This is a genomic window from Pelotalea chapellei, assembly GCF_018531195.1.
Classification (GTDB): Bacteria; Desulfobacterota; Desulfuromonadia; order Geobacterales; family Pseudopelobacteraceae; genus Pelotalea; species Pelotalea chapellei.
In genome coordinates, this window is the sequence record NZ_JAHDYS010000003.1 from 173015 (window position 1) to 230685 (window position 57671).

The 57671-nt window shown below is 48.6% G+C and carries 52 protein-coding genes, 1 tRNA gene and 2 pseudogenes (2 of these 55 running past the window's edge); 15 read left to right on the plus strand and 40 right to left on the minus strand.

Going from position 1 to position 57671, the window contains the following annotated elements; all coding sequences use genetic code 11:
• From KJB30_RS04150 to KJB30_RS04200, 11 genes are all read right to left on the minus strand, one after another.
• On the minus strand, positions 1-783 hold the 5' portion of the coding sequence (locus KJB30_RS04150; RefSeq protein WP_214296677.1) for a methyltransferase domain-containing protein. 18 nt of this gene lie to the left of the window's left edge; 783 of the gene's 801 nt are visible here — the first part of the coding sequence; its start codon is at positions 781-783; the stop codon falls past the left edge of the window.
• 59 nt (positions 784-842) lie between these two features.
• A complete protein-coding gene (locus tag KJB30_RS04155; RefSeq protein WP_214296678.1) occupies positions 843-1871 on the minus strand; it encodes an EpsG family protein in 1029 nt (342 codons plus the stop codon).
• The gene (locus tag KJB30_RS04160; RefSeq protein ID WP_214296679.1) at positions 1871-2722 is read right to left on the minus strand and encodes a glycosyltransferase domain-containing protein; all 852 of its coding nucleotides are present in this window, start codon (positions 2720-2722) and stop codon (positions 1871-1873) included. The genes KJB30_RS04155 and KJB30_RS04160 overlap by 1 nt, the downstream gene beginning before the upstream one ends.
• Before the next feature lie 8 nt (positions 2723-2730).
• Positions 2731-3702, minus strand: coding sequence for a glycosyltransferase family 2 protein (locus KJB30_RS04165; protein WP_214296680.1), 972 nt, complete (start codon positions 3700-3702; stop codon positions 2731-2733).
• 16 nt (positions 3703-3718) lie between these two features.
• Positions 3719-4675, minus strand: a complete 957-nt coding sequence (locus KJB30_RS04170) for a class I SAM-dependent methyltransferase (protein WP_214296681.1) — start codon at positions 4673-4675, stop codon at positions 3719-3721.
• Positions 4672-5388: a class I SAM-dependent methyltransferase gene (locus KJB30_RS04175; protein WP_214296682.1), complete on the minus strand. Its 717-nt coding sequence runs from the start codon at positions 5386-5388 to the stop codon at positions 4672-4674. The genes KJB30_RS04170 and KJB30_RS04175 overlap by 4 nt, the downstream gene beginning before the upstream one ends.
• Positions 5389-5436: 48 nt before the next feature.
• Positions 5437-6243, minus strand: coding sequence for a class I SAM-dependent methyltransferase (locus tag KJB30_RS04180; protein ID WP_214296683.1), 807 nt, complete (start codon positions 6241-6243; stop codon positions 5437-5439).
• Between the two features lie 13 nt (positions 6244-6256).
• Complete coding sequence (gene murJ / locus KJB30_RS04185; RefSeq protein ID WP_214296684.1) at positions 6257-7777, minus strand: murein biosynthesis integral membrane protein MurJ; 1521 nt, start codon at positions 7775-7777, stop codon at positions 6257-6259.
• Positions 7774-8919 (minus strand): GumC family protein, encoded by a 1146-nt coding sequence (locus KJB30_RS04190; RefSeq protein ID WP_246545490.1) that lies wholly within the window; start codon positions 8917-8919, stop codon positions 7774-7776. The genes murJ and KJB30_RS04190 overlap by 4 nt, the downstream gene beginning before the upstream one ends.
• 597 nt (positions 8920-9516) lie before the next feature.
• Complete coding sequence (locus KJB30_RS04195; protein ID WP_214296686.1) at positions 9517-9909, minus strand: GxxExxY protein; 393 nt, start codon at positions 9907-9909, stop codon at positions 9517-9519.
• Between the two features lie 278 nt (positions 9910-10187).
• A complete protein-coding gene (locus KJB30_RS04200) occupies positions 10188-12419 on the minus strand; it encodes an SLBB domain-containing protein (protein ID WP_246545491.1) in 2232 nt (743 codons plus the stop codon).
• 11 nt (positions 12420-12430) lie between these two features.
• On the opposite strand from KJB30_RS04200, the gene KJB30_RS17960 reads away from it, so the two are divergent.
• The 3 genes from KJB30_RS17960 (at position 12431) to KJB30_RS04210 (ending at position 17733) form a co-directional block, all read left to right on the plus strand.
• Complete coding sequence (locus tag KJB30_RS17960; protein ID WP_246545492.1) at positions 12431-12592, plus strand: hypothetical protein; 162 nt, start codon at positions 12431-12433, stop codon at positions 12590-12592.
• Positions 12593-12975: 383 nt separating this feature from the next.
• On the plus strand, positions 12976-14052 hold the full coding sequence (locus tag KJB30_RS04205) for an MraY family glycosyltransferase (protein WP_214296687.1): 1077 nt from the start codon (positions 12976-12978) through the stop codon (positions 14050-14052).
• A gap of 780 nt (positions 14053-14832) precedes the next feature.
• Positions 14833-17733 carry an FG-GAP-like repeat-containing protein gene (locus KJB30_RS04210; protein ID WP_214296688.1) on the plus strand — a complete coding sequence of 967 codons (2901 nt, stop codon included), beginning with the start codon at positions 14833-14835 and terminating at the stop codon, positions 17731-17733.
• A 552-nt stretch (positions 17734-18285) separates the two neighbouring features.
• Here the strand turns inward: KJB30_RS04210 and KJB30_RS04215 are convergent.
• On the minus strand, positions 18286-19590 hold the full coding sequence (locus tag KJB30_RS04215; RefSeq protein ID WP_214296689.1) for a type II toxin-antitoxin system HipA family toxin: 1305 nt from the start codon (positions 19588-19590) through the stop codon (positions 18286-18288).
• Positions 19587-19952 (minus strand): helix-turn-helix domain-containing protein, encoded by a 366-nt coding sequence (locus KJB30_RS04220; protein WP_214296690.1) that lies wholly within the window; start codon positions 19950-19952, stop codon positions 19587-19589. Before KJB30_RS04220 ends, KJB30_RS04215 begins: the two co-directional genes overlap by 4 nt.
• Positions 19953-20776: 824 nt before the next feature.
• Between KJB30_RS04220 and KJB30_RS04225 the strand changes: the two genes are divergently transcribed.
• The 3 genes from KJB30_RS04225 to KJB30_RS04235 are packed head-to-tail and all read left to right on the plus strand — an operon-like array spanning position 20777 to position 25088.
• Positions 20777-22120, plus strand: a complete 1344-nt coding sequence (locus KJB30_RS04225) for a hypothetical protein (protein WP_214296691.1) — start codon at positions 20777-20779, stop codon at positions 22118-22120.
• Complete coding sequence (locus KJB30_RS04230) at positions 22120-22611, plus strand: cytochrome C (protein ID WP_214296692.1); 492 nt, start codon at positions 22120-22122, stop codon at positions 22609-22611. Before KJB30_RS04225 ends, KJB30_RS04230 begins: the two co-directional genes overlap by 1 nt.
• On the plus strand, positions 22608-25088 hold the full coding sequence (locus KJB30_RS04235) for a CxxxxCH/CxxCH domain c-type cytochrome (RefSeq protein ID WP_214296693.1): 2481 nt from the start codon (positions 22608-22610) through the stop codon (positions 25086-25088). The genes KJB30_RS04230 and KJB30_RS04235 overlap by 4 nt, the downstream gene beginning before the upstream one ends.
• 758 nt (positions 25089-25846) lie before the next feature.
• Here the strand turns inward: KJB30_RS04235 and KJB30_RS04240 are convergent.
• From KJB30_RS04240 to KJB30_RS04255, 4 genes are all read right to left on the minus strand, one after another.
• Entirely contained in the window at positions 25847-27634 is a 1788-nt protein-coding gene (locus KJB30_RS04240; protein ID WP_214296694.1) for a GspE/PulE family protein, read from the minus strand.
• A gap of 33 nt (positions 27635-27667) precedes the next feature.
• On the minus strand, positions 27668-28042 hold the full coding sequence (locus KJB30_RS04245) for a hypothetical protein (RefSeq protein WP_214296695.1): 375 nt from the start codon (positions 28040-28042) through the stop codon (positions 27668-27670).
• 153 nt (positions 28043-28195) lie between these two features.
• Positions 28196-31312, minus strand: a complete 3117-nt coding sequence (locus KJB30_RS04250; RefSeq protein WP_214296696.1) for an efflux RND transporter permease subunit — start codon at positions 31310-31312, stop codon at positions 28196-28198.
• Complete coding sequence (locus KJB30_RS04255; protein WP_214296697.1) at positions 31309-32472, minus strand: efflux RND transporter periplasmic adaptor subunit; 1164 nt, start codon at positions 32470-32472, stop codon at positions 31309-31311. The genes KJB30_RS04250 and KJB30_RS04255 overlap by 4 nt, the downstream gene beginning before the upstream one ends.
• A 398-nt stretch (positions 32473-32870) precedes the next feature.
• On the opposite strand from KJB30_RS04255, the pseudogene KJB30_RS04260 reads away from it, so the two are divergent.
• Positions 32871-33398, plus strand: a pseudogene (locus KJB30_RS04260) (squalene--hopene cyclase); the annotation flags it as partial.
• 294 nt (positions 33399-33692) lie between these two features.
• On the plus strand, positions 33693-34121 hold the full coding sequence (rnk, locus tag KJB30_RS04265) for a nucleoside diphosphate kinase regulator (RefSeq protein ID WP_214296698.1): 429 nt from the start codon (positions 33693-33695) through the stop codon (positions 34119-34121).
• A 409-nt stretch (positions 34122-34530) separates the two neighbouring features.
• On the opposite strand, the gene KJB30_RS04270 is transcribed toward rnk, so the two are convergent.
• Entirely contained in the window at positions 34531-34776 is a 246-nt protein-coding gene (locus KJB30_RS04270) for a hypothetical protein (RefSeq protein WP_214296699.1), read from the minus strand.
• A gap of 578 nt (positions 34777-35354) precedes the next feature.
• On the opposite strand from KJB30_RS04270, the gene KJB30_RS04275 reads away from it, so the two are divergent.
• Together KJB30_RS04275 and KJB30_RS04280 are read left to right on the plus strand one after the other, a co-directional pair.
• Entirely contained in the window at positions 35355-35501 is a 147-nt protein-coding gene (locus KJB30_RS04275) for a hypothetical protein (RefSeq protein WP_214296700.1), read from the plus strand.
• Positions 35502-35573: 72 nt separating this feature from the next.
• Positions 35574-36125, plus strand: coding sequence for a DUF5004 domain-containing protein (locus KJB30_RS04280; protein ID WP_214296701.1), 552 nt, complete (start codon positions 35574-35576; stop codon positions 36123-36125).
• Positions 36126-36269: 144 nt separating this feature from the next.
• On the opposite strand, the gene KJB30_RS04285 is transcribed toward KJB30_RS04280, so the two are convergent.
• The 16 genes and pseudogenes from KJB30_RS04285 to KJB30_RS04365 all read right to left on the minus strand — a co-directional run bounded on the left by KJB30_RS04285 (position 36270) and on the right by KJB30_RS04365 (position 48363).
• Positions 36270-36548, minus strand: a complete 279-nt coding sequence (locus KJB30_RS04285) for a hypothetical protein (protein ID WP_214296702.1) — start codon at positions 36546-36548, stop codon at positions 36270-36272.
• On the minus strand, positions 36538-37125 hold the full coding sequence (locus KJB30_RS04290) for a hypothetical protein (protein ID WP_214296703.1): 588 nt from the start codon (positions 37123-37125) through the stop codon (positions 36538-36540). Before KJB30_RS04290 ends, KJB30_RS04285 begins: the two co-directional genes overlap by 11 nt.
• 59 nt (positions 37126-37184) lie before the next feature.
• Positions 37185-37427: a hypothetical protein gene (locus tag KJB30_RS04295; RefSeq protein WP_214296704.1), complete on the minus strand. Its 243-nt coding sequence runs from the start codon at positions 37425-37427 to the stop codon at positions 37185-37187.
• On the minus strand, positions 37414-37587 hold the full coding sequence (locus KJB30_RS04300; protein WP_214296705.1) for a hypothetical protein: 174 nt from the start codon (positions 37585-37587) through the stop codon (positions 37414-37416). The genes KJB30_RS04295 and KJB30_RS04300 overlap by 14 nt, the downstream gene beginning before the upstream one ends.
• A 124-nt stretch (positions 37588-37711) precedes the next feature.
• Positions 37712-38104, minus strand: coding sequence for a hypothetical protein (locus tag KJB30_RS04305; protein ID WP_214296706.1), 393 nt, complete (start codon positions 38102-38104; stop codon positions 37712-37714).
• 444 nt (positions 38105-38548) lie between these two features.
• The gene (locus tag KJB30_RS04315; protein WP_214296707.1) at positions 38549-39172 is read right to left on the minus strand and encodes a hypothetical protein; all 624 of its coding nucleotides are present in this window, start codon (positions 39170-39172) and stop codon (positions 38549-38551) included.
• Complete coding sequence (locus KJB30_RS04320; protein WP_214296708.1) at positions 39169-40404, minus strand: tyrosine-type recombinase/integrase; 1236 nt, start codon at positions 40402-40404, stop codon at positions 39169-39171. Before KJB30_RS04320 ends, KJB30_RS04315 begins: the two co-directional genes overlap by 4 nt.
• A gap of 178 nt (positions 40405-40582) precedes the next feature.
• A tRNA-Leu gene (locus KJB30_RS04325) sits at positions 40583-40669 on the minus strand.
• A gap of 20 nt (positions 40670-40689) precedes the next feature.
• Complete coding sequence (locus tag KJB30_RS04330) at positions 40690-40968, minus strand: integration host factor subunit beta (protein WP_214296709.1); 279 nt, start codon at positions 40966-40968, stop codon at positions 40690-40692.
• Between the two features lie 31 nt (positions 40969-40999).
• The gene (locus KJB30_RS04335) at positions 41000-42730 is read right to left on the minus strand and encodes a 30S ribosomal protein S1 (protein ID WP_214296710.1); all 1731 of its coding nucleotides are present in this window, start codon (positions 42728-42730) and stop codon (positions 41000-41002) included.
• A gap of 93 nt (positions 42731-42823) precedes the next feature.
• Complete coding sequence (ispH, locus tag KJB30_RS04340; RefSeq protein ID WP_214296830.1) at positions 42824-43666, minus strand: 4-hydroxy-3-methylbut-2-enyl diphosphate reductase; 843 nt, start codon at positions 43664-43666, stop codon at positions 42824-42826.
• A gap of 15 nt (positions 43667-43681) precedes the next feature.
• Positions 43682-44362: pseudogene (cmk, locus tag KJB30_RS04345) on the minus strand ((d)CMP kinase); the annotation flags it as partial.
• A gap of 5 nt (positions 44363-44367) precedes the next feature.
• Positions 44368-45657, minus strand: a complete 1290-nt coding sequence (aroA, locus tag KJB30_RS04350; protein WP_214296711.1) for a 3-phosphoshikimate 1-carboxyvinyltransferase — start codon at positions 45655-45657, stop codon at positions 44368-44370.
• A gap of 36 nt (positions 45658-45693) precedes the next feature.
• Positions 45694-46557 carry a prephenate dehydrogenase gene (locus tag KJB30_RS04355; protein WP_214296712.1) on the minus strand — a complete coding sequence of 288 codons (864 nt, stop codon included), beginning with the start codon at positions 46555-46557 and terminating at the stop codon, positions 45694-45696.
• Positions 46558-46567: 10 nt separating this feature from the next.
• On the minus strand, positions 46568-47647 hold the full coding sequence (gene pheA, locus KJB30_RS04360) for a prephenate dehydratase (protein ID WP_214296713.1): 1080 nt from the start codon (positions 47645-47647) through the stop codon (positions 46568-46570).
• Between the two features lie 164 nt (positions 47648-47811).
• The gene (locus KJB30_RS04365; protein ID WP_214296714.1) at positions 47812-48363 is read right to left on the minus strand and encodes an HD domain-containing protein; all 552 of its coding nucleotides are present in this window, start codon (positions 48361-48363) and stop codon (positions 47812-47814) included.
• A 135-nt stretch (positions 48364-48498) separates the two neighbouring features.
• On the opposite strand from KJB30_RS04365, the gene KJB30_RS04370 reads away from it, so the two are divergent.
• The 5 genes from KJB30_RS04370 (at position 48499) to KJB30_RS04390 (ending at position 51427) form a co-directional block, all read left to right on the plus strand.
• Positions 48499-48720 carry a hypothetical protein gene (locus tag KJB30_RS04370; protein WP_214296715.1) on the plus strand — a complete coding sequence of 74 codons (222 nt, stop codon included), beginning with the start codon at positions 48499-48501 and terminating at the stop codon, positions 48718-48720.
• Between the two features lie 2 nt (positions 48721-48722).
• Entirely contained in the window at positions 48723-49187 is a 465-nt protein-coding gene (locus KJB30_RS04375; protein WP_214296716.1) for an iron-sulfur cluster-binding oxidoreductase, read from the plus strand.
• Complete coding sequence (locus tag KJB30_RS04380; protein ID WP_214296717.1) at positions 49187-49738, plus strand: hemerythrin domain-containing protein; 552 nt, start codon at positions 49187-49189, stop codon at positions 49736-49738. Before KJB30_RS04375 ends, KJB30_RS04380 begins: the two co-directional genes overlap by 1 nt.
• Positions 49739-49782: 44 nt before the next feature.
• Positions 49783-50214, plus strand: coding sequence for a PAS domain-containing protein (locus KJB30_RS04385; protein ID WP_214296718.1), 432 nt, complete (start codon positions 49783-49785; stop codon positions 50212-50214).
• A 205-nt stretch (positions 50215-50419) separates the two neighbouring features.
• On the plus strand, positions 50420-51427 hold the full coding sequence (locus KJB30_RS04390; protein ID WP_214296719.1) for a hypothetical protein: 1008 nt from the start codon (positions 50420-50422) through the stop codon (positions 51425-51427).
• A gap of 84 nt (positions 51428-51511) precedes the next feature.
• Here KJB30_RS04390 and yfbR read toward each other — a convergent pair whose 3' ends face one another.
• From yfbR to KJB30_RS04420, 6 genes are all read right to left on the minus strand, one after another.
• Positions 51512-52126 carry a 5'-deoxynucleotidase gene (gene yfbR, locus KJB30_RS04395; protein ID WP_367618924.1) on the minus strand — a complete coding sequence of 205 codons (615 nt, stop codon included), beginning with the start codon at positions 52124-52126 and terminating at the stop codon, positions 51512-51514.
• Positions 52127-52155: 29 nt separating this feature from the next.
• The gene (locus KJB30_RS04400) at positions 52156-53298 is read right to left on the minus strand and encodes a deoxyguanosinetriphosphate triphosphohydrolase (RefSeq protein ID WP_214296720.1); all 1143 of its coding nucleotides are present in this window, start codon (positions 53296-53298) and stop codon (positions 52156-52158) included.
• Between the two features lie 100 nt (positions 53299-53398).
• Positions 53399-54895 (minus strand): sensor histidine kinase, encoded by a 1497-nt coding sequence (locus KJB30_RS04405; RefSeq protein WP_214296721.1) that lies wholly within the window; start codon positions 54893-54895, stop codon positions 53399-53401.
• Positions 54896-54897: 2 nt separating this feature from the next.
• Entirely contained in the window at positions 54898-55662 is a 765-nt protein-coding gene (locus tag KJB30_RS04410; protein WP_496198523.1) for a prepilin peptidase, read from the minus strand.
• A 46-nt stretch (positions 55663-55708) separates the two neighbouring features.
• Positions 55709-57469 carry a phosphoenolpyruvate--protein phosphotransferase gene (ptsP, locus tag KJB30_RS04415; protein ID WP_214296722.1) on the minus strand — a complete coding sequence of 587 codons (1761 nt, stop codon included), beginning with the start codon at positions 57467-57469 and terminating at the stop codon, positions 55709-55711.
• Positions 57450-57671 carry the 3' portion of an HPr family phosphocarrier protein gene (locus tag KJB30_RS04420; RefSeq protein ID WP_214296723.1) on the minus strand. Its footprint extends 45 nt past the window's final position, so the window shows 222 of its 267 coding nt (coding positions 46-267); the start codon falls outside the window, past its right edge; it ends in the stop codon at positions 57450-57452. Before KJB30_RS04420 ends, ptsP begins: the two co-directional genes overlap by 20 nt.

Sequence of the window (57671 nt, forward strand, 5' to 3'; positions counted from 1 at the left end):
TGCTTCAAAGGGTGAAATAGCAGTTTGTGATACTTCTTGATGTACAGGGTATTTTGTTCCCCCGACAACCTCTGATAAAGCTACATCAGCCCAAGAAAACATGTCTATTTTTCTAACTTTGCGGCCAAGGAATTCAGTGTGGCAATATAATCCAGATACAGGTCTATATTTTAAATAACCATCAGCATATGAAGAAAATCTACCAACAATGGGGTTCGAAACTCCTGCCTCTATACACTCAATTCCTAAAGCGGGTGAAAAAAGCACTTTAAGCGCCATATCGCTGAACTGAAAGAAATGCCAAGGTCTTTCATGTGATTTAAATGAAAAGTGTGTTTCTATAAATAGTATTCCACCAACTTTCAAAATTTTTGCTATTTCTGTGGCAGCTATCCATGGCATTGCAAGATGTTCTAAAACCGCACTTGAGTAGATTATATCGAATGATTCTTCTTCAAAATATTGAGATAATTTATGAGCATCACCAACAACATCAACATTAGGTCCTGGATAATAATCAAAACCAACATACTCTGCATTTAGAAATCTATTGCGCGCATCCGATACACCTGTCACTTCACGACTACCAATTTCGAGTATTTTAATACCTTTATGATTCCCAATGTCGGTCAAATATTGCATGTAATTACTGTGCCCAGCAATTTTTGAAATTGGAACTGTAGGATCTAAATAAAAGTGATCAAAAAAATATCCCAAAAAAGCAACGCTTTTTTTAAATAATCTGATCAGTAATTTTTTAATGGTCCTGTCCGCAGCAAACATAGATTTACCCTTATAATTTATTTTACAAATGAAATATTGAAATCAACTAACTACAAACACTAAAATATTGCACTTGCACCAATAAAATAAAAATATAAATAGCTAACTGAACAAATAATTGTAAACAAAAAAGCATGTAAGCGAACTAAACCTTCATGTTGTACTGCCTTAAATATATAAAAAATCCAAAAAATGCTAAACAACTCCTTAACTCTGTAGGCAACAATAGGAAAATCTATGAATGAATAGAAACAAATAATTCCTAAAACTTGTGCATAGATCCAAAACCTTGTTGATGGTGTCATGTATTGCTGTATTGCAAGGGCTGAAATTATCCCAACGATGTCTATTAAGATAGTTGCACTGAATGGGCTTACTGATACTTCTCCAAAGCTTTTAGTGTCATATATTTGAAGTACAGAAAAATAAGGCGTTAAATATTGTAAAACTGAATGGGCCCCCAGACCAGCCACTGAGAAACAAATGATAGTTAACATCCATATTAGGTTTTCATTAGACTGATATTCACTGCTAAATCTTTCTGAAATATATAAAATTAAAAGCAATGGCAAAAGCACGAGAATAGAATAATGAGTGAGACAGGCTACTAAAAAAAATATGCACCTCAATCTCATTCCTGATAAAAGGAAAGCTATCATAACAAAACCGATAGCGATGGAGACCCGAATTTGTGTTAATTCATAAAGCGGAAAATATCTAAATAGATAAAAGCAAATGATTAGGCTGAAGCTAAACCAAGATTGTTCTATACGAGATAAAATATAGCTTTTTAGAAAAATTGAAATAATTAGAAGAAAGAAATAGACCCAAAAATTACTTATAAAAAAGCGAACCAGGATGAAAGTTAACAGCCCAAAAAAAGGTTCAATGCGATTAATAAGCAAATCATTATAATCGTAGGTACGGACTACATCAAAATAATTAACGTAGTTTTCAAAATCAACTCCAGACTCAATATAAAATAAGCCTACCAAAGCGAATAAAAGGAAAATCAAAAATGTTCTGTATCTAACACTAGTGTTTGGCGTACAGTGACCGTTAACCTTTATATCTATAGTAGAAGACATTATCTGCACTCTAAATTACTTGTTGAATCAGATTTTTTTATTTCATTATTCCATTTCAATTTAGTATCCAGACCAAAAAGTTTTTCATATGAAATAACAAATGCGATGGATCTGTTAATAACTTTAAGCATGATCAACTTCGGCCTAAGGCTTGAAGGGTGAGTAAAACGACGAAATACGTTATTCTTAAATCGGGGGTCACTTTCACCCAAGGATTCTACTGTGATTTGAAGCAACCATGCAACAAACGGAAGCGATAGTTGATCACGTTTTGCTCCTAGACAATATTCATTCCACCACTCATTCATAAAGTGGCGCATGCGATCAGTATTTTTTCTAATAATTACATTCGCCTCGAACAACCCATTATTGATTGGATATCCTTTTTTGTGATACCTGCGCATCTGTTTAGCAATATTCCAAATCCTTTCGTGCGCTATATGGGAACATGCTGCTCCCTCAGCATATATACAGTTTCTATTAGGGTGCTGATATACGAAGATATCTCCTGATGAGTGTATGGATTTACAAACCAACTGAAACAAATCGCCTACTACTTGTATGTTACCATCTATATATACCGTGACGTCATAACCTTGTAAAAAATGATGCGGATGCATCTTGATATAGCGATTCTGGTCTTTTGGTGAAAGTTCCTTCAGCGCAATAGGTATAAACTGCCACGGAGGTAGAACGCTCTGTGGACTATCCGTAAAACAAAAATATGAAATACGCTTATCTACTGAAAAAGGAACTTTTAATGAATCATACCCCTGAGTTATGCAGGTATAAACGGCAATCTTAAGTGTTGATGGAACCATAGCATCGGCTGTTGGTTTATTGGTATCCATATGCAAACCTAGCTCAATCTTAGTAGTTTAGCTAAACCTACTCGTTTAAGAACCTTAAGTGCACACTTTATCCAGATGTAAGGATGAGCAAGTATTCTTAAGACAACGACAGTTTTTAATATTGGAAATCCACGAATGAGATATTTAAATGCATCAAAAACCCCGCTTCCTTTGAAAATCAGTGAGATGTCACGATATGCTATGAGTATAAGAGTTGCATTTCCAGCACGACGAAGAGTTTTAGGAGGAATTTCAGCTGCAATTGCAGTTTGATGAACTGATCTCCATATCTCTAAGTTACTAGCCAGATCCTGCCAGCAATTGTTAAGGCTGGCATTGCTGCCATGGAGATTCCAACATCCGACAACACAATCAAGAAAAGCAACCTTTCCTGTGAGCGCCAGTCGCAATAATGATTCCCAATCAGAGCTGATAACATTCATTCGATAGAAGTCACAGTCTAAGGCGCTGGGACGATGATAAAGAGTAGCCAAATGGGAGAAATGGTACCTTGGATCGTGATACCGCAACAAAACTTCTTTTCCAGACAATATCATCGACTCAAGCTGCAACGGTTTCCGCATACCTGCGGTTGTTACTACATTACGCCGAGCAGATACAATGACAATACCTGGTTCACTATAAGCAAGTTCTATAGCTTTTTTAATAAAATCAGCATCGCTGAAATTATCATCGCCATCAAGATTGACTACCCATTCTCCAGTTGCCAACTCATATAAGGCCCTTCGATAATTTCCCACGCGACCTAAATTTCGTGAATTACGAACATAACGCAATCTAGGATCACTGAATACGGCCACCTTCTCGGCAGTATGATCTGGGGATGCATCATCAACCACAATAACTTCAAAATCCGGGTAAGTTTGTATCAAGGCGCTTGAAATTGCGTTAGATATAAAGTCTTGCTGCCCATATGTTGGTATCATAATCGATACTTTTGGAAACGGATTCATCGGCATAGTTCAAAAACCACCGTCATATTCGCTTTCTTGCCCAAATCGTCATCCTTCCTGTTTGGCCAAAAGCAGAAAGCAACCAGCTCAAAGGATACAAAACAAAATGCCACTTACCTGCATGTGCGGGGAATTCAATCATCCTTTTGCCCAGATTAGTAAAACCCTTATCGTGAAGCACATAACCCGTACTTGCTATAATATTACTTAGTACTCGCTGGTGATGAACTTTTGACAGCGTCCAACCACTGGCCTCAAGCACTTTCTCTATAGTTTGAGGGGTGAAGTGGTAAAGATGGTTTGGCAGATGTAATGAATACAATTTTTCTTTAAACAGCCGAAAATCAAAAGAACCAGAATTGGGAACCGAAAGTACCAGCCATGCATCGGGCTTGGCCCACTCGCGTAGTTTCTTCAAACAGTTGATTGGATCATGGAGGTGCTCTAGTACCATCCACCCAACAATGAGATCAAAAGGCTCACTGGGCTCTGGAGCAGTTTCAAGCGGTCCTGCATGGACCCGATAACCAAGTTCGGCTGCGGACATGGCGGCCTTAGCTGAAAATTCAACCCCTTCCACCTGCCAACCCTGTCCGACCATCTGATGCAAAAAAATACCGGAGGCACAACCGACTTCCAGCAATCTACCTGATGAAAGCTGAGGTAAGGTATTAGTATTAAATTTGAAAATCTGTCTGACCACTCGTTTGAGGAGTTTTTTAATAATTGAAGATTGGTTTTGTGTTGACTGTGGCACCAGGGTCCCCACATACGGACCATAGTCATCTGGATAATAAACTCCGATACCTTCTGGCGTGGGCCTGGGATTAGTGCGCATCAAACCACAGGTGCAGCACTTGACGATAGTAAACTCACCGGGCAGACCATGAAGCAGGTCGGAACCACTCATTATCATTTTGTCGTTTTCCCTGCAACCAAGTGGGCAAGGGAGATCTTCAAGCCTAACCGAATCAATCATTTTGTTGCCACACAGGCCCACCCAAAAGGATCATCCTTTTTCTTATCAAACCTATCAAGCCATAGAAAAATTCTCTGAAAAATACGTATAGTTACCAGTGCTACAAGTCTAACAGGAATAAGCACCATCACGGTGAAACTGCATTTTGGGTTATCTGAGTCATTTGTAGGAAAAATAGACAATGCTCTTGGCAGTTCATATGCCCATCGAACCCAAAACCCTCCGAAAGGAGTAACCTTAACGTCTTGAAAACCAGAATGTTTACAAATAGATACAATCCCAAAAGAGGTAAATCGGAAAAAATCGTAGGGTGCTTGATGAACTGGATGTGCCATAGGTACAGTCATGTAAAGCTTCCCATCAGGCTTAAGAACTCGATACATTTCCCTAACACTCTCTCTCGGCCATTCCAAATGTTCAAGAACCTGAGTACACAATACTGCATCGAAAGTTCCACTCTCAATGGGCATGTCATGTAAGGGACCAATGTAATCAAGATTTGTATAATTCCAACGACTTTCGCCCACAGCTAAATCAATTGCTTTATAGTTACAGTGGTCAAAGAATCTTTTATAAACGCACTCTCCAGCACCTGCATCTAATACAGTTGCGTTATCTGGTAGATTGTTGGCAACTTCAGCAACGAAACTCGTAACATTCCATCTTCCAATATCTCTTATCTTGCTTCTAGTCGTGAAATCCTCATTTATCATTCAAATTTCCTTTATATTTACTAAAATATTTAGAAAATGATTTTTAATTCATTTTTTTCGGTAGATACAATCAAAAACTTTGTCGAAATGATCTTTTAACGCGTTTCTAATATCACTTAAATCTGTAGATACATGCAAGAATTCTTCTAAATGATCTTCAAAGTCACCGTAAAGTAGGCCACCACTTTGCAACGAATTAACAATATTGTTGAAAACTTGGATTGGAGCGTTTACATGTTCCAAAACTTCACTACAGATGCATACATTGCAATCGGGCAATACAGGGTACAGGTTGTTTCCATCTACCTTGATAGTTGCAACATTAAGAAGATTTTCCTTGAAATAAAACTCTGCAAATCTAAGAACAACTGAATCAATATCAATCAGATAAATTTGGGTATTAGTGAATTGTCTACCTATTTCAAAGGATAAACGGCCTAAACCTGCTCCATAATCTACAACTATAGGGACTACATTTTTCTGCTCGTGCAAGAGATACAGCAAATGTTCCTGAGAGGACTTGATGTCCCTGGTAATCAATGTCTTAAGGAAATGTTTTATTTTGGTTAAAAAGGTTTTTTTTTCAAAGGAGTAAGATAGGTGCCTGAGAACATGTAAATATTCTAGCTTATCATAAAGGTTAAATAATTTAACATCATCAGCTTCTAAATAAAACATCTCATGTAAAGAATGAACATTTTCACAAAGCGACCTATATTTCTTAGAAGAGAAATCAAACCGTTCTCTAATTTCAAGATATGCTTCTCTAGTTTTTCCAATAGTTTGTGAATTTTTCTCTGATATAAATCTTACAAAAGATTCTTCAAGTGCAACCATGTTGTGCATCTTTTTCATTTTTATAGACCGCCTACTTATTGAAATTAAATGATTGTGCTAGTTTTCGGTGGATTATTTTAGCCTCGTCTAAATGAAGTATATAATTGCAGATGACATAGTACAGCAAGAATGAAACACCTATTAAAAAAGAATTAAATGAAAGATTGTCTGAGTTTAAACTAGCATAATGTAATAGGGCGGAAATTGTTAATGATACAATAGTAAATTTAAGTATAGAGGCAATGATACGTTTGCCACCACTACTATTTAATTTTTTTCTTATAATAACGGCATGCACAATAACAAAAGAGAAGTAAATAAAATAAGCCATCGGAAAAGTTAAGTATCCAAAATGCATCTTTAAAAGCATAAAACATGCAATGACATAGGCAATTGTGCTTATAGTCCCTACAATAAGAGGAGTAATTGTATCATTGAGGACATAGTAACAATTAGTTAAATTGTTAGCAGTAGAGAAAAACAAAGAAAATAGATAGATTGTAAAGACGTTACTGACAGCAATACTGTCCTCAAGACCAAAAGAACCTCTTTCATAAACAAGCCTGACAACAACAAGTCCAGATGTACTCATGATGAATATTATTGGTATTACAAAAAAAAGAACCTGCCTTATTCCTTTTGACATTATTATCTGCAACTCAGTCCATTTTTTTTCTGCAGCATATTTAGCCATAAGTGGAAAAACGGTAATAGAAATCCCTGAAGAAATAAGTTGTGGAATAACACCTAACAGTTTCTGTGCATAACCGATGTGAGATATGCTCCCATTGGGAAGCATAGAGAGGAAATAATTATCAAAAATTGGAGTCGCACGATAGATAAGCATCCCAAAAACTAAAGGCGCCATTAATTTTAATATTTTAATTACACCAGGGTGTTTAAAGTCAAAAATGAGTAGATAATTAAATCCCGGTATTTTAGAAACACTTGCTACTAATAAACAGGTTTGAATAAATGCCGCCGTCACCATTGCAAAGGCAATACTTTTAGTGCTCAAAATATTATGGAATAATGCTACATATATGATTATAAGAATGGGGCTGATTAAGTTATTTAGTGATGGTACTAGAAATTTTTGATTTGAATAATATACGCTTGACACTAAAGCATTTATGACATTAAGAACAATAATAGGAAAAAGTATGCGTAGCAATGTGACGGACTTGACTAGTTCTACATCATTAAAACCAGGTGCGAGTATCTTCATGATTGGATAAGCTAATATAACGCCCACAATACAAACAACTAAAGTAACAATGATATTTAAATTTATGAAGCTGCTAACTACTTTCCAAATTTGAGTTGGTTCTTTTGCACGATACTCTGCAAAGATGGGAATAAAAGTAAGGTTTAAGGAGCCTGATAGTACACTAGTTATAAAAAGTGGTAATGTCGTTGCTGCTAAAAAAATATCCATGTCTTGATGTGCACCAAATTTTGCAGCAATAGCAACATTACATAATAAGCCAAGACATAGCCCACACGCAGAAAGAATTGATACAACAAAAGTCGATTTAAAAATTTGACTCATCTATTCTTAACTTCACGCTGGAGCTCTTCTTGGACTAGCACCGTAACACATGAAATAGCAAGCGCACCCACTAACACAATCATGAGTATCTTTTTCCTTACAGGCTTACTCCTTCTTTCAGGTACCTTGGCCTTCTGCAAAACCTGAAACGGCGCAACTTCTTTAACTTCTGAAATCTTCGCTACTTCATACTGCTTGGTCAGCATTTCCAAAACTGCTTCCTGTATCTTAAACTCCCTCATCAACCTCAAATACTCCTGCCCAAGCTGCGGCATGTTCCCAACATTGGGAATCGAACTACTGGCCCCACCCTTCCCTTCGAGTCCAGCAATCTGCGATCTCAAGCTGGCCACCGTGGCCTTGGTCGTCTTGACTTCCTGACTAGTATCTGTGAACTGACGCTGAAACGTCCCCAGCTCCACCTCTTTTAAAGCTAGTTGGGCACGCAGCTGAGCAACACCTGCAATGGTTGCCTGTGCCTGGTCAGTTACGGAAATGGCCTTGTTTTTTGTCTGGAAAGCCTTTAGTCCGTCCTCAGCCTTACTCAGATCAGCACGAGCTTCCGCTATACGTTTTTCAAGAAACGCACGATTGTTGCCGGCACCGGTCATATTTAGACCGGAAGCCAACTTGCCCAACTCAGACACATAGGCATTGGCCATATCAGCGGCGCGTTTGGGATCTTTGTCATCAACTGCGATGGTGATTACTCCATCTTTTTTGCCTAAAGCAATAGCCGCATTTTTGTCCAAGACCTTGTAAACATCTGTCCGGTACTTTGCCTCATACACATCAAGCAGTTTGAAACGATCAATGATCGGGTCTTTCAATGTCTCGCTCTTGAGCATGGTGACATAGAGATCACCAGTTGTCTTGGCGCCAACCGCACCGCCGGCCAGTCCGGCCAACCCCCCCAGTTGAGCCATTAACGCGCCCATGCCACCCTTGTCATCATCACTGGGGATGATCATGGCCTTGGCAGTGTAGATGTTGGGCATAAAGAGGGTGATGATGGCTGTTATCACGGCAGCACCAATGGTGATGGCGGCGATCATCTTCCAACGTTTGGCAATAACTTCGAGATAATCAAGGAGAGACGGTGGTTGGGGACTAGGGGGCTGGGGTGTTTCGTTTTGCTGCATGTATGGCTCCATTAAAATCCGTGTCGCGCAGAGGCGCATAACACAGAGAGAATCAAATCAATAACAGTATCAAAAGACTAACCCTCGTTCGTATAGAGGCACATATTGGTAACAATAAATTTTTATGTTTTTCTCGGCAGTGCGCCGCGTCACAGCGTGAGGCAAAAACTTTTAAGTCAAGACAAGAGCTTTTTAGCCTCACGATTACCTCACGATTTTTAAAGCAAGAACCGCAAAAGCTTTACAACCGTTTCCTAAGCCTTTAATCCGGCTTTTTCAGGGTTTTTCGAGAGGCAAAAACTCTTGATTCAAGAACAAAGTCTTTTAGCCTCACGATTACCTCACGATTTTTAAGACTAAAATCGCAAAGCTTCACTGTTTCTCAGCCTTAAGTCCGGTCTTTTCCAGGAATTTTCGCGAGGCAAAGGCTTGTGATGTAAAGTCTAAAATATTTAGCCTCACGATTACTTCACGATTTTTTAAGGCTAAAACCGCAAAAGCTCCACATCCGTTTTATCAGCTTTAAATCAGGCTTTTTCGGGTTTTTCGAGAGGCAAAAACTCTTGATTCCAGGTTTAAGGTTTTTAGCATCACTATTTACTTCATCGGGCATTCAGCAGCTACGAATTTCCTTCTTATTTCTAAACTCTTACCAAAGTTAAGCAGTAATCCAACCTCATTCCCCGTTGCCTTTAGATAATTCTTAAGCTGTAAATCGTGAACATCTGAAAGTTTATCTACTGCTTTAAGTTCAACAATCACCCTGCCGTCAACTAAAAGATCTGCCACATAGTCACCAACTGTCTTTCCTTTGTACATTACATTAATCAGTGCCTGTGAACTGACATCTAATCCATGTTCTGTAAGTTCTTGTAGCAATGCATTTTCATAAACTTTTTCCAGGAAGCCGCTACCAAGCACATTATGCACTTCAAGTGCACAACGGATTATTTTCTCGGTCAGATCACGATGAAGAATTTCAGTAGTCATCAGATTTCCGATCCCATGCTTTTAGCCTCACCATTACTTCACGATTTTCAGACTAAAACCGCAAAAGCTCCACCGTTTCTCATTCTTAAATCCGGCTTTTTCCAGGAATTTTCGCGAGGCAAAATGTTGTGATTCTAAGCCTAAGTCTTTTTTAGCCTCACAATTGCTTCACGATTTTTAAGACTAAAACCACAAAAGCTTTACATCCTTTTGATTTTAAATCCGGCCTTTTCCAGGAATTTTCGCGAGGCAAAAACTCTTGAACTACGCCTTCCAGCCTACCTCAACCCCAGCATGACTGTGCCGGCTGTGAGCGCAATCTGGGATATGATCGTGGTGATGTCTTTAATCTCGCGCAGCCAGGCCGTGCGCTGCATGCGTTGCGGAACTACGACACTGTCGCCGGGATTCAGTTCTGTGGACATGAAACTATCAAAGAATATAAAGCTGGAGGGTGCATTCTGGCGGCTTGAGACGGAACCATCAGCCCTGATGACGTATGCTTCGTCCATGTCGGCATCTTTGGTGGCGCCACCTGACTTTTCCAGATAGTAGGTCAGTGGCTCACCTTGTTCGTGAATGATCGTGGACGTATTGTAGACCTGCCCAAACACATTGACTGAGTTGGGACGAGCCGGAACTTCCAGCACATCCCCTCCTGCCAGCTCCAGATCATGATTTGATCCCCGGAATTCATCGAGAGGTTTGAGCCGGATCACCATGCGGCCTTCGGCCTTGACCTTCTTCAGGTGCTCAACATTTCTCAAAAGGGCTTCCAAAGAAGAGCGGGTGGCTTCCAGCTCTTCCTTGGAGGTTGCTACTGAAGCCAACTCACTTTGTTTCTCGGCAATGTCCTGCTCGGTGCGGGCAAGAATTTCATCCATGCGTTTTTGCTGTTCCTGCTGCACCGATATGCGGGTAAACTTTGTCCCCGGCAGATAGGCCTTGGAAGCAAATCCGCCAGCCCTGGCAATGACAGAACTGAGGTGTTCGCCCTTATAGACAGGATATGTTCCCGGGAAAACAAACTCCCCTTTTAGCGTCACATAACGATCAGTCTCTTCCGACCAGTTTGGAATGCGCCTGATAGTTAACTCGTCAAATGGTTCAAGCGGGATATTGGCCTTGGGATCCTCAGCCAGCACTTTTTCGACGTCAATGGTTATGGGGTAGGAAACAACTGATTCACCGCTTTTACGAATGCGAGCGATTTCTGCGCTTTTCAGATAGGCGGTCAGCTTCGGGTTGCCTGCCATAATTAGCAGATCGCGAACGGCCATGTTCTTGAACAGACGATACTCTCCCGGCCTTTGTACTTCCCCCCCAATCCGTACTTTGGGCAATTCTTCCATTTCAACACGTGAAAATATTCGTACCGTATCAAACTCAGTGAGGCTGATGTCATGGGCTGGATCACCGGCCAGAGCCTTGGCAGGGTTGAAAATAATCTTCTCGGGATGCAGGTCGGGAGGAACCAGTCGGGTAAGTTCACCCGCCTCGCGATAGTATTCGGGCAGAATGTTATCCGGCAACAGGAGGTTGCTGATTTTTAGACCCGGTTTCAAGGCATAGTCCCCTGGCCGCAACACATATCCTTCCAGGCGAACCTGATCCCGCTGAGTATTGTCGATGGGGAAGATTCTGACCAGGTCAAGATCACGAACCGGTATTGTCTGTGCTACAGAATCAGGAGCGGACTCGGCTTTTTTTGTATCAAGGTTGAAATCACTGATGGTTTTGCGAGTATGGGCTTCGATACGAGATATCTGCACTCTCTGCAAATAGCCGGTGGGAAGCAGACCGCCAGCCAGATTTAAAAGATCATGGAGATTTTTCTCGTTGCGCAACTCGTATATTGCCGGGCGTCTGACGTTGCCGGCAATACCGGCAATGGGACCAATAACCGGCACGAACAACGTATCTCCAGGCTGCAGTCGCACGTCGCGGCTTTTGTCGCCGCTCAGGAAGAAATCATACAGATCGAGTGTTTCTACCAGTTTGCCGCCACGCCGGATCGAGATATTTCGCAAGCTGCCGCTTTTAAGCGGACCGCCGGCTGCGCTTAAGGCATTGATAACGGTAGAAAGCGAATTCAGATTGTAGTCTCCCGGATTGGCAACTTCTCCCACGACGTACACCTTGATGACCTTGAGCTTGCCCATGGTGACGCTGACATTGAAATCCCGGAATACTTTGGCCAGATTGTTGCGAATCAGTTGTGGCAGGCGCTCGTATGTAACTCCCCACACCTTGAGGGGGCCGATGCGAGGGAGCTGAATCTCTCCGTTGCGATTAACCTCAAGCGGATAGGTACCTTCGAGGCTGCCCCAGGCGGAAACGATGATGGTGTCGCCAGGGCCGACAATGTAATCCGGGCCAACCGGAATGTCAGTAAGAGGCGCGAACAGATCACCAGAACGGAAGAAATTATAACCGAACTGACGGAGTTGACCGGTCTTGAAATGCTGGGATTTATCCGTCTCTACGACAGGGTCGTCGCCACTACTCATGGCTTTTTCTATTGCAGAAACCGGAATATCTACTGGAACAGGTGCGGGTGGAACTGGCGTTGGTTGAAGAGACGTTGGTGGAACAGACGTTGATAAACCTGAATCTTGTGGAACGGGGCTCAACGAAGCGGGTGCCATGCCCTTCTCAGCAAACCCGCTTTTATCTGTCTTGATGGCATTGACAGAGGCAGGAGGGGAATTTAACGGCAATGGTGAGGTAAGATTCTGGGGCGGCATCTTAGATGGAGCGAATGGCGAGGTAGCGGAAGGAGGTGCGCTGCCCCCTGGCACTTCTTTTCTCGTCGTACTTTCTCCATAAACCACCCCGCCATAAACTGCAAACATTAACGAAAACGAATATATAACCTTTATAATGTGCCTACCCACAGAAACTCCTTTTTGTCAACTTGAGAAGCTAAATATTAATCGTTCTCGACCCAAAAAGTAAACATTAAACTTGAAAATGTTGCCGGTTTTCTTTATGGTGGTGCCGGTCTTAATTAGCACCTGCAACTGCTCGTCCGATTCACGCCACAGCCGCAAGAAGGGCCGTATCATGCCAACCATCAAATTGTGTCACGTCCTGCTGACCTCATTGTCAATATCTCTGCTGGTGCTGCCACACATATATTCCCTTGCCGAAAAAATCGGCGGCGTAGATCTTCCGGACAACCATCGCAAGGTTCACAAAAGCGCCACACCCCGCCTTGGTGGCATCGCCATTGTAGCAGCAATGATGATTTCTTTGACTTTTTTCTGTTCAACACGACCACTCTATCAGGGATTTCTTGCAGGCTCGGTGATCATTTTTTTGATCGGCTTCATCGATGATATGAAGCAATTGACATCCCGGCAGAAACTGGTAGGGCAGATTATGGGTGTAACTACCGGCGTGGTGCTCGGGAACAATTACCTGACCAGCCTGGGAGACCTGCTGGGGCTGGGTGAGATTACCTTTCCACCAATTGTCGGCATCCCTTTAACGGTCATCTGCATCGTAGGGGTAGTGAATGCCATTAATATGATTGACGGTCTGGACGGACTGGCAGGTGGCATTGCCGCCATTGCCAGCATTGCTTTTGCCTTGCTTGCCTTTTCCAGCGGAAACACTCAGGTTCTCAAGATCAGCGTAGCGCTGCTCGGAGCGGTACTCGGTTTTCTGACCCACAACTCCTATCCGGCACGGTTGTTCATGGGAGACGCCGGCAGCAACCTGATCGGTTTCACCCTCGGAATGCTGGCAGTTGCCCTGCCCTCAACTGATAAAATTTCTCCGGTTGCTCCGCTGATCATTCTTGCGGTTCCCATACTGGATACCCTGTATGTCATGATCAGCAGGATGCACAAACAGAAGGGCATCATGAGTGCAGATCGGGCGCACCTGCATCACCGTCTGCTTGATCTTGGCCTTAGCCATAAATCAACTGTGCGTGTGATCCACGTCTGCTCGGCTTTCATGGCGGCAATTGCAGTTATTGCCTACAATGCTTCCGATTATTCCCTGATGGCCTTTATCTTTTTTGGCACCATCTTGTTTTATGGCGGCTTATACATGGTTACGCGCTATTTTTCTCTTCGCGCCACTGTTATCGCCGAAGAATGTCCCGAACCTTCCTTGTCTACCCGCAACTGAAATCCCGCATTCCAGGTTCCACAAACGTCTAATCTCGCTTAAATCCTGAATCGAAAACACGCAGAGAATAACCTGAAGTTAAAACTGATCCAGCCGCAAAACTTCCTCGAAAAGACCGTATTTGAAACTGAAACCATAGATTTCCCTAAGGCTCCGGTTCTCTCTGCGTTTTCCGCGGCCTGCTTAGAGGCACCTACTTCTGGCTGCATAATAAATGATTGGATGCTTTAAAGGTTATCTCACTCAGAGGCGCAGAGTAGCGCAGAGTAGCGCAGAGAAAAGCTTGAAGCAAAAGCTGGTTCAGCCTCACGCAACTTCTTCGAAATGGCCGCATATGAATCGTGAGAATCATGAATGTGATAAAGTTATACTCGGGTTCCCTCTGCATTCTCCGCGGGGTCTGCGTGAATAAAGGGTTAGAGACGACTACTCTACGAGATAGCACTGAGTATCTCAATCGGGCCTACTGCAGTTCCTGTCATCATCGAAATTCGAGGTTCCTGTCCACTTATTCCCACGTTCAGCCCTACTGATCTCTGCCACCCCACTTCATTCCCCCTGCAAATCTATTGGCAAGGCTTAAAACCGGATAAATGAATAAAAGACCTAAGTCATAGTCCCTTTCTTAAAATTGCATCTTTGGATACATAAGTTGTTTGCAACCAATAATTTTAACTCATAAAGGTATGTTATTGATATTATTATTGATTTAATGGATAAAAGTTTTGGTCCCTTTTATGCATTGTTTTAATCTCATTCTAAAAAAGGAGGGTTTAACAGATGTTAAAACAGCTATTCCGAACATTAACAATCCTTCTGTTTGTAATTGCCTATGAAACAGGCAACGCACAGGCAGCCCTGCTGGACGTGGGACCAACCGTACCTGAGGTAATCGGCAGTACGGAACCAAATCTGGGACACGGTTTCCCGCTCTGGTACCGGGATACGAACCGTGTGCCGCTTCAGCTCTGTACCGATCGGTTAAGCGGGTTCTGCCTGACAGCTGAACCCAATCCTGCAGCTCCCCTGAGCTTCCCCAACAATCTTGGGGATGAACTCTTTTACTGGGTTGGCGATGCAGCGATCACCACAATACCCAACGCAAAAAGGGCTCTTTTAGTACAAGCAATCGAGTCTGCCTTCTCTACCGGTAATGTTGTTTCGGGTGCGCAGGTCACCTTTGCCAGGATCAGGATTCGCTTCGACCCCCTTCCTGAGGCTGGCATATATACTGTTACCACCCCCTTTAAACAATTTGTTTTCAATGTACCTGCAAATGCACTTGAAATTAACCACACCGAAGATATCGGCATTGCGGAAGGTGGCGTATTTACCGGAGCACTTCACGGCAGTATCGGTCCCTTCCTGTATTGCTCCGATCCTCTGAGGCGTCCGGCCGGGTTCATTGGAGATGGTGCTCCATGTGTAGTTTCAGGCAGTACCTATACTCCCCCGGGTAATCCACCGAACGGGCTAAATTTTCCCGCCAATTACTTCCGTATTCAGGGTCCCAATGGATTTGATCATTCCACTAATCTTTTCAGCGTGAATGGCAAACTCTACACCGACCCGATTCCCACGCCTCTGGCAGCAGAAAAAGTCACCTATGCCCGTGAAGTTGGTGGGGTGCAGGCTAGTGTCTTTGCCATTACTGATGCAATGTCGAATCAAAAAGTTGGAGGACCGGCATTTCCCGGTCAATTCAACCTTGCAAATATTCCTTCTTCCTTGCAATTGACGGGTACGGATATTCCGACTCTCAATCTGTCAACCAACAATCCAAGGGACAGCAAATTTTATGCTTCAACTGATCTGTTTCCATTACCGGGTGCACTACCAGCAACGGTTACCTTGACCAATACTGCCGATGTTCCGTCAACAGCCAAGGTTGTACCGCTTGTTGACGGGGTTGTCGTAACGGAAACAAGTTATTCACATGCAACGCATACTTTAAAAGTGGCTGCCATCTCACAAGACAAAGTTAATTCACCTGCCTTGGAAGTATTCATGATCGATGAGACAGTGCTTCCTGACAAAAAAGTTTTACTGGGGTCGATAGAAGGCGGGCAACTCAGTGTCTCATTTCCGGCAACCATCGGCGGTAAAACCTATAACATACCACCATCTACCATTCTGGTGACATCTGCTGCAGGGGGATCCGCCACGGCACCTGTTAATGTGCTGCTGCCACCAACAGCACCAATAGCCAATAATGATGCTGTTAGCACTCCCTACCTCACACCTGTCACGATTGATGTTCTTGCAAACGACACAACCAGCGGTGCCTTGAATCCTGCAACACTGGCAATCACGGCACAGCAGAATGGCACTGCAATTATCCAGAATGGCACAGTAGGGTTTACTCCTGCTGCAGCATTCTCAGGAGCGGCTTCATTTACCTATACCGTCAAGGACGTACTCAATCAAATTTCGAATATCGCCACTGTAACTGTTACTATCAATGCACCGCTGCCAGCGGTTACAAACGTCACAGTTTCGCCCAACCTGCCGTCTCCGCATCCATCGGGAACCGGAGTTCTGTTCACTGCCGCGGCCCAGGGATCTTCCAATTACCTGTTCCGCTTTCTGCTGAATGGCAATGAAGTCCAACCTTTTGGACCGTCCGCAACCTGGACCATGTCGGCAGCCACTCCGCCTGGGAATCACCAGATAGGGGTTGAAGTAAAAACCAATCCGTTGACAGCGTCCGACAGGGCAACCACCTTGGCGTATCAGGTGAGTGCTGTCATTAGCAAATCTCCCGGCGCTAACGGCACCATCACTGGACCCGCAACAGTACCCTACGGCACTGCAGCAACATTTACAATTACACCAAGTGCTGGTTTTCATGTAGCTGATGTGCAGATTAATGGTGTCAGCGTCGGTGCTGTTACCAGCCACACCATCTCTTCAGTAATTGCAAACACAACTGTTTCAGCAACCTTCTCTGATTCGCAGATAATCTGGAGAAATTCTGCGACAGGACAGGATCAGATATGGTTTATGAACGGCGCTGCGATTGCGGCCACAAAATCATTTCAGACGCTCAATGATCCGAATTGGCAGATTGTGGGAAGAGGAGACTTCAATAATGACGCCAGATCAGATCTTCTTTGGAGAAATGTCTCTGACGGACAAAACGCCGTCTGGCACATGGACGGTGTCGTCCGTACGGGATCTGCCATTCCTCCTGCATTAGCTGACCAGAACTGGAAAGTGGTGGCAGTGGGAGATTCCAACGGTGATGGCAAACCAGATATTTACTGGAGAAATTACTCCAATGGCCAGAATAGTGTTTGGTACATGGACGGTGCAATCCGTACAGGATCTGCTTATTTTCCTCCAACGCCTGACCTAAATTGGGAAATTGTTGGAGTAGGTGATTCAAACGGTGACGGAAAAACAGATATATTTTGGAGGAATATAGCAAATGGCCAAAATAGTGTTTGGTATATGGATGGTATAACTCGAATAGGTTCTGCTATACTTTCAAATTTAACTGACCTCAATTGGCGAATATTTGGGGTAAGAGATTACAACGGTGACAGAAAGCCCGACCTGTTATGGAGAAATGTCTCCAACGGACAAAATGCTATCTGGTACATGGATGGTATAACGCGTACTGGCTCTGCTCAACTTCCATCTTTGGTTGATCAGAATTGGAAAATAGTGGGGCATTAAAATTTAATAAATGTATTAGAAACTAAACCCCCGCTGATTGCCAAATCGCTATCAGCGGGGGTTTAACGTAATTCAGCATCCTCTGGTTATCAATTTTATGCTGTCCATGGGTTGCGGTTGTGGCCAGCAACGCTCCTGATCATTTCCTGATGACTTTTATGGCTGTCGGAACAGTCCTGTTCTACAGCGCCTTGCATGCAGCCTCACGCTACTTCCCCCCGCCCTTCTACTGTTTCCGATGAATGTGCTGAACTCTCTCTGATACCGGCAACTGATCACCCCGAAAAACCTGAAGCTTCAACTTCACGAGAATCATCGAAAAAGCCGTTGATTCTGATCAGGAAGTAATCGCGAAGCTAAAGGTGGGGTTTCCAAGAGGTTTTGTTGTTTTCTCCGCGTCCTCTGCGGCCTTGCCTACAGGCACCTACTTCTGGCCGCGCATGATGGTTTAGACTTTGGGACCATGAAATCGTGAAGTAATGGTGAAACTAAAAGGTGGTGTTTTTCAGGGTGTTTTGCAGTTCTCCGCGTGATATGGCTTTCACACGTAATTTATCGAATCTCCAGCCTCAAAGTTCCGAGGATAGCTTTCGCCCAGGCATCCGAGACTCCTGCTTTTTCTGCATATCCCGGCCAATTCCTTACTACGCTACGAACCTCTTCTACGATTGCTTCAGCCCGGCCGCGCTTCATTGATACTGTCTTGGCACAAGCCCGAAAATCTTCTAAACCAAAACCATCGCGTTTGCCATTCATGGTCATCTGATGAGATGAAGTCCATATCCCTGACGGCTGATAACTGTAGGTAACATCAAATGCCGGCGAAAGCGACCACTCTCCACGCTTGTCCATAAGGAAGGCAATGTTCTTAACGTGGTCATCCTGATTGCGCGCCAGTATATTGAAGACCATCCGGCGAAACATCTCTTCGATCGACGCCATGGGCATGCCCAGTTGACGGATTATCAACAGGGCTTGCTCATAGGAATGTGCGCCTGCCGCGTTGTAATCCAGATGGGCAATGGCGCCCAGGGATTGCATGTGCAGTTTTTCTCCGGAAGACAACCGATCAAAACGTTTGGTCATGAAATGGTGCCTGCCATTCTCGATGAGGATCCGGCAATCGCTCATCGTTATGCCGGCTGCAGTTGCCATGAGATAGTAAGCATACTCTATCGTGCCATACCCTTTGGGGTCTTCCAGCTCTTTGTCCCTGTTGCCGGAAACGCCATCGAATTTCAGCAGCCAGTATTCAAAACCGGCATCTGCCGTGACCTGACCGGAACGAACTTCATTGGTTTTTGGATTCCAGGCGATAATCGCCTTAGCTCTCGCTCCGCCAGCCGAAGTCCCCACCCTCAGAATATCCTTGAGCGCCTCTTCTGTATCTTTGTTGCCAAAGGAACCCTTAAGCCCGTTGCGCTGGGACAAAATCTCGGATGCCAGATCCACAAGCCGGTCTATCTGGATCCTGGAAGCTTTTTTTGTCCGAGGCCCGATTGTGGGTCGATACTCCAATGCCCCCATGCCCCGCGTGCCGGTATAGCACAATCGCTCGACAGCATTAAAAGACCCGGGAGTACGCCCTTCAGCTGCCAACCAGGTATTGATCAGCGCATTACCGAACTTGTCCGGCAGCGAATCCGCCAGCAGGCCCGGCAGTCCATGAAAGGTCTGTTGTGCCAGAGCAGGAAATGAATACACTGGGGGAGCAAGCGGCATCATCAAGGGAGCGACTTGGATGCCGCTGTTGATGAAGTCCCGATCATATTCAAAGGTAGCAACTTCAGAACCGCCAGGCAGAGCGACAGCCCCAATGGTACGCCCCCAGAGTCTGACTTCCGCTACAGTACTCATTCACCATCTCCCCATACCCAGGGTTTCAGTGGTTTTTTACTTTCTTTTGCCGATTTAGGGTTGGTTGAGGCTCGCTGCCGTTCTTTTCCCTTGAGCTTTAGGAGTTCCATTGGTCGCGGGGCCGATTCATCCGGAATCAGACTATCCATTCGGTCAAGCACATTCAGGACTCGTAATATACGCACCAATGTATCTAACTGGACAGACTTGCCAGCCTCCAGCCTTTCTATGGTTCTCTTTCCAAGACCGGCGCTGATTGCAAGTCCCGCCTGGGTCAGCCCTAAGTCCAATCGTTGCTTAGATAAGCGGTGGCCCAGCTCCTCAAGCACAGTCATATCGCTCAAATCATTTTGGATTTTCATATATTCTACTTATCGTAAAGCATGACGACTTACAAGCTTTATTATTGAATAAATCGCCTAATATGACGATTAAAATTACGGAGGGTTTTATTGTTCTCTCCGCGTCCTCTGGGGTTTGCCTAGAGGCACCTACTTTTCGCTGCGTGAGATATTTTCATGCTTCGGCTCTAAAGCCGTGAGGTAATCGTGAAGCTGAAAAGGATTCCTGAAAAGCTGTCTCACGCGGAGTCGCAGAGTAACGCAGAGAAAGTTTAAAACCAAATTCAGCCTCACGAAAAATCCTCGAAAAAGCCGGATTATAGACTACCGGAAGGTTTTGTTGTTCTCTCCGCGTCCTCTGCGGCTCTGCGCGAGATGGTTTTAAGCTTTGGATTTTAAATCAGGAAATATTCGTGAGGCTAAGATTTGAAAAGGTAGGTTTCTCGTAGGGGCGTCGCATGCGTAGCCCGATTTTGGCTAGAATTCAAAAAGTAGGCTTAGGCTCACGAAAAATCCCCGAAAAGGCCGGATTTAACACCTTGATTCTAAGCAGGAGGTTTTGTTGTTCTCTCCGCGTCCTCTGCGGTCCCCGCGTGAGATGACTTTTAAGCTTTGGGACTTTAAAATCGAGAAGTAATCGTCCAGCCTGGCCACACTTCCCCACCCAACAAGATAAAAACAATCGCCTTCATCCAATTATGGTCTTGCTTTTTTCTAACATAAATATTATTAAGCAACATATTCTAATTTACGTGTCTTCCACTCCATCTGGTCATCCCGCTATCGAAACACCATTTAAACACCCTTTTTTTTTGCAATGCCTATTCGATGAAAGGAGCGTGCCCATGAAAAAAACCTTCTGCAGCCTGTTCTCAGCCGCATCCCTGCTGGTGTCCAGCGCCGCCATTGCGGCGGAAACTTCCCTTGACGCCACCACCATCCTCCGAATCGAACGACGCAGTGTCAGTGGTTCCTCAACCCAGGACATTATGCCCGCAACACAGTTTCTCAACCTTGACGTCAACAAGCTTGGTGACGGCAACCTCTCCCTGCACCTTTCCGGCTGGGGACGGGTGGATCTGGCCGACAAGAGCTATAACACCGACCGGGCAGATGGCAACTTAACCTATGGCTACCTTCAGTACCGTTTCACCCACGCCAATGCCGACATTCGGGCAGGAAGGCTGTTTGTGCATGAGGGGATTGTAAATGAACATGTGGATGGGCTTGCCCTGCGCACAGACCTGCCGCTGGGATTCGGCATCTCAGCCTTTGGTGGTGCCACAGTGCATACCCGGCATCTATGGGGACAAACCAGTGACGGTAAGGGAGATGGCATTGTGGGCGGACGTATCAATTATCGTCACGAAGGCTTACTGGAGATTGGAGTTTCTGCAGTCGGCGAGTCCAAGGCGCCGCTCCTGGCCAACTATGCCTCCCCGGTTCAGGCCCCTCCCAATGGAGATATCCGCAGCAATCACCGTCTGGCAGGCGGCGACATCTGGTTCAGCCCCTACCGCTTCATGGAAATCATCGGCCACTCCAGTTACAACATCGAAACCCACAAAATGGCCGAACATGCCTACCTGCTCAACCTGAAACCGCTCCAACAGCTGGTACTGTCCGGCGAATTCAATGAATACCGCGACCGGAGCTACCTGTATGCCTGGTCCCTGTTCTCCGGCTCGGCTCTCAATCCGGCCGACCGGTCGCGCTCGGTGGGTGGCATCGCTTCCTATGACTTTAACAAGACAGTGGGGTTAACGGCGGACTATCGGCATTACACCCGCCAGTTGGGCAATGCCGACCGCTATGGTGCAGATCTGCGGCTCTCGTTCCTGAACAATAGAGTGCGAAGCGGCCTGGGTTATCACTACCTGCGAGCAGGCCAGAATTTTGCCATCGCAAGCAACACCTCCGCCTCATACCACAGCCTGCGCGCCTATGCCCTGCACGACACAAAGACCTATTTCGCTGCGGTGGATGCCATCGATTATATTTTCAAGAACAAGGTCTATGACGAAAAACATGCATGGGAAGGGACACTCTCCCTGGGCTATCACCTCACCCCTGCCCTGGCCCTTTCGGGAGATATCAGCTATGGCCGTAATCCGGAGTTCACCGAGGATTTAAGGGGGTTACTTCGCCTGACCTACAACATGAATTTTGATGGCAAAGGAGGAAAATAATGAACCTGGTCCGCCCCTTGTTTCCCATTCTGGCCCTGATCGGCCTGTTTTTTATGCTGGCTGCCTGTGCCCGGATGCAGGCCATCACCAGCCAGCCCGTCTCCCATCCCCAGGCCCTGACTATCGGCCAACAAGCCGACTGCTCCGAGTGCCACCAAGACCAGCAAAAAGGCACGCTCAAACCTTTGGAAGCTTTCACCCATACCCCGGCGTTTGTCAAAAATCATCGTTTTTACGCCCAAAGCAATGACCAACTCTGCTCCTCCTGCCACAAGACCTCTTTCTGCAGCGACTGTCACACCAACCGGGTCGAAATGAAACCATCCCTTAAATATGGAAACCGGCCTGATCGGGATCTGCCCCACCGGGGTGATTTCATGACCTTGCACAAGATCGAGGGCAAGGTTGACCCGGCCTCCTGTTACCGCTGCCACGGACGGGGCAATAACGACCGCTGCGTGGCCTGCCACCAGGGAGCGAGGTACCTATGATGAAGATACCATTCAAAACAATCCTTCTGGTACTTAGCGTGCTGACATTGGTGTCATGCTCCAAGGGAAACGACAAAGCGACCATTCTTGATGCCAGTGGCAAACATCCCGCCAACTGGGTACAGAAACACGCTTCCTTCTTCAGGCAGACTGCCGGGGCCACCGACAATCCGGCCACCGCCCAGTCAACCAACTGTACCGAATGCCATGGCAAAGACCTTAAAGGGGGCAACGTGAAGGTAAGCTGCTTCAGCCAGAGCTTCGGTGCCATGACGTGCCACTTCCATCCAGCTGGCTATGCCACTCCTCAGGTGCATGGTGCAGCTGCCAAAGCAGCTCCTACTTTCTCCAGCGGCCTCGACAGTTGCAGCGGTTGCCACGGAAGCGGTTTCGCTGGGGGATTTTTGTCGACGGTATCCTGTTTTACCTGTCATGGAATAAGTGCACCCCATGCAAAGAATTGGGCAACCAGCACCACGAGCAGTCATTCCAATTCAGACCCGGGTAATGCAGCAACCTGTTACCAGTGCCATGCCGGCGGCAGACTGCTCAAGAACCTTCCTGCGCCGCCTGCACAGCCGGCCGGAACTCCTCCCAGCTGTTTCAACAATACCCTCTGCCATGGCGGACTTCACCCTGTCGGCTGGATCAACCCCGCGCAGCATGGAACTGCCGCCAAATCGCAACCAGGCACCGGCGTCGGTTTTACAAACTGTAAAAACTGTCACGGTAATGATTTTAAAGGTGGTTCCACTGGCGTAAGTTGTTTCTCGGCCAGTTCACAGAACGGAAGCTGCCATCTACGCAACGGCAGCCCCGTAAACGCTCCCCATGCGGCTCTCCCCTGGCGCGCTACCTCACCCGCTCCGACTCACACTTCCACGGTTGACGATGCCCAGGGATCGAACGCTGCTGTCTGTGCCCAATGCCATCTCAAGGGGGCCAATCTCAGAACAGCTATCATTACCAGCTATGCCGGCGGTACGCCGGGCTGTTTCAACGGCACCCTTTGCCACGCTTCAATGGGTCACCCCGCAGGTTGGGCCGATCCAGCCCAGCATGGCGCAACCGCCAAGGCGAATCTGACCTACTGCCAAACCTGTCACTCCAACAATCCCGGCGGCGGGCCCGGCAGCAACCCGCGTTTCAATGTCGTTTTAGGCCGTTTGACTGCCGGCTGCGAAACATGTCACGGGGTCAACACCGCTCATCCGCCAGTGCTGCAGATTCCCGCCGGCTTTGGCATCACCAGTCTCGACCCCCTCGGCACCCCCTGGTTCCGGCACCGGACCGCTACAAACTTTGATGTCTGCAACCGTTGTCACGGTGCCAATCTGGAGGGTGGTATCGGTCCCAGATGCCAGAATTGCCATCTGGCGGCGTTGCCGACGTCAACCATCAATAATGCCGATCCCTGCAGTTCCTGCCACTCCCAGCCCCCCAGCGGAACGGTTTACCCGAATATCAATGGAGCGCACTCAAACCACCTGATCATCAATGTGGCGGCAGGTTCATTATGCAATGAATGTCATCTTGGTTTCGGCTCCGGCACGCTGAGCCATTTCAATAAGGCGAAGCTGCAGCCGGCGCCACAGATTGCAGGTATCGCTTTCAACACACTTTCGAAAACCGGCAGTCTTGTCCCTGCTTACAATTCAGCGACTCAACAATGCACCAATACCTATTGCCACGGCAATGCAATGCCGGGTGGAGATACGACCGGAACAAACAGAGCCCCTGTCTGGACAGGGGCAACATATCCTCCGGTGCTCTCGGCAGCGTTCTGTGATAAATGCCACGGCTTCCCGCCAACCGCCGCCTCCGGTCATCCGGGAGGAATCACCATCCCTGCCGGCTTTCCTGCCACCGCAAGCCTTGGCACCACCTGCAGTTGTCATGGCAACATCAATCCGACCGGCAACAGCTATGCCACTATTTTTGTAAACAAGGCGCAGCATATTAACGGCACACTTGAGGTTTCATCGGGTAGTGCACCACATGCCATACCATTAGGGGCTGGCGGATACCCGGGAGCATCCCACAAAAGCACCACTGGTGTCGGTTGTCTGGCATGTCATCCACCCCTTGCTGCCGGCAGTCCCTACCCGGCAGTTCCGTCGGGAACCACTCCCCCCAACTGTCGTGGCTGTCACCTGAACGCGAATCCTACTACTGATCCCAAGTGTTCGGACTGTCATGGCTCTGCCGCAAATGACGGAAGCGCTCTGCTGGCAGGAAGACCCTCTGGTGCTCCGAACTCTTTCCCGAATCGAGCAGGAGAACATAACCGAGCGGGACACGTTGGTCGGACATGCACCACGTGCCATCCATTCACAACAGGCGATACTCGCCACGGCTGGTCCAATAGAACCAAGAGCACAACTGCCCAGGTTGGGGGAGCAGGCACCAGCATTACGAGCTGGAACCCGACTACGAAGGGCTGCACGCCCACCTGCCATGGAGGAGAAACTTGGTAACTCCCTTTCGCGGACACTTTTAACACAAAAAGGCTCCACCGGAATTCCGGCGGAGCCTTCATTGTCTTACATAGAGACAGGAATCGTGAAGCTGAAAAAGATTCATGGAAATCGTTTCTCGCGCCGCCAGAAGTAGGTGCCTCTAGGCAAGTCGCAGAGTAACGCTGAGAAAAGCTTGAAAACTAATTCAGCCTCACGAAGAGTCCTCGAAGAAGCCGGATTAACGACTTTGATTCTGATCAGGAATAATCGCGAAGCTAAAGGTGGGGTTTCCAAGAGGTTTTGTTGCTCTCTCCGCGTCCTCTGCGACTTGCCTAGAGGCACCTACTTCTGGCTGCGCGAGATGGTTTTTGAACTTTGGATTTTAAATCGGGAAGTAATCGTGAAGCTGCAAAAGATTTCTGAAGGCTGTCTCACGCGGAGTCGCAGAGTTTCGCAGAGAAAGGCTTGAAAAACAATTCAGCCTCACGAAAAGGCCTCGAAAAGGCCGGATTTAAAACCCAAAAAAAGATGTAAGCTTCTTGCGGTTCTTGCCTTAAAATCGTGAGGTAATCGTGAGGCTAAAAAGCCTAGGCTTTGATTTTTTTCACGCGGAGCCGCAAAGCCGCTAAGAGAAGTAATTCTGATTAAATATTGATTTTCTTAGCGTCTTGGCGCCTTGAGCGAAGCGGGCGAGAGAGCAGTTAAAACCTTTCCACACATCTTGCTTCTAGCCTAAAAAATCGTGAAGTAATTGTGAAGCTAAAAAGGTTCTTGCATTACCCTGTCATGCCCACTACTTCCTCATAAGTGGTGGCACCTTCCAGCATCTTGCGGATCGCAACCTGGCGCAGGGTGACCAGTCCATCTTCTCCGGCAACGGCCGCAAGATCAGCCAGCTCGACCGATGGCCGTATTTTGGCCTTAAGACGATCACTCATTTCCAGTACCTCAAAAATGCCGGTACGCCCCTTATAGCCTGTACCACGGCACTCCTTGCACCCTTCCCCTTCCCGCACCACATGACGTTTTTCACCAAGTTGGAGATAGTCGCGCTCATCCCCGGTCAGCTCCCGTTCAACCGTGCAATGGGGGCAGATCTTGCGCACCAGCCGTTGGGCAACGATGCCAATCACTGTGGCAGATATCAGAAAAGGGGGCACTCCCAGATCCAACAGGCGGATGATTGAGGAGACCGAGTCGTTGGTGTGCAGGGTGGAAAGCACCAGATGACCTGTCAAGGCTGCCTGAACTGCATTTTCAGCAGTTTCACGATCGCGGATCTCGCCAATCATGATGATGTCGGGGTCCTGGCGCAAAATGTTGCGCAGTATGGTATCGAAACCAACACCAATGCCCTGCTGCACGCCGATCTGGTTGAATTCCTCCATCACCATCTCAATCGGATCCTCAACGGTAACAATATTGACCTCAGGCGAGGAAAGCGAACGCAGGGTCGAATAAAGAGTCGTCGTCTTGCCGCTACCCGTAGGTCCTGTGACCAGGATGATGCCGTTAGGCCGCTGGATGAATGAATTGTACAGCGCCATTTCGCGTGGGTAAAAGCCCATGCTGTCCAGATCCTGGAGCAATATGTCGGGATCGAAAATCCTGATGACCACCTTTTCGCCAAAAGCCACCGGTACGGTGGAAACACGCAATTCGATATCCTTGTTGCTGAAACGGGTCTTGATACGGCCATCCTGAGGGCGGCGTTTTTCGGCCAAGTCCATGCGTGCCAGGAGCTTGATGCGGGAGACAATCGGCGCATGCATCAGCTTGGGAATGGCGTGAATATTGTGCATGAGGCCATCCAGCCTGAAGCGGATCAATGACTTCTCGCGTTTGGGTTCGATATGGATATCGCTGGCTCGTTGGTCAAACGCGTACTGCAGCAGGAAATCCACAGCCGAAACCACATGTTTGTCAGTCTCTTCAAGCTCGTGACGCCCTTTGAGTTTAAAGAACTGTTCCAGATTGCCCAGGTCTACGGCAGCAGTTGATTCCGATTCAGCCGCCATGACCGAGGCGCGGAATCCATAGAATTCACGCAGTATTTTGAGGATATCGCTCTTGGAGCTGAGCACCCGACGGATTTCCAGACGTCTGGCTTCGGCAAGGTCGTCAATAATCGCTTTGTTAAAAGGATCCGCCACTGCAACAGTAATCAAGCCGTTGGTTTCGGCAATGGCTACAATCAGATGTCTGAGTGCAAAGGGGCGTGGGATGTGGGCAGTTACGATGTCAAGGTTGAGTTTGAGCGGATCGATTTTCAGGTAGGGCAATCCTACCTTGGCAGCTATAGCCTCGGTAATGACATCTTCCGTAAGATATTTTCCGGGTGAGGTCTTGATTTCAACACCGAAAGACGCGATAACCTCGGCAGGAGTGACTACTTCGGCAGGATGTGTTCTGCGTGAAGCACCTGCCTGATGGGCTGCAAAAAACCGGTGCTCCTGGGCGGTTGCCGATGAGATGATCTGTGTAGCTTGATCCGGGTCGAGCAGACCACAGTGCTGAAGAAGCCGAGTTGTGTTTTCAATGGTTAGTTTTTCGGGTAAGGGCATGATTTGATCGTATCGTAGTTTTTACGGCGAAGACTATTTGGCCTTGCCCTTATTGGCTTCAATGCGCTTGGAAACTGCTTCCAGCACCTGTTCAGCCGTGTATCCCGGCACAGGCGGGAGCTGTCCCATGGCAACAGGTTCAGGGGTGACGGTTTGCCTTGCTGACTGGGGACGATGCACCGGAGCTGACGAGGCATTCACAGCGGCCGTGAAACTCCTCATAAGCCTGAAAGCCATGAAACCTGCCAGCAGAAGCGGCACAAGGTCTTCCGGCCAATAGTCGAAACTTCTCTCGTGTACCATGACACCAGCCAGCAGACCACCACTGGCGATCAGCAACCCGAGCGCATTGCCGATCACAATGTACTCGATATCTACAGACACTTTTATTGCAGCTGTCTTGGCCATTGGCCCTCACTCATTTATCATTAAACTTAAAACACGGAGCAACCGAGCAACGGAGGTAATTCCAGGAACTCGTAGTTTTTTTGATTCAGTATCGAATGACCTTTTATCATTTATTTTGATTTCTCTGTTGCTCAGTGTTATTCGCTGCACTGTTTATTCATCGGCACTTTCACGCACCGCTGCAGTTTTTTTCCACTTTATTGTCACCCAAGCCTGAAAACGGTCCATGTAGTAATAAACCACCGGGGTAATGTACAACGTCAACAGCTGGGACACAAGTAAGCCGCCGACAACAGCCAGACCCAGGCTTCTGCGTGCATCCGCGCCGGCGCCAAACCCGATGGCAATCGGCAGGGTCCCCATCAAAGCAGCCATGGTGGTCATCATAATCGGACGGAAACGGACCAGGCAGCCTTCATAGATTGCATCCAAGGGTGTTTTGCCCTCGTTGCGCTGGGCCTCCAGAGCAAAGTCAATCATCATGATGGCATTCTTCTTTACAATCCCCACCAGCATAATAATACCCACAAAGGAATAGAGGTTCAGATCCTTGCCGAAGAGCAGCAGTGTCAAAAGGGCTCCAAAACCGGCGGAGGGCAGACCGGAGAGGATGGTGATGGGATGTATGTAACTCTCGTAAAGAATGCCGAGCACGATGTAGATTACGAAAATGGCGATAATCAGCAGCAGCGCCAGACCTTTGGTCGAGGCCTGGTATACCTGGGCCGTGCCCTGAAAGCCTGTCGTGATGGCGGCAGGCAAGGATGCAGCCTCTTTTTCGATGGCAGCTACCGCATTTCCCAGCGGCACATCCGGCTTGAGACTGAAGGAAATCGTCACCGCTGTTATCTGACCGAGATGATTGACCGATAGCGGACCCAAACTGTTTTTGAGTGTGCCCAGGGAAGAGAGCGGGACCAGCTGTCCGCTTGTGGAGCGGACGTACAGCAGCCCCAGGGCGGCGGGATCCGACTGATAACGCGGCTCGAGCTCCATCACCACCTTGTACTGATTGGTGGGAGAGTAGATCGTAGTCGCCTGGCGTGTACCATAGGCCGAGTAAAGCGTGTTCTCGATCTGGTCGACGCTGATACCGAGGGAGGCGGCCCTGTTACGATCAATATCAAGAGTTATCTGCGGGTTTTTCATCTGCAGATCGCTGGTGACATCCTGCAGCAGCGGCATGCCGCGCAGCTTCATTTCAAAGGCGCCTGCCTGACGGTACAGTTCCTCGGTATCCGGGCTCTGCAGCACAAACTGGTAGGGTGCTTTGGATGTGGTGGCTTCCAGACGTATGGGTGGCGGATTCTGCATGAACATCATGATGCCCGGCACAGCCATAACCTTGGTGCGGAGCTTCTGAATGATCTGATCGGCATTCAGGGTCCGTTCATGGCGCGGCTTGAGCTTGATGAACATCGATCCACTGTTGCCGCCGACACGACTGCCCGTGGCCCCCACCGACGACATGAAGGCTTCGACATTGGGCTCCTGCAGCACGATATCCACCAGCTTCTGCTGCTGACGTTTCAGTTCCTCAAAGGAGATTCCCTGTGCCCCTTCGGTAGTGGCGTTGATGGCGCCGATATCATCGGAAGGAAGCAGACCCAGCGGCATGACCCTGAACAGCCAGATGGTTACAAGGGTCATGACCAGAGTCAGAACAACCGTTGCGCGCCGGAATCGGAGCACCTTGGAAAGAGAGCGTTCATAGAGGTGCAGCATGCCGTTAAAAAAGCGCTCCATGAAGTTGTAGAGCGAACCGTGCTTCTGTTCGGCCGGCGGTCTCAGGAAACGGCTGCAAAGCATGGGGGTCAGGGTCAGGGATACTACCCCCGAGATCAGGATGGCAAAAGTGATGGTAACTGCAAATTCGTGCAGCATCCTGCCCAGCATGCCCCCCATGAACAGCACCGGTATGAAGACCGCCACCAGCGAGATGGTCATGGAGAGTATGGTGAATCCGATCTCCTTTGATCCCCGCAGGGCAGCCTGCATCGGCGATTCGCCATGCTCCATATGGCGGACGATGTTTTCCAGCATGACAATGGCATCGTCCACAACGAATCCTACCGAAAGGGTCAGGGCCATGAGGGTGATGTTGTTGACCGAAAAATCGAGACCATACATGACGGCAAAGGTGCCGATGATGGAAAGCGGCAGCGCCAGACTCGGAATCACGGTGGCCGAAAGGTTCCGCAGAAAAAGGAAGATGACCAGGATCACCAGGCAGATCGTCAGGACCAGGGTAAACTTTACATCCGCCACCGATTCACGGATCGTCTCGGTCCGATCAAAGAGTATGTTCAGTTGAACCGAACCGGGTAGTTGGCTGCGAAAGCCGGGAATCTCCTTTTTGATGCTGTCCACAACCTCAATAGTATTCGTACCGGGCTGGCGCTGAATGGCCATGACTATGGCCCGGGTGGAGCCCCCTTTGGTGTTGTACCAGGCTGCAACCTTGTCATTTTCAACACTGTCCACAACGGTGGCTACATCCTGCAACCGGACCGGAGCACCGCCACGCCAGGCAATGATCAGCGATTTAAATGCTTCGGCGTTATAAAGCTGTCCGCTGGCCAGGATGGTGAAGGCCTGCTTGTCACCCTGCAGTCCTCCGGTAGGCAGGTTGACGTTACCTTTGTCCAGAGCTGCAGCCACCTCGTCCATACCGATCTTACGGCTGGTGAGCGCCTTGGGATCCAGCTGCACTCGCACGGCATATTTCTGAGAGCCAAAGACCAGCACCTGTGCTACGCCATTGATCATGGAGATGCGTGGCGAGATGATCGTGTCAGCAAATTCATTGACCTGGGAAAGCGGCAGTGTTGGTGAACTGAGCGTCAGATAGAGCACCGGCTGATCAGCCGGATTGACCTTCTGGTAAGAGGGCGGACTGGGCATATCCTGAGGCAACTGGCGAGCCGCCTTGGAGATGGCAGATTGCACATCCTGGGCAGCCGAATCAATACTCTTGTCAAGGTTGAACTTGAGAACAATGATCGAGATGCCTTGACCATTGGTGGAGTTCATGGAATCGAGGCCGGCAATAGTTGAGAACTGGCGTTCCAATGGTGTCGCGACAGCAGATGCCATGGTTTCCGGATTGGCACCAGGCAGGTCTGCCCGTACCTGGATGGTCGGGAAATCTACTTTGGGAAGATCGTTGACCGGCAGCAATCTATAGGCAAAGACTCCAAAGATCATGATCGCCAACATCACCAGGCTGGTCATGATTGGCCGTCGTATAAAAAGCTCGGAGAGATTCATTTTCGACCCGATCCCGTGCCCTCAGTTGCTGCCTTACCAGAACCTGGTCCCTGGTCACCGGTACCAGCCTTTACGACCTGAACCTTGCCTCCAGGCACTACGCGCATCTGGCCGTCAACCACAACCTGCTCACCCGAACGTAGTCCCTTCTCAATAACTGTCATGCCCTGGGAAACGGGACCGGTTTCAACCGGCCTGAGCTCAGCTGTTGCATCAGGCTTGACCACAAACACGAATTGACCTTTCTGGCCGGTTTGCACTGCTTGGCTGGGAACCACCACGGCATTGTTTCGCATGGCAAGGATCATCGACAGATTGACAAACTGTCCGGGCCAAAGCTGCTTGCGTCGGTTTTCAAATGACGCCTTGAGTCTGATAGTGCCGGTGGCTGAATCGACAGAATTGTCTATGAACGTAATAGTACCCTGCTCTCGAACACCGCTGTTCCCAGGCACTTCAGCCTCTATCGCAATCCTTCCTGCAGCCATATGCCGCTGTACTTCGGGGAAGTCTTTTTCCGGGATGGTAAATGTTGCATTGATGGGGACCAGCTTGTTAATGGTTACGAGCACAGTTTCATTTGCTTTTACTACGTTGCCGCGATCCACGGCCAGTACTCCGAGACGTCCGCTGATGGGTGCCTTAATGGTGCAGTAATTGAGCATCTCTCGAGCACTATCGACTGCGGCCTGGTCGGCAGCAACGTCAGCGGCAGCAGAATCGGCTTTGGTGCGGTAGCCTTCTGCCTGTTCATGCGTGACGATCCCCTCTTTAACAAGTTGCGAATATCGCTCGTAATCTTTGCGCGCATTTGCAGTTATGACACGATCTCGAGCCAGGTTGGCCTCGGCTTTGCGAACAGCTGCCTGGTAATTTCTCGGATCAAGCTGAAAGAGAAGTGCTCCTTTCTGCACATCCTGCCCCTCGCGAAAAGCTACCATAGTCAATTCCCCGCTGATCTGGGTCCTGATTGCGATGCTTTCAGATGCTTCCATGGTACCAATTGCCTTTAGCTGTATCGGTACATTCTGTTGGGACGATGAAGCTACAACAACCAATGCGGCTGGCCGCCCCTTTGGCAATTCCTGTTTTTTGGCAGAACAGGCCGAAAGCATTACTGCCAGACCAAAAACCACAACTGAAAGATTCTTGAATTTCATATTAAAAATTCTCCACAAAGTACTTCATCGGAATTTGCGTATATTAAATCCTTAGCAAATGTAAAATCCAGTATTAATCAACTACTACTAAAGAAAATAATTCTTAGGAACCGATTGGAAACTTCAAAATTCTGATACGTACAAAAAGGAGATCGTCCAACGAACTGAGAATGGCAGGCGTCAGAAATACTCATGGCCTATAGTTAGTGCGGCATGAGACAAAAACTAAAACCTTGTGGAGATCGCGGATACCCGGGATACTGCTGAACAATTACTGTACTGCTTATGGGAGCAACCGGAACTGGTAAGGAAGCTTATTGCTATTCTCACACGCGAACTACCATCACAAAGAACACCGGCAGACAAACTAACGTCTTGAATAATCCCAGAAGGAGCAGGAACAGTTTGACGGCTGGTTCGGACGCTGGGGTGTCAATTACATCTACGGCACATGGTCGGTGCTTTCAGGGTTGCACCAGGCCGGTGAGAATATGGATGCCCCCTATGTAAGAAAAGCGGTGGAGTGGCTGATCAGTTGCCAGAACAGCGACGGCGGCTGGGGGGAAACCTGCGCCAGCTATGATGACACATCCCTGGCCGGAAGCGGCGCCAGCACAGCTTCACAGACATCATGGGCGCTAATGGCTCTGATGGCAACCGGTGAGTGGCGTAACAGCGCCGTCAGGAACGGTGTGCGATACCTGACGGAAAGCTACTGCAATGGCTGGGACGAGAAGCACTTTACCGGCACCGGTTTCCCGCGGGTATTCTACCTGCGCTACCACGGTTACAGCCTTTTCTTCCCGGTCTGGGCGCTAGCGATCTATTCCAGGTACCTAAACGGCAAGGCTACAGTTCAGGAAAATGTACGAGAAAAACAGTTCTGTAGGATGCTGGATTGGATAAAAGACACCCGAAACGCGTAACCTGCATTTTATGCAACTGCAGCCTCAATTGACTCCCATCGTTCTTCGTGCTAGTTTGTAAGAAAATTTGGTTAGCAAATAACAGGAATCATTACCATGTCATCGAACATTCTCTTTAAATCCAAGCTTAAAACCTGCCTGATGGAAATCGTGCCGGCTCGTCATGATGCACAGATTTCGCCTGTGCCGGAGGGAGATGCTTAGTTCTTTTTAGATCAAGTCAATCAAAAACCCCACCGGCCCAAAGCCGGTGGGGTTTTTTTTGAGCCAATAAAAAAAATGCGAGGTAATACCATGAAAAAACAAAACAACAGCAGGCAGATTTTTATTACAGATTTCGATTTAGAGCGACTGGAGTATCTTATTGAGGATACGAAGCGCAGATCATCTCGTGACGGCAAATACCTGGAAGAACTTGAACAGGAACTTGTCAAAGCAGAAGTGGTAACTCCTGCCGGCATCCCGCCAGATGTAATCACCATGAATTCTCGTGTTTGTCTTCAGGATATGGACTCAGGAGAAAATTTGGTCTATACGCTTGTTTTTCCGGGTGATGCCGACTTTGATAGTGGCAAAATTTCGGTACTTGCCCCGATAGGGACAGCCCTGATAGGCTACCGCGCCGGAGACCAGATCACGTGGCATGTGCCTGGTGGAATAAAAAAATTGAAAGTGAAAAACATCCTCTACCAACCGGAAGCTGCCGGTGATTTCCATCTGTAGCCACTGCAACGGGAAAAAACTTTACACATAGAAGCTACCTGACACTCAATAGCCTGCGTTTATTGGATTGCCAGGTAAGCACCAAATGACAGTAGCTTTTCTTACCCCCAAAGACCACTGGATTCATCCATACCAGAATAGACTCAAAAGACATCAAATAAAAAAAGCCCCTTATTTCAAGGGGCTTAGTACTTCTTTACATCTTGTTGGATTATTTGTTGGCGAAGCCGGGATAATACTGATTGCATAAACACTTGTTAAACCGAGTTTTTTAATGACAAAAAAAATACTCAACCTCCAAAGATACCCCTAAAAATTATTTCTTAGCTTAAAAACAATGGCGGCAGTTACAAAAAAAGCCAGGTTCCCGTCACGGGTTCCCGGCCTTGTTGCATTATCTGGAGTGGCTTTACAAAGCCCGCAGGGGGATCACTTTGCATCCAGTGTCCATCAATCGTCTGGTGGCGTTCTCTATCTCAGTCTGACACTCCCTGATAGTTTCAGAGGCCTTGGCAATTGTTTGCAACAACTCCTCCCTACTCAATCTGTTGAACGCAGGGATATCCCTATCAGCTCCAGACAGCTTTACCATGAGTTCGTCATTGTTCAGCAGATCCTCCATGGTTCCAGTGTAAACCTCCTGTGCGCACTTCATAGCATGATCTCCTTTCCGTTTTGGTGCTAACATCTGTTAGCATGCCCGGAAACGACTGCATAAAAATACCCCCTGTCAAGCAACTTTTTCCTTTATTTTCAATGACTTATATATCTTGAGTGGCATTGAAACCCATCTTGGATGATACCTGTATGCGGTGGCCGGCAAGACGTTGATATTCATGCTTTCGGCGTCTGCTGCCCTGTCGATACCATAGCGGCTCAGTCCTCCAATCTACCACCCAAGGTGGCGCGGTTGACATCCATCATTGGTGCCATCAGATGCTAACACCAAATACCGGTCTGCTGTCAGACTGTCACAAGGCAGATCTGCCTGGATCTAACACCGGGCGGCAAGGGAGAGACCTGTCTTTCATCTCAACGCTTTAGCTTACCATAATTGCAGTACCCCCACCCCCCTACCCTATGACCCTCTGCCTGCCGCGGCGCCCAACCTGAATGGGACTCCCCCCCTCGCAAATCCGCCCCATTTTCAGAAGTTGCCGGATTGACAATTTTTATGTCGTTATTCAAAAACAGGACAAGTTACCTAAAATTTAAAAGATTTGATAATTAAAATTGACACAACTTCATGGATTGATAGTATGTCCTCGCGTTAAATTTCTCTTCCTGGAGTCGCTTCAGATTACAGACCCGCTGGAGATGCTTAAGATAGCCAAGGGAGAGGCACTGGCAGAGGAACTGGAGGGGGATTCTACAGCCTAGATGGAGTGCCAACTGTAGCTGGCCACACAGTATAGCCGAAACAAAGATGATTAATAACTCACCGGAGGAAAGATGAAAAAGATTTGTGTTGTGCTGGCTCTCATTGCAGCTGCTTGTTGTAGCGGCTGTAGTACCGCGTCAAATGCGGATTCCGTAGACACCACAGCCAAAGTTCTGGCGTCGAATGTGGCGATTGATAATACTAAAACCAGGCTGTCATCTACCAGTTTGCAATCAATGGTTGAAGAACTTGCGCCGGCATTGTCGCCATCAACCTTGGTCGGCACTTGGGATGTGACCAACTATCCTGAGAATGTCACTGGCAAGGTCACTTTTAACAATGACGGTACTTTTACTGTTATATCAGGTGCATTTAGAGTTGCATGCCCGGTTGATGGCCTATTTACCGGTACTTGGAGAATAATTGAAGGTTCACTCATAGAAGTTATCCCTGATTTGTCCGGAATAATACAACTAAACCCTGCTGTACCCGGTGGGGGAACTGCATTCCGAAACAGTGGAGGTGTAGTTGGTGATTATTACCCTTTGCCACTCTTGTTTACCAAATCAAAAATTATCTTAAAAGGGCTCAACGCTGTATCTGTTCTAAAACCAACGCAATAACTCAGCACCGAGGACACAAATTATATCGCCCATATGGCCCCTATATACATACGGTACAGATTCCCTAGGGAAATAAGATTCTAATAGGTAGTGTGTTAAGGGGTAGAAAAAGAAAGGGGGGAGACGGTCGCTCCCCCCAGTTATCTACTCTTTTTCAAAAATTTTGGAGATGATAGGTGCCAGTTGTTCCCAAACATCAAAGTCAGCAATAAACCCCTTGGTGGTAGGTTTAGCATCTTCCCCGGTCCCCCTGAATTTGCGAAGGTCTAGGTAGGGGATACCCCTAAAAAGCTTCCGAATTAGCCTTACCTCCTCGTTTCCGTTCTCTGCCACAAAAAGCACCTGTTCTCCATCCCGATCCGTCGGCAAAAGATCACCGTCCGGAAGCCGGAAATATCGTATCCCGTTCTTTTCAATGTGCATGCTTACCTCCCTGTATTTTGCATTCCTGAAAGGTTTCAGGAACAGTCAGTTTGCCATCTGCCGTCACAATCTCCCCAGCCTGGAGCATTCCACCAATCAGCTTTTCCAAGCGGTCCCGTCCGATCTGTCGAAACTCCTCTGATAGTTCATCTCGCCTTGCAAAGACACCGTGCTTGCCGGTCCGGTAAAATGCTTGCCCCTGCCTGTTGGCATTCCTGAAAGTTTCCAGTAATGGCTTTGTATCATCCGGTAGTGATGCCGCCGGCCTTCCGGTTCTTCTGGCCCCGGCCTTGGGTCGTTCCTGATATTGTGGTGCCTGATTTTCAGTAACGATGCCCAACGCCATTGCTACAGCTCTGAACTCGTCCCTGGTAAATGACCGCCTGTTGAGTCTGATGATCCCCTCGCCCTGTTCTTTGCAGGTCAGTGGTGGCACAGCCCCAGTTTTCAGGAAATAGGCAATATCCTCTTTGGGCGCGTCCATTAATTCAGCACCGCTCCATAGTGGGGTCTTTTCCCTCTTAGGGATTGCCAGTCGGCGTAGCTCAGTCAGTTTCATGCCTTTGTAGTCTGTCATGCGTCACGCTCCGCGTTATTCTATGTTCTGGGATGTCCTGTGCATGCGCTCCCAGCAATTTATATGTCCTCCCCCTCATCCTTCCCTTCATCCTTACTATTCCACTGGCTAAAAGCCATCAGCGGGCAAGTGGGAATCGTGCATGGTCTGGAGTCGTTACCGCCTACACACTCGAAGCACTTGGCGCGGATTGCCTGACGGCGTGTCAGGGTTTTGCCCTCCAGGTGCTTGATGTACTCCTGGCGGCCTGCCTTCTTCGGCATCGTTTGGGCCTGTTTGATAAGGTGGTCAGTTCTGGTCATGATGTGGTTCCTTTTCATTGTCGGAGAGGGGGATGAGTTCCGGTTGGTACCAACCGCTCATGTCGGTTGTGGTGGTAGCGGCCTTTTTTGCCCGCTGCTCTTGGCGTTTGCCCCAGCGGTTGAGGCTGTTTCTGATTCTGGTGTGGTAGTCGGTGGGCATGGGAGGACCCTTTATTAACTAATTACCTATGATTCCTACTTACAAACAGAAGAGAAAATAGGATATGAGATGATATAAGAAGAGATAGTCGGCATGCCGTGGCATACCGTGGCATACCGTCGCATTACCCCCCTGAATCCAGCATGCTTTCTGCATTCTCCCCATCTGGATGCCATCGCTTAATGGCTTTGCTCCTTTGTGTCTGGCATTTGCTATCAGCAATACGGTATTCTCTCTCGAGTCTGTTGTTGTAAAGGCGACGCATCTGGGTATCCACCCGTAACAGTTTTACACGTTCAAGCTCGTTCCGATGTTCTAGCCAAACTTCCATATCTAAATTGAGGTATAGGCAAATTTCTTCATCATCATCAGCAAGTTGCGTTTCATGTCCTTGGTGCCACATCAAGAAGACAAGCTGGCACCATGTCCCGCGGACCTCTCCCGGCAGGCGGTTGAAACGTGGATCTGCAAAAAAATCTCCGGGGTAACATGCAAAGTGTGGTAGGGGTTTTTTCATAGCCTAGTTCCTTTTGGCAAAATATGCGTTCCTGGCTTAATGCAGGGAAAACGAGTGGAACGTCCCGCCTTATCAGCTCCGGTTGCAAGCCGGCGCCTATCCCTGCAAGCTGTGGTTAGTTGTTAGCGGTGTTACATTCAGCAAATTGCTTGATGAGTGCCTGAATGTCCTCAACACGCCAAGCAGTTGTGCCAGGCCCCAATTTTACAGGGCGCGGAAAACGGCCAGACTTTACACCTGCCCACCAAGTTGATTTTCCAACAGGTATGATGGCTGGGGTTGGAGGATCTGCTTTAGGATTGCCAATGATTTGGGAAAGGCGGACATAACCGGTTGACGGTAGAGTGGAATAAGACTTGGGAAAGCCTCCAAAGATTTGTTGTGTTCCTTGGAGGCCAAATTAGTGCAGAGGGGTGTGATAGTCAGCGGCGCTAAATTCTCGGATTATATGCCGTCAGTTTCTCCTCCATCATCAGCTAAAAAGAACCTGGTCATATCATGGGTTGCTAACTGAGCATGAAGTACAGAACCTTCCCTGTCTGCTTTAGCTCGATCTAAAGTACGTTGTACTGTTCTGCGATCAAGTTGCTCGGTAGCCTCAAGAGATGCTTGTGCCCTGGATGGCGAGAACCCTGCCTTAAGAAGGCGTTCATACTTCTCAAAAATCTTGGCATCGCAATCCCGATCAAAGTCATTCCTTGGCCTTCCCTTTTTTCCTCGATGAGTGCCACAGAGGAAATCAATCAACATGCGCCAGCTTGGTTCTGGTATCAGGTGAGGCGTGCCCATCTCCAGCACATCGGCGATTGAGCCAGCAATGCGAGGCATGGGGGGAAATATTCTGCCCTCTCGCTCTGCTTCAATAGCTGCATTAATTTCATCAGACCAAGCGGCATGATCCTCGACACGAACCTGCATGGCGGTTGCCACAAAAGACAAGATGGCGTCTTTTACGGTCGGGTAAGCCCCCTGATCAACAAGATTCTGATAGCACTGATAGTCTGGTGATGTCAGGAAATCGGGATCTTGTAGAAGTTCATCTATATCCCTCGCTCGATACCCGGTCATGCAGCTTCCCTCCTGATATCTATAACCTTGGCTCCGGCTTTCAGACCGTCCAGGTAGTCCGCCCACAACTGCATCATCTTCTTGCGTTCGACTAGGTGCGCCGTCCGGTTGTAGGCTCTGCCGTTTGGGTCTTTCACTGCATGTGCAAGTTGGTGTTCTATGAAATCAGGCCGGACCTGTAACACTTCATCAAGAATCGTTCGCGCCATTGCCCTGAATCCGTGACCAGTGATTTCTGATTTCTCAAAACCCATGCGACGCAAACCAGCATTGACAGCATTTTCCGACATACATCGCAATGGGGATCTGTGACAGGGGAAAACATACCGGCTATGACCGGTAAGCGGCTGCAGGGACTTTAGGATTTCAACTGCTTGATGTGGGAGGGGTACGAGGTGGGCGATCTTCTTTTTCATTCGTCCGGCTGGAATGTTCCATTCCGCTGATTCAAGGTCGATCTCTGTCCATTCAGCAGCTCTCAACTCCCCAGGGCGGACAAAAAGCAAAGGTGCGAGCTGTAGAGCACATTTGACAACAAAAGAGCCTTGAAAGGCGTCTATTGCCCTAAGTATGGGGGCAACGTCTTTGGGGTCTGTTGGTGCAGCGTAATTACCGTTTTTAACTGGTGGCAATGCTCCTTTAAGGTCTGCAACTGGATCACGATCAACCCGGCCGGTTGCTATGGCATAGCGGAATATTGCGCCACATTCAAATCTCACTCTGTGTGCTGTGTCCAATATGCCGCGTGCCTCCATTCGGCGAAGAACTGAAAGCACTTCAGGAGCTGTTATCTCAGCAATAGGGCGTGATCCAATCCAAGGGAAAACATTCTTTTCCAGGCGTTCAAGCTTGTGCTGTGCATGACTTGCAACCCAAGTATGAGCAAATTTAGCATGCCACTCGCGGGCTATCACCTCAAAACTGTTTGCGTCCTTTTCGCTTTGGGAAGCCTTTTGTGCCTTCTTTGTTTCGCCAGGGTCAACACCATTCGCCAGAAGTTTCTTTGCCTCCTCCCGACGTTGTCTGGCATCAGCCAGCGTGATTGCAGGGTAAGCCCCCAAAGACACAGCTTTCCGTTTATCTCCATACCTGTAATCAAAACGCCAAAGCTTACCGCCAGTTGGAGTAACCAACAGAAAAAGGCCAAAGCCATCCATCAACTTGTACTCTTTAACCTGCGGTTTTGCACTTCTCACCTGTGTATCAGATAGTGGCGTAATGCGTTTTGGCATGGGCTTTCTCCTTTTTGGAGGTATCTGGTTTGACATGGAGGCATCATTACCCCAAGGACGCCTCCATAGCACCTGGATTGAGCTATACCAAAATGGATCACACAAGACAATAGATAACAAAAAAGCCCCGATTTTTTGGGGCTTTAAATACTGCTTTGGATGGTGCTGGATTTTCTTATGGTGCCCGAAGCCGGAATCGAACCGGCACAGCCTTACGGCCGAGGGATTTTAAGTCCCTTGCGTCTACCAGTTCCGCCATTCGGGCTGGCGCAGACACTGATTTGATCAGCAGTTAACGCGTTCTTTTAGTTCCTTGCCGGTTTTGAAAAACGGAGTTTTCTTGGCGGGTATGCTGACGATCTCCCCACTTTTGGGATTGCGTGCTTCACGTCCGGTACGCTCTCTGATTGTGAAGCTGCCAAAACCGCGGATTTCCACTTTATCACCTTCTCTGAGAGCTTCCTCAATTGAATCAAAAACGGTGTTAACCAGCATTTCTGATACTTTCATATTCAGCATGCCATGTGTCTGCACAACTTTTTCAATAAGTTCACTTTTGGTCATTAGAGAATCTCCTGCTGCATTGTGAATATTTTTATTTCTTGTTGTTCAGTTCCTGCTGCAACAGGTCGCCCAGATTGGAAGTAGCTTTTCCCTGAGAACCAAGATACTGCTCGAATTCTTCCTTTTCAGTAGCAGCATGCATTGCCTTGATGGAAAGGGAAATACGACGCTCCTTCGGATCAACGTTCAACACAACCGCTTCAAGCATATCTCCGACTTCTGCAAAGGCTTTTGCAGAGGGAACTTTTTCCCGTGAAAGCTCAGAGACATGGATCAGACCTTCGATTCCTTCTTCCAGTTCAACGAAAACACCGAAATCAGTCAATGAGGTTACCTTACCAGTCACTTTGGTGCCAGGACGGTAGGTAGTTGGGGCAACACTCCATGGATCCGGCTCGAGCTGTTTGATACCGAGCGACAAACGCTCGTTCTCAACATCAACCTTAAGCACAACCGCTTGGACCAGATCACCTTTGGCATATACATCACCAGGGTGCTTGATACGCTTGGTCCAGGAAATGTCCGACACATGCACAAGACCGTCGATGCCGTCTTCGATGCCGATGAACATACCGAAGTCGGTCATGTTCTTGATTTGTCCCTCGATCTTGGTACCGACAGAGTATTTCTCGGCAATGTTTTTCCAGGGATTCTCACCGATCTGCTTAAGACCCAGGGAAATTTTACGATTGCCCATGTCGATTCCAAGGACAATTGCCTCGACTTCATCACCCACACTGAGTACATCAGAAGCACGTCGAACACGCTTGGTCCATGACATTTCGGAGACATGGATCAGGCCTTCAACACCCGGCTCCAATTCCACAAAAGCGCCATACTCCATCAGACTGACCACGCGACCCTTGATGCGCGTTTCCATCGGGTACTTATTGGGGACATCCAACCATGGATCAGGGAGGGTCTGTTTGACACCAAGAGAAATTTTCCCTTTGGTACGGTCGAACTTAAGTACTTTGGCTGTCAATTGCTGACCCGGCTTAAGCACATCAGCAGGTTTGCCGACACGTCCCCAGGAAAGGTCGGAGACATGCAGGAGACCGTCAACGCCGCCAAGGTCTACGAATGCACCGTAATCGGTAACATTTTTGACCACACCTTCAACAATCTGCCCCTCTTCCAATTTTTCGAGGGTGATGTCGCGGGCAGAAGAGCGCTCTTCTTCCAGAATTGCACGACGGGACAGCACGATATTGTCTCGACGCTGGTTAAGCTTGATAACCTTGAACTTACCGGTAACCCCAATATAGCTGTCTGAATCGGAGGAGGGGCGGATATCAACTTGAGATGCGGGGAGAAATGCCTGTACACCGCAAATATCGACGCTAAAGCCACCGTTTACCTTGGCAGTAATGGTACCTTCGATAATGCCGCCTTCCTGACCGGCATCACCAATTTTTTCCCATGCAACAAGATAATCCGCTTTCTTTTTGGAAAGGATATACCCTTTTTTTCCATCTTCGCGAGTCATGAGAACACGAATGCGCTCACCAACCTGCACAGTCACTTCACCATTTGCATCACGGAATTCAGCTATAGGAACGATACCTTCTGACTTCAGGCCGATATCCACAAGAACGGTTTCCTGGTCGACACGAACCACCGTTCCTTCAATAATTTTGTCTCGCTCTGGCCTTTCCTTGATGCTTTCGTTGAAAAGTGCGGCGAATTCATCGCTCTGCTGCTCGAAATCCGGATCTTCGTGTTCACCGTTATCCGTATTGAGCCTTTTGAAATCAACCATTAAACCATACCCCCTGGACGTTTTTCTTTTTTTACCGCTATGATGCTTGTTATGTTAATCAAGCTAGATAAAATACCACATTTTCACAAAAATTCAATGGCTTTTATTGATCTCCTCGATCCTGCTGACAACCTCATCAATGATACATTTCGGTGTGGATGCGCCGGCGGTGACACCAACACGTTCAACTCCATCAAACCAGACAGGATCGATTTCAGCAGCTGTCTCAATATGATGGGTACGTGTCTGGAGTTCGGCACACACCTCTGAAAGCCTACGGGTATTAGCGCTGTTATAGCCACCCACAACCAGCATGCAATCCACCTGGCAGGCCAGTTCTTTGGCCTCTTCCTGACGCACCGCAGTGGCATCGCAGATGGTGTTGAATACTCGAATTTCCCCACCACGCAGCAAACATTCTGAAACAACATTTTTCAGATTTTCAAAGGATTGTGTTGTTTGTGCAACAATTCCGATCTTGTTCATCTTAGGCAGTTTTTTAACTTCATCACCGGAACCGACGACATCAACCTTATCGCCACCGTAGGAGACAATTCCTTGCACCTCGGGATGATCTGCATCACCAACCACAACGACACCATATCCAGCTTCTGAAAGACTTTTGACGTGCTCCTGCGCCTTCTTCACAAAAGGACAGGTGGCATCGATTATTTCCAGGTTTTTTTCCATGGCCTCAGTAATTTCTTCGGAAGCAACACCATGAGAGCGAATGATAATGGTGCCGCTCTCCATGGTTTCGAGATCCTTGATTACTCTGACTCCCATTTCTTCAAGCTTGTTTACGACCTGGGGGGAATGGATGATTGGTCCGAGAGTATATGTCTTCTTGTCCATGACGGCAGCCTCAAAAGCCATTTGTGTGGCACGTTTGACCCCGAAACAGAACCCTGCACGTTTTGCGAGTATTACTTTCATCCTGTTCTTCCTATCTTGCCGTTTTTGGCGAATATACCCTTCCATTTTTTCCAGCACGTCTTCTATGCACATACCCGAAGAATCAATGGCTATGGCGTCATCGGCCTGCCTGAGCGGTGCTAGATCACGTTTTGAATCCTGTTCATCGCGCAGCGCCACAGCAGCAATAGTTTCTTCGAGAGAAACCTGTTCTCCCTTGCCGATCAACTCTGCATAGCGCCGTCTTCCCCTCTCTTCAAGAGATGCAGAAAGAAAAAATTTAAGATCAGCATCAGGAAACACAACCGTGCCAATATCGCGCCCTTCAAGAACAACCCCACCAGCACTTCCCATGGCACGCTGAGCCCGCATCATTGCTTCACGCACAGGTTTCAAAGCTGAAACGCGCGAGGTCAGCAGAGACATTTCAGGCGTGCGAATCTGACTAGTGACATCCTGGCCATTTGCAACAACCCGTTGCACTCCGTTGGCATCTTCCAGGCGAACGTCAACAACTTCGCAGAAACGTTCCACAGCGATAGTATCGTCAGGATCAACACAGGCGCTGTGCATAAGGAAGGCCACTGCGCGATACATTGCCCCGGTATCGATTTGTACGTAGGAAAGCCTTTTGGCAAGCCTGGCCGCAAGTGTGCTCTTTCCGGCACCAGAGGGTCCGTCAATGGCAATTACCAATCGGTGCTCACGTTCATTCATTGCAGTTACCGCCCTGAAACCTGTTCCAGCAAAGGATAGAAGGTTGGAAATGATGTGGCTACGCACTCAATGTCATTGATGGTTATACTTTCAGTGGCAATCAGGGCTGCCACCGACATGGACATGGCAATACGATGATCACCACAGCTCTCGACCTCGCCTCCCCCCAATTGCTCGACTCCAGTGATGGTCATACCATCTTCGCATTCTTCAACCATCACGCCAAGCCGATGCAGATTGTTTGCCATGGCCGTGATACGGTCGGTTTCCTTGACACGCAGTTCTCTGGCATCACGAATCGTAGTTATTCCTTCGGCACAAGCAGCAGCAACGCAAATTGCAGGAAATTCGTCAATGGCTCGTGGCACCACAGCACCGGAAATTTCGATACCCTTAAGCTGTGAGGAGCGAACCAGGATATCAGCTACCGGTTCACCCGAAACCTGACGCTGATCAAGCAGCTCAATGCTGCCTCCCATGGATATCAGGATATCAATGACACCGGTACGGGTGGGATTGACACCAACGTTGCGGATAAGCAGTTCAGACGCCGGGGTTATCAAGGCGGCCACAATAAAGAACGCTGCCGAGGAAATATCCCCAGGCACCGTGATATCCTGCGCCTGCAGTTCCACTCCTCCCCTGACGGTGACCCCGCTGCTGAAGGTCTCCACAGTAGCACCGAACAGACGAAACATCCGTTCGGAGTGATCACGGGAAAGACTTGGCTCACGCACCGAGGTTTCGCCATCAGCGTAAAGCCCTGCCAGCATAATGGCAGATTTAACCTGAGCACTGGAAACCGGAGATTCAAACCCGATTGCGTTCAGTGCGCCGCCGCTGATAGCCAGTGGAGCGAGATTCCCCACATTGCGCCCCATAATGCGTGCCCCCATCCGGACAAGCGGCTCTACAACACGTTTCATGGGTCGTTTCCGCAGGTATTGATCTCCAGTAACCACGGAAAAAAAAGACTGGCCCGCGAGCAGACCACTAAGCAGCCTGATCGTTGTACCAGAATTGCCGCAATCGATAACATCCGATGACTCTGTCAGTCCATGCAGACCTTTGCCGTGAATCGCAAGAGTCTCACCGTCATCGTCAATCCTGACTCCCATGGAACGAAAAGCCTTCATAGTAGACAGATTGTCTTCGCCCCGCAAAAACCCCTTCACCGTGGTTATGCCATTGGCAATTGCCCCGAGCATTATTGAACGATGGGAAATGGACTTATCACCAGGAATATGGATTTCGCCCTTAACAGATGACACCGGTGTGATGGTGATGGAATTCACAAATGCTCCTTTCGTGGAGTGTCGAGAAAGCTGGTTCTATTTGATTCCGTCGCGGAAACATTTGGCCTTTGTAAAAAAATCAACCAAACCCTCACCATCACCCTGTTCGATACTTGCGCGCAGGACAGCCAGACTGGATGAGAAACCGTCGATACTGGCCAGAAGTGCCGTGTGATTCATTATCGCAATATCGCGCCACATGGCGGGGTCAGAAGAGGCGATCCGGGTAAAATCCCGAAACCCGCCGGCCGAATAGGAGAGAATATCCTCGCCTTCCGCATCAGCTGTCCCCACAGCGTGTACCAGTGAGTAGGCAACCATATGCGGCAGATGCGATATCTCTGCAAAGATACGATCATGCCGCTGTGCATCCATTGAGCAAACATCGGCTCCGGTGGACTGCCAAAGATGAGAAATCAGTGCCAGTGCTGTTGGATCGGTGTCCGTCGTGGGGGTCAGGATACAGCGCTTGTTCTTATAGAGCGTGGCAAAGGAAGCAGCCGCTCCAGAGTATTCGGTACCCGCAATTGGATGGCCACCGACGAAATGTCGCCCTTCCGGAATCAACCTTTCGCAGCAACTGACAATGCCGGCCTTGACGCTACCGCCATCGGTGACGATACATCCTGGCCCCAGTGAAGCCGCTATTTGCTGAACGACTGCAGGAATGGAACAAACCGGCACCGAAATAAAAACAACATCTGCATCGCGTACACCTTCGCATGGGTTTTCGGAGATCTCATCAACAATGCCTAACGATTGGGCCTGTTTCAGATTTGAAATATCCCTGTCTACACCGATGATCGTCTTTACCACCCCAGCCTGTCGCAGGGCACGGGCAAAGGAGCCACCGATCAGTCCCACGCCGATGATTGTCAGACGTTCAACTATGAAAGACATAGCAGCCGCCCTACCTTGACCGGGGATATGAGCCCAGGATCTTGATGAACTGGCAGCATTCCTTGAGATCTTCAAGGGCAGCGGCTACCTCGGGGTCGGAAATGTGACCGAAAAGGTCAAGGAAGAAGATATATTCCCATGCTTTGCTTTTGAAGGGGCGTGATTCAATTTTAGAGAGGTTGATACCGCGCTTGGCAAAGGGCTCCAGCATGCGGCAGAGAATGCCTGGTTCGTCCTTGACCGAGAATAAAACCGAGGTTTTGTCGTTCCCTGACCGTTCACAACCCTTGCGTGAAATAACCAGAAAGCGCGTAAAATTATTAACCTGGTCCTCAATCCTGCTCCTGACGACCTTTAGATCGTAGAGGGAAGCTGCCAGTTCACTGGCAATGGCAGCAGCCGTATAATCTTCACTGGCAATCTGGGCAGCCACGGCAGTTGAGGCCACATCTACCGCAGGAATCCCTGCCAGATTTTCATCTATCCATTGCCGGCACTGGGCAATGGGCTGAGCATGAGAATAGATTTTTTTGATATCTTCAAGTCGGCCTGTTCGGGAAAGCAAGTCGTGATGGACCTCCAGTAGGATCTCGGAGGTTATCTGAAGATTGCTCTCCATAAACATATCCAGCGTATGAGAGACCACCCCTTCGGTGGAATTTTCCACCGGCACAACACCGTACAGCGCCTTACCCTTTTCAACTTCTTCAAAAACAGCAGGAATTGACTTAAGCGGCACCAATTCAGCCGAAAGTCCAAACTGCTGCATGGTGGCAAGGTGACTGAAGGTTGCCTTGGGGCCGAGGAAAGCCACCTTCATCGGCGATTCGAGGGAAAGACAGGCGGAAATTATTTCGCGGTAGATGCTGCGCAGAGCATCATTGGGAAAAGGTCCCTGGTTGCCGCTTAACAGGCGCTCATAGATCTGGCGCTCCCGGCCCGGCACATGAAACTCCATGTTGCTGCCGGATTTGAGCCGTCCCACATTGAGCACAACCTGTGCGCGCTCGTTGAGAAGCTCAACAATACGGTCGTCAATACTGTCGATCGAGGCACGAAGTTGTTCGATTGTCGGTGTATTCTGCTGCACAAGAACCACCTTGGAGTAGTCTGGAAAGCGCGGAATATACTGGAAGACCTTATAAAATGCAACTGTTTTGATCTTGAACAGATCGGCGCAGGATGCAGGTTGACGGCCAAGAAAAACAGATGAAAACGAGTGCTCGGCGGAAGATATAGAATAAGGTTTTTCTTTCAGAGCACCTTTCCAAAACGAGTCAACCATGAATCAAAGATGAGGACCTTCGCTTCACCAAACAGACCGAGGGAGCAGCGCACTTTCTCAATGGTTTTCCTGTGTGACAGCTTGTGAGGGTTCTTCGAATAAAAAAGATCCGAAAAGCAGATAATCTCTTCAGCCAGATTCTGCGGGGTCATATCGTGATGCGGGAGCGGCAATTCCTGGGCAACAATGTCAGATACCGTCAAGCCGACACCAATGTGCCGCTCGCAGACAAGTGCATGGCGAGGCAATCCTTCGGCATCAAGTATCTCTCGCCCATGTATCCCGTGGGTAATATAGGGAAAACCGCCATGCACGCCGATGCCCGGCGCATTGACACGACAAACTCCAATATCATGAAGCATGGCTGCCTCTTCAAGGAAGACAATCTCCGTCTCCTCAAGACCAAGAGTATGCCCCACGGCAACTGCCAACTCGGCCACCATCTTTCCATGAATCAGTATCAGCTCAAGAGATTCGCCTTCAAAATACTTTCCCATAATCAGCCGGCTATCTACAACCATACTTTCCTCCACAGTGCCTTTTGTACGCTCTAGCTTTCATAAAGTTTATGCCACTTCTTGACCACGGTCATTAAATTTAAACTCTGGTCTGCGCTATATTTCAATCATACAGAACATGAACAGGGGAGACGACATATGGAATTCAAAAACGGACTTGGTGACAAAGCCATTCAGGATGTGATGCAAAATTATCCGGGAATTGGCGATATCCTCAATCGTTATGACATTGGATGTGTGACCTGCAAAGTCGGTATTTGCCTGTTGAAGGACGTGGTCTCCATTCACGGCCTTTCCAAGGATGATGAAGCTAAGATCGAAATGGAAATAAACAACTACCTCACGGAAAAAGGAGAATAATCATGGGACACAATGGACATTCAGGATGCGGTTGCCCCGGCAGCATGGCACGGGTCATTGAGCGGCAGGAAACAGCAGACACAACGGGAACTAAGGCACCTTCAGAACTGCGACAGTGGCCGGTTCAGCTACACTTGGTGCCCCCCACTGCACCTTATTTTCAAAATGCGGACATCCTGATAAGTGCAGACTGCGTCGCCTTTGCCATGGGAAGCATGCATCAGGACCTGCTCAAAGACAAGGCGCTGGCGATTGCCTGCCCCAAACTGGACGATACCAGCGCATATGTTGACAAGCTGGCTCACATTTTCAGCGCCAATGAAATCAAAAGCATTACAGTGGCTATCATGGAAGTTCCCTGCTGCCGAGGTTTGGACATCATGGTCAAGGAAGCCCTTCACAAAAGCGGCAAAGCAATTCCCCTGGAAAGCATTATCATTGGTATCAACGGAGAGCGGAGGAACTGATGAAAAAGGATATAACAGCCGCATTGGTGAATGAACATCGCCTTATTCTCAGAATGATCGCTCTTCTGGAACGTAATGCAAAACTCACTGCGGAAGGCAGCTATTCCAACTGGCAATTCTATCTGGATGGGGTCGACTTTATCAGGAATTATGCGGATAAATATCATCATGCCAAGGAAGAAGATGTGCTTTTTGAAGCCCTGATAACAAACGGCATGCCCAGGGAGAACAGTCCGATTGCTGCTATGTTAATGGAACATGACCAGGGACGCGCTTACGTGGCTGCCATGGAAACAGCGGCCCGTGCAGCCTTGGCAGGTGAGACCGACGCAAGGACCATTATTTCAGAGAATGCACTGGCGTATGCAGAACTGCTGCGTGAGCATATCAGCAAGGAAGACGAGATACTGTATCCTCTGGCAGAACGGGTCATTCCCGAAGAACTGCGCGACTCGATAATCAGTGGCTATGCCCAAGCTGAAACAAAAACAACCCATGATTTTGCCAATCATTATGAAACAGTTGTGGCCCATTATGAGCGAGAAGTGTAAAAACAATCTGCAGCTACATTTCCAGGCAAGTTCAGGAGGGAATCGTGGATTCGTTATTATCACAGGAATGGCTTAGCCAGGATATTGTCCGACAATCCAGCGATGCGATCATGTTCTCCGACCGCGAGGGTCTTATCCGGCTCTGGAACAATGGGGCGGTGCGCATGTTCGGCTACACTGAAGAAGAAGCGCTAGGGCAGTCGCTGGATCTCATCATACCGGAAAACCTCCGCGGCAGGCACTGGGAAGGATATTACCGGGTGATGCAGAGCGGCAGCAGCCATTACAGCATTGATCTGCTCTCGGCCCCGGCGCTCCGCAAGGATGGCACACGCCTTTCCACAGAATTTTCCATGGTGCTGGTCAAAGATGAGGACGGCACCATGCTCGGCGTAGCCGCCATTATCCGCGATGTTACGGCCCGCTGGCAGCGCGAAAAAGAGTTGAAAGAGCGTCTTAAGGCTCTGGAAGGGTGAGACGGAAACGGGTTAAGGGGTAAGAGCAAAAGCTGCCACCGTACCCCGTGACTCAGTGACTCGAGGACTTCGTGACTCACTACTTTGGGACTCCCTGTTTCCTTTACAATCTCATCACCCCTGTGATAGCCTCACCGAAAAAATCGGTCCCGTGCCGTGGCGCCCATCATCCAGATAGGCCATGACATGGAGCCCCAGGAGATTTATGAAACGCAAAGCAGTTGCCCTCCTTTCCGGAGGTCTCGATTCGACCCTTGCGGTCAAAATGATGCTCGACATGGGCATTGACGTAGAAGCCCTTAATTTCACCTCCCCTTTCTGCACCTGCACCGGCAAGAATTCAGGCTGCAAATCCGAAGCGGTTCGTGTTGCCCAGGAATTCAACATTCCCATCAAAGTCGTTCACAAGGGCCTCGACTACCTTGAAATCGTGCGCAACCCGCGCCACGGCTATGGCAAAGGGGTTAATCCCTGCGTGGACTGTCGCATTTATCTGCTGCGCAAGGCCAAAGAGTACATGCAGGAAAGCGGTGCCGATTTCATCATCACCGGAGAGGTACTGGGTCAACGTCCCATGAGCCAGCGCAGGGACACCATGCGGGTGATCGAACGCGAAAGCGGCCTGGAAGGGCTCTTGTTACGGCCTCTCTCAGCCCAGCACTTCGAACCCACCATTCCCGAGCTGGAGGGATGGGTTGACCGCGAAAAACTTCTGGCAATCAAGGGACGTTCGCGCAAGGATCAGTTCCAACTGGCCGACGAACTTGACGTAAAGAACTACCCCTGCCCTGCCGGTGGCTGCCTGCTGACTGAACTCTCTTTTGTTCCCAAAGTGCGTGACATCTTCGACCATTCCGACGAGCTCAATCAGCGGGATTTCCGGATGCTCAAGATGGGGCGCCATTTCCGTATCGGCAAGCGCACCAAAGTCATCATCGGCCGCGACGAAAACGACAATCGAATTCTGGAAACAGCCATACAGCCGGGTGAAACCAGAATCACATGGCTCGACGGCAATACTCCGTTGGGAGCGGTCATGGGCGTGCAGAACGAAACCTGTCTCGAACTGGCGGCCCGGATCCTGCTGCGCTACACCAAGGCTGAAGCTGGTATGGACTGCCGCATCAAGGTTCAGCACGACGATAACGAGAGAATTCTCACCATTTCGAACAGCATGGATGAAGCAGCCGTCAGCAGCTACATAGTTGCTTGAATAGACAAGCTGCACTCCTGAACCCAAAAAGAGCAACCCGCCCAAGCAGGTTGCTCTTTTTTATTGTTGAGAGTGATAAAAAAGTTACCCCAGATTCAGTTCATCCAGTGACAACCTGTACCCCGGCAGAAATTTTTCCATGAAGTAATGCACTTCCGGCAGCGGGCTGGCGGCCAGATACTCCTGATGCTCTGCCCCGGCCCGGCGGAACTCCAGATTTCCCGACTTCTCCTCTTCAATGCATTTAGTCAGCGCTGCAATCTTGTCAGCTGCCTTGACCAGGGCAGCGTACTCCGGTTCTTCCTCAAAAAAGAACAACGACTCGTATTCCTCTGCCAGTTCGGACGGCAACATGCCCAGCAGTCTGCGCCGTGCCCGGTCTTCAAGTTGATGAAAAGAATGTTTAAAATTGGGGTTAAAATGTTTCACCGGAGTAGGCATGTCACCGGTGAATATTTCACTGGCATCGTGAAAGATACCGCACAAAGCGACCCGGTTCGGATCGATATCACCGTCAAAATAGGTATTACGAATCATAGCCAAGGCATGGGCAATGACAGCAACATCAAGGCTATGCTCTTGTATGTTTTCAGGAACGGTATTGCGCATTAGTCCCCAGCGACTGATGTAACGCATACGGGAGATGAATGCAAAAAAGTCGTACTGCTCCGACCGGGGGGTATGATCTTTTGTGTTCACAGATTTCCTCCACGCATGGTTGATAGCATTTAAGTTCTCTCATATGGTTCAAATAGACGCCTGTATTCATCCAGGGCAAAACGATCCGTCATGCCGGCGATGTAATCGCACACCACCCGCTGAATGCCGAACTGGTCGAAGCGTGCATGGTACTTGGGAGGCAGCAGCGTGGGATAACGCAGGTAGGTTTCAAAGAGACGGGTGATGAATATCTCTGCCTTGATGCGCATTTTTTCCACCTTGTAATGGCGGTAGAGATTCTCAAACAGGAAACGTTTCAGCTTCATGTTCAGCATCACAATCTCATCACTGAAATGAACCACAGTCTGGTTTACCAGCCGCAGGTCTTCACAATTCACGATAGAATATTTTTCAAGATTTGCGGCGACGGTACTGCAGATATCCATGATCTGAAGGCCGATCAGTGCACTGATGGTCTGGTAAACGAGGCGCCTGTCATCGATGGTGGGATACTTCTGACGGACTTCGGTGCTGACTCTTTGCCACAGGTCAATGCGCTCCAGCATGTCAAGGGTGATATAGCCGGACTTGAGACCATCATCGATGTCGTGGTTGTTGTAGGCAATCTCGTCAGCGTAATTTATAAGCTGCGCCTCGATTGAGGGGACCACTCCCGGCAAAAATCCGGCCATAACTTCTGTAGGACTATCAAAGGGCCCGGCATGCTTGATGATTCCTTCGCGAACCTCCCAGGTCAAGTTCAACCCATTGAAAGAAGGATAGCGCTCCTCCAGTTCGTCCACCACCCGGAAAGACTGCAAATTGTGCTCAAACCCGCCGTAGTCCCGCATCAGCTGATCCAACACCTCCTCACCTGTGTGACCGAAAGGGGTATGTCCCAGGTCATGGGCCAGCGCCAATGCTTCTGTCAACTCTTCGTTCAGATGAAGTTTACGCGCAATTGCACGACCTATCTGGGAAACTTCCAGGGAGTGAGTCAGGCGAGTGCGGTAGTAATCTCCCTCATGATTTACGAAGACCTGGGTCTTGTATTCCAACCGGCGAAAAGCTGCACAGTGAATGATGCGGTCGCGATCCCGCTCAAAAGCGGGGCGGTTATCACGGAATTCTTCCTCATGTTTTCTGCCCAGGGAATAGGAGCTTTTGCAGGCATAATCCGCAAGATCTGCGCGTTCTGTGGAATCAGTCATAACAGCACCTCCGCATGGGGTACGATAGTATGGGAGCAACCTATATTTTCAGCCTACGTGCATGAACATTAGAGCTTAAAGATGCCTGCGATTGAATACGTTATGCTGCTGGAACCCACACGGTAAAACAACTTCCGGTACCCGGTTTGCTCTGTACGCTAATCCTGCCGCCGATACCATCCATGATACGGCTGGAAATGGCCAAGCCCAGGCCGGTTCCTTTTCCCGGAGACTTGGTGGTATAGAATGGATCGAAAATCTTTTTTAAATTTTCTGCGGATATGCCCCTGCCGTTATCCATTACATCGATACGTATAGATCCCCCCGACCGACCGGGAAGACCGGCTGGATCCGCCTTTACCCGGATAGCAAGCCGCCCATTGTCACCAAGCGCATCACGACCGTTAAGCAGAAGGTTGATCAGCACTTGCTGGAGTTGATGCTCATCAGTCAGTGCGCAGGGCAAAGGATCGTCAAGCTTCGCATTAAGAGGAGTCTGTTTCAACACTCCCTGTCGTGTAAGCAGTTCCGTGGTTTCCGATACCAGCCGCCCGATATCGACCTGCTTGATTTCGCTGCTTCGCGGACGGGAATAATCGAGCAGCCCGCGCACGATCCGGTCGATGCGGGCACATTCCTTGGAGATTCTACCGGCATAATCCTGCATGGCTGCTTGAGAGGAGTTTTCACTGGTCATGAGTTCTGCATATCCCATTATGGCAGAGAGCGGCGTACCGATCTCATGGGCAGTGCCGGCTGCAAGAAGTCCGATGGATGCCATTTTTTCAGAGGCAACGGTCTCTTCCCGCGCCTGGTGCAGATCTGCATTGGCTTTTTCCAAAGCTGTCACATGGGTCTGTACCTGCTGGTCTTTAAGTTGAAGTGTCTCAGACATGATATTAAACGATTCGGCCAGCCGTACCAGTTCTGCACTCCCTGAAACGTGCACCCGCTGATCATAATGGCCGTCGATGATCCGATCTATTGCATGAAGCAGCCGATTGACCGGTTTTACAACAATGCGCATCAGAATGAAGGAGCCAAAGCCCGCAAGCAGAAAAAAATCAATTGCAAAATAGGCCAGAAAAAGCCGGCGCGAACGTTCCAATCGCCCCTTTTCAGCTGAGAGTGACAGAACAAGGCCGGCGCGTCCTGCAACCGCGCCATTGCGAATGACCGGACTGACCAAAGCAATGCCCGAGCCGTCCCCGAGCACTGCACTTCCGGCTCCACTTGATATCTTGACACTAAAAGGGCCATAGATATCGCTCCCTTCCCTGCCGGCAGTGTAAATACATTTGCCGTTGGCATCCAACAGGGAGAGGCGCACAAAATCAGGATCATCCGCCAGGTTTTGGGCGTAAATGGCGGAAGGTGAACCGGCGGTAATCAGACCTTCGGGATAGACTGGAATGGTTTCAGGAAGCTGGTTGACGAAGGTTGCCAGCAAAATGCGTGCGTGCTGGGCTTTCTGGGAATAAAGATCATTTGCAGAAGTGCGCAGCGCGAACAGGCTGAACAAAAGCCAGGTCAGCACCAACAGGCAGCAGAGAAAGGCAAGGATGGATACCGTAAGACTTGGTCTGAAAGTGCGCATTTTCAGCTTTGCAGGGAACTGCCCAGGGTGAGGTACCAATGGATCAACTGACGGCCCCAAAAAATATAGAGGACTGCCGCAAAGGCAAGGTAGGGACCAAAGGGAATAGCCAGTTTGGAATCCTTTTTGTGGATAAGCATCAGTGAAATGCCGATCACTGAGCCGATCAGCGAACTGGCAAAGATGATGAAAGGGATTGCTTTCCAGCCCAGAAAGGCACCCATCATGGCAAGTAATTTAATATCGCCCCCACCCATGCCCTCTTTACCGGTCAGCCAATGGTAACCATATGCCACAAGCAGCAGGCTTCCCCCGCCAAGCAGAATTCCAATCAGTGAGTTAAGCCATGAATGGTTAGGTAAAAAAAACGAGAATACAAAACCAAGCACGATGCCAGGAAGGGATATTTCGTCCGGGATGATCTGATGTTCCAGATCAATAAAGGTGATTACCATCAGCGCCGAACAGAACAGAAAAAGAACCAGAAATGAGAATGTCGGCCCGAACCGCAGAAACAGCGCCAGGGTGAGCAGACCATTCAGCAATTCCACCAGGGGATACTGCAGGGAGATGTGCAATCCGCAGCCACGGCATTTGCCCCGCAGCAGCAGATAGCTGATCAGAGGTATATTGTCGTACCAACGGATTCCGCAGGAGCAGCGGGGGCAATGTGATGGCGGTGAAATTACGGATTCATTCAGGGGCAAGCGGCAGATGCAGACATTCAAAAAGGAGCCGACAACAGCACCGAAAATGAATGCGCACATTGAAAGATAGAGCTCAAGTGTCATAGGGAAGAACATTTTTCTGTCATCAAAGGAAACCTTCGGCACGATTATTCGTGACCTCTTTCAGATACTGGTCAACTTCAGCAGCAGTGCCGAATTGAAAACAGGCTTGTGCCACTTCATAGGCACGGGCCTTGGTATAGCGCCGTAAAACCTGTTTAACGCGGGGTATGGAGGCAGCGCTCATGGAGAGTTCATCAAAGCCGAGCCCTAACAATACCGGCAGATAAAGAGGATCCCCAGCCATCTCGCCACAGATGCCAGCTTCGATACTTTCCTGGTGAGCCGCATCAACCACCCTTTTCAGGGAACGGAGTATTGCCGGATGGAGTGGCTGAAACATCTCGGAAAGATGTTCATTTGAGCGGTCAATAGCTAATGAATACTGCACGAGATCATTGGTGCCGACACTGAAAAAATCAGCTTCACGAGCCAGAAGATCGGCAACAAGAACCGCTGAAGGAACTTCAATCATGACTCCTACCGGTAGAGAACGGTCATAGGAGATACCGGCAGAGTCCAGTTCAAGCTTGGCTTCTTCCAAAAGGATTCGGGCGGTTCGCAGCTCATCAAGTCCTGAAATCATCGGGAACATGATACGTACTTTGCCACTGGCACTGACACGCAGAATGGCGCGCAGCTGTTTCTTGAACTCTTCCGGCATGCTAAGCGCCAAACGGATGGCGCGAACTCCAAGGGCGGGATTCTGCTCATCAGTAAGCGACATGCCATCCAACAGTTTATCTCCGCCAGCATCAAGAGTTCGTATGGTAAGCGGATGAGGTGCTATTGCCTGCTGCATGGCAGCATAGATTGCATACTGTTCCTCTTCCTCCGGCATGTCTTTGCGATTCATGAAGAGCATCTCAGTGCGGTACAGCCCTACCCCTTCGCCACCATGACGAAGCACCGAAGCACCCTCCTCAGGAATCTCCACATTGCCTTTGAGGCGGGTAAGGTGACCATCGAGGGTTACTGCAGGCAGTCCTGCCTCCTTGAGCAGTTCCTGACCTATGTACTCAAAATGACGTTTGCGCTCCAGGTAAGCCACAAAAGTCGTCTGGTCAGGGTTGATAATGACTTCGCCACTAAGGCCGTCGAGAATGACCGGCATTCCATCCAACAAGATGTCAGCCCCTCCCTCAACACCTGCAACAGCCGGCATTTCAAAGGCCCGCGCAAGAATCGAGGTATGGGAAGTCCTACCGCCAATCTCGGTAAGGATCCCCACAATGCGACTACGATCCATCTGGAGGATATCTGCCGGTGAAATATCATGAGCCGCGATGATTGTTTGAACATCATCATGGGTAATAGGCGAATGAGGCTCATCCACCAGATTGCGCAGGATCTTTTCGATGACCATCTCGATGTCACTGATCCGTTCCTGTAAGTAAGCATCAGTGATGCCGGAAAAGATTTCCCGGTATTTGGCCAGAGTGCGTCGTAAGGCTCCTTCGGCGTTAAGCAGTCCTGTTTCGATATGCGCGGCTGTTTCAGCGAAAAGCCGCTCATCGGCCAGAATCATCTGGTGGGTTTCGATAAAAAAGAGGTGTTCATCTCCTGTGGTCTTTCGAAGTTGCTCTTTAAGGGTAGCCAACTCATCACGGGTGCGGATAATGGCGTCTTGCAACCTGTCTATTTCGGTTGATGTATTTTCTTCCAGGACGAAATTTTCATGTACGTGAAGCCGACGGCGGTCGACAACGCGCAAACGTCCAACAGCTATGCCGGCCGAAGCGGGAATACCGTGAAAGCGACGCATGTCACTCTTCGCCGAATCCATTTTCCACCAACTCTCCAATAGCCTGCATCGCCTCGGCCTCATCAGATCCATCAACTGTCAGACGCACGGTACTGCCCTTTGAAGCTGCCAGCATCATGATACCCATGATGCTCTTTCCATTTACTTCCACCCCTTCCTTGGCAAGCTTCACTTCTGAAAAATAACGGCTTGCGGTCTTAACGAAAAGCGCAGAGGCTCGGGC

Coding starts and splice junctions, on each gene's coding strand:
- KJB30_RS04155 (WP_214296678.1), bottom strand. CDS start 1,871: ATGTCTTCTACTATAGATATAAAGGTTAACGGTCACTGTACGCCAAAC.
- KJB30_RS04160 (WP_214296679.1), bottom strand. CDS start 2,722: ATGGATACCAATAAACCAACAGCCGATGCTATGGTTCCATCAACACTT.
- KJB30_RS04165 (WP_214296680.1), bottom strand. CDS start 3,702: ATGCCGATGAATCCGTTTCCAAAAGTATCGATTATGATACCAACATAT.
- KJB30_RS04170 (WP_214296681.1), bottom strand. CDS start 4,675: ATGATTGATTCGGTTAGGCTTGAAGATCTCCCTTGCCCACTTGGTTGC.
- KJB30_RS04175 (WP_214296682.1), bottom strand. CDS start 5,388: ATGATAAATGAGGATTTCACGACTAGAAGCAAGATAAGAGATATTGGA.
- KJB30_RS04180 (WP_214296683.1), bottom strand. CDS start 6,243: ATGAAAAAGATGCACAACATGGTTGCACTTGAAGAATCTTTTGTAAGA.
- murJ (WP_214296684.1), bottom strand. CDS start 7,777: ATGAGTCAAATTTTTAAATCGACTTTTGTTGTATCAATTCTTTCTGCG.
- KJB30_RS04190 (WP_246545490.1), bottom strand. CDS start 8,919: ATGCAGCAAAACGAAACACCCCAGCCCCCTAGTCCCCAACCACCGTCT.
- KJB30_RS04195 (WP_214296686.1), bottom strand. CDS start 9,909: ATGACTACTGAAATTCTTCATCGTGATCTGACCGAGAAAATAATCCGT.
- KJB30_RS04200 (WP_246545491.1), bottom strand. CDS start 12,419: ATGAGTAGTGGCGACGACCCTGTCGTAGAGACGGATAAATCCCAGCAT.
- KJB30_RS04205 (WP_214296687.1), top strand. CDS start 12,976: ATGCCAACCATCAAATTGTGTCACGTCCTGCTGACCTCATTGTCAATA.
- KJB30_RS04210 (WP_214296688.1), top strand. CDS start 14,833: ATGTTAAAACAGCTATTCCGAACATTAACAATCCTTCTGTTTGTAATT.
- KJB30_RS04215 (WP_214296689.1), bottom strand. CDS start 19,590: ATGAGTACTGTAGCGGAAGTCAGACTCTGGGGGCGTACCATTGGGGCT.
- KJB30_RS04220 (WP_214296690.1), bottom strand. CDS start 19,952: ATGAAAATCCAAAATGATTTGAGCGATATGACTGTGCTTGAGGAGCTG.
- KJB30_RS04225 (WP_214296691.1), top strand. CDS start 20,777: ATGAAAAAAACCTTCTGCAGCCTGTTCTCAGCCGCATCCCTGCTGGTG.
- KJB30_RS04230 (WP_214296692.1), top strand. CDS start 22,120: ATGAACCTGGTCCGCCCCTTGTTTCCCATTCTGGCCCTGATCGGCCTG.
- KJB30_RS04235 (WP_214296693.1), top strand. CDS start 22,608: ATGATGAAGATACCATTCAAAACAATCCTTCTGGTACTTAGCGTGCTG.
- KJB30_RS04240 (WP_214296694.1), bottom strand. CDS start 27,634: ATGCCCTTACCCGAAAAACTAACCATTGAAAACACAACTCGGCTTCTT.
- KJB30_RS04245 (WP_214296695.1), bottom strand. CDS start 28,042: ATGGCCAAGACAGCTGCAATAAAAGTGTCTGTAGATATCGAGTACATT.
- KJB30_RS04250 (WP_214296696.1), bottom strand. CDS start 31,312: ATGAATCTCTCCGAGCTTTTTATACGACGGCCAATCATGACCAGCCTG.
- KJB30_RS04255 (WP_214296697.1), bottom strand. CDS start 32,472: ATGAAATTCAAGAATCTTTCAGTTGTGGTTTTTGGTCTGGCAGTAATG.
- rnk (WP_214296698.1), top strand. CDS start 33,693: ATGAAAAAACAAAACAACAGCAGGCAGATTTTTATTACAGATTTCGAT.
- KJB30_RS04270 (WP_214296699.1), bottom strand. CDS start 34,776: ATGAAGTGCGCACAGGAGGTTTACACTGGAACCATGGAGGATCTGCTG.
- KJB30_RS04280 (WP_214296701.1), top strand. CDS start 35,574: ATGAAAAAGATTTGTGTTGTGCTGGCTCTCATTGCAGCTGCTTGTTGT.
- KJB30_RS04285 (WP_214296702.1), bottom strand. CDS start 36,548: ATGCACATTGAAAAGAACGGGATACGATATTTCCGGCTTCCGGACGGT.
- KJB30_RS04290 (WP_214296703.1), bottom strand. CDS start 37,125: ATGACAGACTACAAAGGCATGAAACTGACTGAGCTACGCCGACTGGCA.
- KJB30_RS04295 (WP_214296704.1), bottom strand. CDS start 37,427: ATGACCAGAACTGACCACCTTATCAAACAGGCCCAAACGATGCCGAAG.
- KJB30_RS04300 (WP_214296705.1), bottom strand. CDS start 37,587: ATGCCCACCGACTACCACACCAGAATCAGAAACAGCCTCAACCGCTGG.
- KJB30_RS04305 (WP_214296706.1), bottom strand. CDS start 38,104: ATGAAAAAACCCCTACCACACTTTGCATGTTACCCCGGAGATTTTTTT.
- KJB30_RS04315 (WP_214296707.1), bottom strand. CDS start 39,172: ATGACCGGGTATCGAGCGAGGGATATAGATGAACTTCTACAAGATCCC.
- KJB30_RS04320 (WP_214296708.1), bottom strand. CDS start 40,404: ATGCCAAAACGCATTACGCCACTATCTGATACACAGGTGAGAAGTGCA.
- KJB30_RS04330 (WP_214296709.1), bottom strand. CDS start 40,968: ATGACCAAAAGTGAACTTATTGAAAAAGTTGTGCAGACACATGGCATG.
- KJB30_RS04335 (WP_214296710.1), bottom strand. CDS start 42,730: ATGGTTGATTTCAAAAGGCTCAATACGGATAACGGTGAACACGAAGAT.
- ispH (WP_214296830.1), bottom strand. CDS start 43,666: ATGAAAGTAATACTCGCAAAACGTGCAGGGTTCTGTTTCGGGGTCAAA.
- KJB30_RS04355 (WP_214296712.1), bottom strand. CDS start 46,557: ATGTCTTTCATAGTTGAACGTCTGACAATCATCGGCGTGGGACTGATC.
- KJB30_RS04365 (WP_214296714.1), bottom strand. CDS start 48,363: ATGGTTGTAGATAGCCGGCTGATTATGGGAAAGTATTTTGAAGGCGAA.
- KJB30_RS04370 (WP_214296715.1), top strand. CDS start 48,499: ATGGAATTCAAAAACGGACTTGGTGACAAAGCCATTCAGGATGTGATG.
- KJB30_RS04375 (WP_214296716.1), top strand. CDS start 48,723: ATGGGACACAATGGACATTCAGGATGCGGTTGCCCCGGCAGCATGGCA.
- KJB30_RS04380 (WP_214296717.1), top strand. CDS start 49,187: ATGAAAAAGGATATAACAGCCGCATTGGTGAATGAACATCGCCTTATT.
- KJB30_RS04390 (WP_214296719.1), top strand. CDS start 50,420: ATGAAACGCAAAGCAGTTGCCCTCCTTTCCGGAGGTCTCGATTCGACC.
- KJB30_RS04400 (WP_214296720.1), bottom strand. CDS start 53,298: ATGACTGATTCCACAGAACGCGCAGATCTTGCGGATTATGCCTGCAAA.
- KJB30_RS04405 (WP_214296721.1), bottom strand. CDS start 54,895: ATGCGCACTTTCAGACCAAGTCTTACGGTATCCATCCTTGCCTTTCTC.
- KJB30_RS04410 (WP_496198523.1), bottom strand. CDS start 55,662: ATGTGCGCATTCATTTTCGGTGCTGTTGTCGGCTCCTTTTTGAATGTC.
- ptsP (WP_214296722.1), bottom strand. CDS start 57,469: ATGGATTCGGCGAAGAGTGACATGCGTCGCTTTCACGGTATTCCCGCT.